The 57393-nt window shown below is 73.7% G+C and carries 46 protein-coding genes (2 of these 46 running past the window's edge); 21 read left to right on the top strand and 25 right to left on the bottom strand.

The genetic code is table 11. From position 1 onward, the window contains the following. On the bottom strand, nt 1-505 hold the 5' portion of the coding sequence (locus ACF1BN_RS00600) for an SRPBCC family protein (protein WP_392329391.1). It extends 86 nt beyond the left edge of the window; 505 of the gene's 591 nt are visible here — the first part of the coding sequence; its start codon is at nt 503-505; the stop codon falls past the left edge of the window. A gap of 748 nt (nt 506-1253) precedes the next feature. Here ACF1BN_RS00600 and ACF1BN_RS00595 point away from each other — a divergent pair. From ACF1BN_RS00595 to ACF1BN_RS00570, 6 genes are all read left to right on the top strand, one after another. Further along, complete coding sequence (locus ACF1BN_RS00595) at nt 1254-1946, top strand: HAD family hydrolase (protein ID WP_392329390.1); 693 nt, start codon at nt 1254-1256, stop codon at nt 1944-1946. Nucleotides 1947-2520: 574 nt separating this feature from the next. Then, entirely contained in the window at nt 2521-3177 is a 657-nt protein-coding gene (locus ACF1BN_RS00590) for a nucleotidyltransferase family protein (protein WP_392329389.1), read from the top strand. Nucleotides 3178-3322: 145 nt separating this feature from the next. Beyond that, complete coding sequence (locus tag ACF1BN_RS00585) at nt 3323-3778, top strand: BON domain-containing protein (protein WP_392329388.1); 456 nt, start codon at nt 3323-3325, stop codon at nt 3776-3778. Next, complete coding sequence (locus tag ACF1BN_RS00580) at nt 3775-4605, top strand: metallophosphoesterase (protein WP_392329387.1); 831 nt, start codon at nt 3775-3777, stop codon at nt 4603-4605. The genes ACF1BN_RS00585 and ACF1BN_RS00580 overlap by 4 nt, the downstream gene beginning before the upstream one ends. Nucleotides 4606-4765: 160 nt before the next feature. Then, a complete protein-coding gene (locus ACF1BN_RS00575; protein ID WP_392329386.1) occupies nt 4766-5524 on the top strand; it encodes a DNA alkylation repair protein in 759 nt (252 codons plus the stop codon). Between the two features lie 153 nt (nt 5525-5677). Beyond that, complete coding sequence (locus ACF1BN_RS00570; RefSeq protein WP_392329385.1) at nt 5678-6643, top strand: ROK family protein; 966 nt, start codon at nt 5678-5680, stop codon at nt 6641-6643. A gap of 171 nt (nt 6644-6814) precedes the next feature. On the opposite strand, the gene ACF1BN_RS00565 is transcribed toward ACF1BN_RS00570, so the two are convergent. Then, complete coding sequence (locus ACF1BN_RS00565; RefSeq protein WP_392329384.1) at nt 6815-10201, bottom strand: S8 family serine peptidase; 3387 nt, start codon at nt 10199-10201, stop codon at nt 6815-6817. A gap of 662 nt (nt 10202-10863) precedes the next feature. Between ACF1BN_RS00565 and ACF1BN_RS00560 the strand changes: the two genes are divergently transcribed. Then, nucleotides 10864-13104, top strand: coding sequence for a glycoside hydrolase family 9 protein (locus ACF1BN_RS00560; protein ID WP_392329383.1), 2241 nt, complete (start codon nt 10864-10866; stop codon nt 13102-13104). A 27-nt stretch (nt 13105-13131) separates the two neighbouring features. On the opposite strand, the gene ACF1BN_RS00555 is transcribed toward ACF1BN_RS00560, so the two are convergent. Together ACF1BN_RS00555 and ACF1BN_RS00550 are read right to left on the bottom strand one after the other, a co-directional pair. Beyond that, nucleotides 13132-13302 carry a hypothetical protein gene (locus tag ACF1BN_RS00555; protein ID WP_392329382.1) on the bottom strand — a complete coding sequence of 57 codons (171 nt, stop codon included), beginning with the start codon at nt 13300-13302 and terminating at the stop codon, nt 13132-13134. A gap of 212 nt (nt 13303-13514) precedes the next feature. Beyond that, the gene (locus ACF1BN_RS00550; protein WP_392329381.1) at nt 13515-14105 is read right to left on the bottom strand and encodes an NUDIX domain-containing protein; all 591 of its coding nucleotides are present in this window, start codon (nt 14103-14105) and stop codon (nt 13515-13517) included. 202 nt (nt 14106-14307) lie between these two features. Here ACF1BN_RS00550 and ACF1BN_RS00545 point away from each other — a divergent pair, with 202 nt between their 5' ends. Continuing rightward, nucleotides 14308-14667 carry a GNAT family N-acetyltransferase gene (locus tag ACF1BN_RS00545; RefSeq protein ID WP_392329380.1) on the top strand — a complete coding sequence of 120 codons (360 nt, stop codon included), beginning with the start codon at nt 14308-14310 and terminating at the stop codon, nt 14665-14667. 86 nt (nt 14668-14753) lie between these two features. On the opposite strand, the gene ACF1BN_RS00540 is transcribed toward ACF1BN_RS00545, so the two are convergent. The 3 genes from ACF1BN_RS00540 to ACF1BN_RS00530 all read right to left on the bottom strand — a co-directional run bounded on the left by ACF1BN_RS00540 (nt 14754) and on the right by ACF1BN_RS00530 (nt 18125). Then, a complete protein-coding gene (locus ACF1BN_RS00540; RefSeq protein WP_392329379.1) occupies nt 14754-15122 on the bottom strand; it encodes a BlaI/MecI/CopY family transcriptional regulator in 369 nt (122 codons plus the stop codon). A 408-nt stretch (nt 15123-15530) separates the two neighbouring features. Further along, nucleotides 15531-16406, bottom strand: a complete 876-nt coding sequence (locus ACF1BN_RS00535) for an acetylxylan esterase (RefSeq protein WP_392329378.1) — start codon at nt 16404-16406, stop codon at nt 15531-15533. Between the two features lie 222 nt (nt 16407-16628). Further along, a complete protein-coding gene (locus ACF1BN_RS00530) occupies nt 16629-18125 on the bottom strand; it encodes a cytosine permease (protein ID WP_392329377.1) in 1497 nt (498 codons plus the stop codon). 574 nt (nt 18126-18699) lie between these two features. On the opposite strand from ACF1BN_RS00530, the gene ACF1BN_RS00525 reads away from it, so the two are divergent. The 5 genes from ACF1BN_RS00525 (at nt 18700) to ACF1BN_RS00505 (ending at nt 23851) form a co-directional block, all read left to right on the top strand. Beyond that, complete coding sequence (locus ACF1BN_RS00525; protein WP_392329376.1) at nt 18700-20109, top strand: family 2B encapsulin nanocompartment shell protein; 1410 nt, start codon at nt 18700-18702, stop codon at nt 20107-20109. A 56-nt stretch (nt 20110-20165) separates the two neighbouring features. Then, nucleotides 20166-21404: a family 2 encapsulin nanocompartment cargo protein terpene cyclase gene (locus ACF1BN_RS00520; protein WP_392329375.1), complete on the top strand. Its 1239-nt coding sequence runs from the start codon at nt 20166-20168 to the stop codon at nt 21402-21404. 29 nt (nt 21405-21433) lie between these two features. Then, on the top strand, nt 21434-22312 hold the full coding sequence (locus tag ACF1BN_RS00515; RefSeq protein ID WP_392329374.1) for a geranyl diphosphate 2-C-methyltransferase: 879 nt from the start codon (nt 21434-21436) through the stop codon (nt 22310-22312). A gap of 193 nt (nt 22313-22505) precedes the next feature. Beyond that, on the top strand, nt 22506-23234 hold the full coding sequence (locus ACF1BN_RS00510; protein WP_392329373.1) for an IclR family transcriptional regulator: 729 nt from the start codon (nt 22506-22508) through the stop codon (nt 23232-23234). A 146-nt stretch (nt 23235-23380) separates the two neighbouring features. Next, the gene (locus ACF1BN_RS00505) at nt 23381-23851 is read left to right on the top strand and encodes a hypothetical protein (protein WP_392329372.1); all 471 of its coding nucleotides are present in this window, start codon (nt 23381-23383) and stop codon (nt 23849-23851) included. Between the two features lie 66 nt (nt 23852-23917). Here the strand turns inward: ACF1BN_RS00505 and ACF1BN_RS00500 are convergent, their stop codons facing one another. The 4 genes from ACF1BN_RS00500 to ACF1BN_RS00485 form a co-directional block, all read right to left on the bottom strand. Next, nucleotides 23918-25360: a GH1 family beta-glucosidase gene (locus ACF1BN_RS00500; protein ID WP_392329371.1), complete on the bottom strand. Its 1443-nt coding sequence runs from the start codon at nt 25358-25360 to the stop codon at nt 23918-23920. A gap of 107 nt (nt 25361-25467) precedes the next feature. Continuing rightward, nucleotides 25468-26382 carry a carbohydrate ABC transporter permease gene (locus tag ACF1BN_RS00495; protein ID WP_392329370.1) on the bottom strand — a complete coding sequence of 305 codons (915 nt, stop codon included), beginning with the start codon at nt 26380-26382 and terminating at the stop codon, nt 25468-25470. A 2-nt stretch (nt 26383-26384) separates the two neighbouring features. After that, a complete protein-coding gene (locus tag ACF1BN_RS00490) occupies nt 26385-27395 on the bottom strand; it encodes a carbohydrate ABC transporter permease (protein ID WP_392329369.1) in 1011 nt (336 codons plus the stop codon). Nucleotides 27396-27486: 91 nt separating this feature from the next. Then, complete coding sequence (locus ACF1BN_RS00485; protein ID WP_392329368.1) at nt 27487-28824, bottom strand: ABC transporter substrate-binding protein; 1338 nt, start codon at nt 28822-28824, stop codon at nt 27487-27489. Between the two features lie 537 nt (nt 28825-29361). Between ACF1BN_RS00485 and ACF1BN_RS00480 the strand changes: the two genes are divergently transcribed. Continuing rightward, nucleotides 29362-30384: a LacI family DNA-binding transcriptional regulator gene (locus ACF1BN_RS00480; protein WP_392329367.1), complete on the top strand. Its 1023-nt coding sequence runs from the start codon at nt 29362-29364 to the stop codon at nt 30382-30384. A gap of 170 nt (nt 30385-30554) precedes the next feature. Here ACF1BN_RS00480 and ACF1BN_RS00475 read toward each other — a convergent pair whose 3' ends face one another. Then, on the bottom strand, nt 30555-32297 hold the full coding sequence (locus ACF1BN_RS00475; RefSeq protein WP_392329366.1) for a glycoside hydrolase family 6 protein: 1743 nt from the start codon (nt 32295-32297) through the stop codon (nt 30555-30557). Nucleotides 32298-32362: 65 nt separating this feature from the next. Further along, nucleotides 32363-33937 (bottom strand): cellulase family glycosylhydrolase, encoded by a 1575-nt coding sequence (locus ACF1BN_RS00470; RefSeq protein WP_392329365.1) that lies wholly within the window; start codon nt 33935-33937, stop codon nt 32363-32365. Nucleotides 33938-34218: 281 nt separating this feature from the next. Between ACF1BN_RS00470 and ACF1BN_RS00465 the strand changes: the two genes are divergently transcribed. From ACF1BN_RS00465 to ACF1BN_RS00440, 6 genes are all read left to right on the top strand, one after another. Next, nucleotides 34219-37134, top strand: a complete 2916-nt coding sequence (locus tag ACF1BN_RS00465) for a glycoside hydrolase family 48 protein (RefSeq protein ID WP_392329364.1) — start codon at nt 34219-34221, stop codon at nt 37132-37134. Between the two features lie 192 nt (nt 37135-37326). Continuing rightward, a complete protein-coding gene (locus tag ACF1BN_RS00460; RefSeq protein WP_392329363.1) occupies nt 37327-39195 on the top strand; it encodes an aminotransferase class I/II-fold pyridoxal phosphate-dependent enzyme in 1869 nt (622 codons plus the stop codon). Further along, nucleotides 39192-39995, top strand: coding sequence for a phosphatidate cytidylyltransferase (locus ACF1BN_RS00455; protein ID WP_392329362.1), 804 nt, complete (start codon nt 39192-39194; stop codon nt 39993-39995). Before ACF1BN_RS00460 ends, ACF1BN_RS00455 begins: the two co-directional genes overlap by 4 nt. Nucleotides 39996-40231: 236 nt before the next feature. Next, entirely contained in the window at nt 40232-41281 is a 1050-nt protein-coding gene (locus ACF1BN_RS00450) for a LacI family DNA-binding transcriptional regulator (protein ID WP_392329361.1), read from the top strand. Continuing rightward, entirely contained in the window at nt 41268-41810 is a 543-nt protein-coding gene (locus ACF1BN_RS00445; RefSeq protein ID WP_392329360.1) for a SigE family RNA polymerase sigma factor, read from the top strand. The genes ACF1BN_RS00450 and ACF1BN_RS00445 overlap by 14 nt, the downstream gene beginning before the upstream one ends. Further along, nucleotides 41810-42466: a hypothetical protein gene (locus tag ACF1BN_RS00440; protein ID WP_392329359.1), complete on the top strand. Its 657-nt coding sequence runs from the start codon at nt 41810-41812 to the stop codon at nt 42464-42466. Before ACF1BN_RS00445 ends, ACF1BN_RS00440 begins: the two co-directional genes overlap by 1 nt. A 64-nt stretch (nt 42467-42530) precedes the next feature. Here the strand turns inward: ACF1BN_RS00440 and ACF1BN_RS00435 are convergent, their stop codons facing one another. From ACF1BN_RS00435 to ACF1BN_RS00380, 12 genes are all read right to left on the bottom strand, one after another. Continuing rightward, a complete protein-coding gene (locus ACF1BN_RS00435) occupies nt 42531-43676 on the bottom strand; it encodes a pectinesterase family protein (protein WP_392329358.1) in 1146 nt (381 codons plus the stop codon). A gap of 120 nt (nt 43677-43796) precedes the next feature. Continuing rightward, nucleotides 43797-45092 carry a polysaccharide lyase family 1 protein gene (locus ACF1BN_RS00430; protein ID WP_392329357.1) on the bottom strand — a complete coding sequence of 432 codons (1296 nt, stop codon included), beginning with the start codon at nt 45090-45092 and terminating at the stop codon, nt 43797-43799. 12 nt (nt 45093-45104) lie between these two features. Further along, nucleotides 45105-46001, bottom strand: a complete 897-nt coding sequence (locus tag ACF1BN_RS00425) for a rhamnogalacturonan acetylesterase (protein WP_392329356.1) — start codon at nt 45999-46001, stop codon at nt 45105-45107. Beyond that, nucleotides 45998-47332, bottom strand: a complete 1335-nt coding sequence (locus ACF1BN_RS00420) for an ABC transporter substrate-binding protein (RefSeq protein ID WP_392329355.1) — start codon at nt 47330-47332, stop codon at nt 45998-46000. Before ACF1BN_RS00420 ends, ACF1BN_RS00425 begins: the two co-directional genes overlap by 4 nt. Before the next feature lie 104 nt (nt 47333-47436). Continuing rightward, nucleotides 47437-49080 (bottom strand): family 43 glycosylhydrolase, encoded by a 1644-nt coding sequence (locus ACF1BN_RS00415; protein WP_392329354.1) that lies wholly within the window; start codon nt 49078-49080, stop codon nt 47437-47439. Then, nucleotides 49077-49925 (bottom strand): PmoA family protein, encoded by an 849-nt coding sequence (locus ACF1BN_RS00410; protein ID WP_392329353.1) that lies wholly within the window; start codon nt 49923-49925, stop codon nt 49077-49079. The genes ACF1BN_RS00415 and ACF1BN_RS00410 overlap by 4 nt, the downstream gene beginning before the upstream one ends. Beyond that, complete coding sequence (locus tag ACF1BN_RS00405; protein ID WP_392329352.1) at nt 49922-51160, bottom strand: Gfo/Idh/MocA family protein; 1239 nt, start codon at nt 51158-51160, stop codon at nt 49922-49924. The genes ACF1BN_RS00410 and ACF1BN_RS00405 overlap by 4 nt, the downstream gene beginning before the upstream one ends. Beyond that, nucleotides 51157-52077 carry a carbohydrate ABC transporter permease gene (locus ACF1BN_RS00400; protein WP_392329351.1) on the bottom strand — a complete coding sequence of 307 codons (921 nt, stop codon included), beginning with the start codon at nt 52075-52077 and terminating at the stop codon, nt 51157-51159. Before ACF1BN_RS00400 ends, ACF1BN_RS00405 begins: the two co-directional genes overlap by 4 nt. Further along, nucleotides 52074-53012, bottom strand: coding sequence for a carbohydrate ABC transporter permease (locus tag ACF1BN_RS00395; protein ID WP_392329350.1), 939 nt, complete (start codon nt 53010-53012; stop codon nt 52074-52076). Before ACF1BN_RS00395 ends, ACF1BN_RS00400 begins: the two co-directional genes overlap by 4 nt. Nucleotides 53013-53218: 206 nt before the next feature. Beyond that, the gene (araD, locus tag ACF1BN_RS00390; RefSeq protein WP_392329349.1) at nt 53219-54985 is read right to left on the bottom strand and encodes an L-arabinonate dehydratase; all 1767 of its coding nucleotides are present in this window, start codon (nt 54983-54985) and stop codon (nt 53219-53221) included. Next, the gene (locus ACF1BN_RS00385; protein WP_392329348.1) at nt 54982-55884 is read right to left on the bottom strand and encodes a dihydrodipicolinate synthase family protein; all 903 of its coding nucleotides are present in this window, start codon (nt 55882-55884) and stop codon (nt 54982-54984) included. Before ACF1BN_RS00385 ends, araD begins: the two co-directional genes overlap by 4 nt. Nucleotides 55885-55886: 2 nt before the next feature. After that, entirely contained in the window at nt 55887-56570 is a 684-nt protein-coding gene (locus ACF1BN_RS00380) for a GntR family transcriptional regulator (RefSeq protein WP_392329347.1), read from the bottom strand. Between the two features lie 283 nt (nt 56571-56853). On the opposite strand from ACF1BN_RS00380, the gene yicI reads away from it, so the two are divergent. Next, nucleotides 56854-57393, top strand: the beginning of a protein-coding gene (gene yicI / locus ACF1BN_RS00375) for an alpha-xylosidase (RefSeq protein WP_392329346.1). The gene runs 1716 nt beyond the window's last position; 540 of the gene's 2256 nt are visible here — the first part of the coding sequence; its start codon is at nt 56854-56856; its stop codon lies beyond the right edge, outside the window.

Here is a 57393-nt window from a genome sequence, read left to right as displayed (position 1 = left end):
CGGTCGGGGTGGCCGGGTCGACGGGGACGGATCCGCCCGCGCTGTCGCCGGGGCGCAGCCGGCCCCGCCAGCCGCCGGTGGCGTGGTCGCGCTCCTCGATGTAGTCCTTGAAGCGCCGCAGGTCGCCCCCGATCCGGCTCTCCAGCACGCCGAGCGCCTTCGCCGCCCGATCGGTGATGCCGGAGGGCTCCACCTCCATGCTGAGCTGTACGCGCGTGTGCATGTCGTCCACACGCTCGAACGTGACGACGCCCTTCTGTTTCACGTCCCCACCGACCGTCCGCCAGGCGATGCGCTCGTCGGGAAGCTGGTCGACGATCTCGGTGTCGAACTCACGGGTCGCGCCCGCGATCTTGGTCCGCCAGTGGCAGAGCCGGTCGTCGAGCTGCCGGACCTCCTCGACCCCGTCCATGAAACGCGGAAACTCCTCGAACTGCGTCCACTGGTCGTAGACCTCACGCAGCGGGGCCTCCACCTCGATCGTGTCGTGCACCATCTCGGTCATCTCCCTTTGTGCGACGGAGTGCCTGTCGGCGCGCGGCTACCCGCGCGCGCAGGCCGTAACCACCGCTCGCCCCCGTCCGCCACGCGCGCGTGGGGGACGGGGGCGAGCGGGTAGCGGCGCCGGGTGCGACGCGTGAGTCCGTTCGGACCGCCGGGGTGTACGGGCCCGGGCGACGCCGCCCTGTCCCTGTTCCCGGAGAGCCCCGCCCCCGCCCCCGCACCGTCGACCCGGGCACCGGCACCCAGCCCAGCACCAGTACCGGCGTCAGCACCGGTACCGGCGTCAGCCCGGCGCTAGCATCGGCCGCCAGCACTGGCGCCGGCACCGGCTCCGGCGCGGGGCTCACGACCCGCCTGGGCCTGGGACATCGGGCTCGACTACCGGCTCCTCCTCGACAGGGTCCGGCGCGCCACACCCGTCGTCCTCGCGCCCCACAGGGTTCTGCTCCCCGTCCGACACCGCTCGGCGGAGTCTCCGACGGACTCACCGCCCTGAACGCCGGAGGTCGGCCGACCCGGGGGTCGTCCGCCGCGCGCAGCCGTACGGGCCGGTCACGACGGTCCGGGCCGCACGGTTCGAGCGGCGCGGCCCCGTCGCGCCGGGCACGCGGACCGAAGAGCTCGCGGTCAGCGGTGCCGTCCACGGCCCCGACCTCCGCATGCTCCGCGCCGAACCGGGGCAGCCGCGCCCTGCCGGCCCCCGACGACGGCACCGGACCGGCGGCACCCCTTCGTCCACGGGAGACGTCATGACCCCGCACCCCGCAGCCCGGGCCCGCGGCGTCGCCCTCTTCGACGTCGACGGCACCCTCGTCGACACCAACCACCTCCACACCCTCACCTGGTGGATGGCCCTGCGGCAGCACGGCCACACCGTGCCGATGGCCCGGATCCACCGCGCCGTCGGCATGGGCGCGGACAAGCTCCTCGACGCCGTGCTCGGGGCCGACCACCGGGCGGCCCAGGACGGCGCGATCACGGACGCCCACGGCACCCTCTACGCCACGTGGTTCGACAGCCTCACTCCCTTCGACGGCGCCGCGGAACTGCTGCGCGCCACCGCCGCCCGGGGCTGGCGGGTGGTGCTCGCCAGCTCGGCTTCGGAGGAGGAGGTGGCAGCCGCACGCGCTCGGCTCGACGCCGACGACGTCATCGACGCGGCGACCTCCGGCGCGGACGTCACCGCCACCAAACCCGCGCCCGATCTGGTGCGGGCCGCCCTGGACAAGGTGGGCGCCGCCCCCGAGGACGCCGTCCTCGTCGGCGACACCGTCTGGGACGTCGAGGCCGCCGGACGCGCGGGCGTGCCCTGCGTAGGGCTCCTCACCGGTGGCACCACCCGTCGGGAGCTGGAGGACGCCGGCGCCGTCGCCGTCCACGAGGACGCCCTCACCCTCCTCCGCCACCTCGACACCGGCCCCCTGGCCCGCCCGCCGCGCTGAGCCGCGCACGGCCGCCCGAGCCGAAGGCGGAGGGCCGTGCCCGGACCGGTCCGCACCTCCCCGGGCATGGAGGGGCGGAGAGCGGGCAGGTGCCTGGGCGTCCGCCCCGCGGGACCGGAGCCCCCTCCGCCCCCGGCCCCCGGAGGTACGCCGTGAAACCCGAGCACGAGCAATCCACACCCCCCACCTCCGGACCACCCCCGCCCTCCACGTCCACGGTCGCCACGGACCCCGCCCCGCCGCAGGTCAGGGCGCCCCGAGCCCGTGTCCCCGTCGTCCGGGTGGCCCCTCTCGCGGAGGGCCCGCCGCTGATCGGCGGGCCCGTGGGGGTGGTGACGGCCGACGGGACCGTACGCCGCGGCGACCGGCCCGTCGGCGCGTTCCCCCGGTGCCACGGCAGCCCGCGGGGCCCTTTCCGCGCCACCCGCCACCGTCGCCGCGCCCGGCTCCGCATCCGGCCCCGCGTCCGGCCCCCACTGGCCGACGCCGCTCCGCCGGCCGCCCGTGCCGTGGACGCCCGGCGCCCCGGCGGTACCGCCCCACGGGCCCGCGTCGAGGAGGAGACATGATTCTCATGGCACACGCCGATCGCATCGGAGACGACGCCGGGGGAGGGGCCAGGGCACCGGACGTCCTGCCGCCCGACCACACCCAGGCCATCCTGGAGGTCACCAAGGAGGTCGGCGCCGTCCTGAAGGCTTCGGGTTGCCCCTTCGCTCTCGTGGGCAGCGTCGCCGCCTACGCGTACGGGATCCCGGTCCGGCTCCAGCACGACACCGACTTCGCGCTCCGCGCGGAGGACGCCGGGACCGTCGTCGGGCTGCTGCGCGAGCGCGGGATCCGCATCGTGGACCCGCCGGAGGACTGGCTGGTCAAGGCCCGCAGCGGCGGCGAGCAGATCGACCTGATCTTCGCCCTCGCCGGCCGGGCCGTCACCACGGAGCTCCTCGACCGGGCGTGGACCCTGCCCGTCGACTCCGTCCACCTGCCGGTGATCGACCCCACGGACCTGATGACCGGCCGCCTCGCCGCGCTCTCCGAGCACCACTGCGACTACGGGGCGCTGCTGCCGGTCGCCCGCGGCCTGCGCGAGCGCGTCGACTGGGACCGGGTCCGGGAGGAGACCCGCGACCACCCCATGGCGGTGGCGTTCCTCTACCTCCTCGGCCTCCTCGGGGTCCTCCCGCACACTCCGTCGAACGGAGGGGAGGAGGCGGAAGGCCGTGACTGACCGTCCGGAGCGACACGAACCCGCGGCACCCGGCCCTGAGCGCCCTCCAGGCACCCGGACCCCCGGCCCCCCGCGACCGTACGAGGGAACGGCCGGCGCGGAGCCGCGCGAGCCGGTGACGCCGTCGACCGGCTCGGAGCCGTACATGACCCCGCCGACCGAACCGGAGCCGTACACGACACCGTCGACCGGCTCGGAGCCGTACACGACCCCGTCGACCGAACCGGAGCCGTCCACGACGTCGTCGACCCGCTCGGGACCGCACGCGACCTCGGCACCAAGCCGCCCGGACCCGCAGGCGGCCCCGGCGTCCGGCCCGGAACGCCGCCCGGGCGGCCGGGCGCCCGACCCGGAGCCGTACACGGACGACTACCTCATCGCCCTGCTCCGGGAACGGCTCGCCGTAGGCGGGCAGGCCGAGCTCGGCGTACGGGTGGAGCGACGCGGCGGCGTCATCCTGCTCACCGGGACCGTGCCCAACGCCGCCCGCCGTGACGAGATCCTCGACCTGGCACGCTCGACCCTCACCGGGCGTGCGGTCCGCGCGGAGATGGCCGTCGCGGGCCGGGACGCACCGGACCACGGGGAGGACCTGCCATGACCCCGCTCGGACCGGAAGGGACCGGCCGGGAGACCGCCGCCGTCCGCGTGGCCGCGGTCGGCGACATCCACCTCGGCGAGGACTGCCATGGCCTGCTCCGCCCCGCCTTCGAAACCCTTCCCGACTGCGCCGATTTGCTGCTGCTCGCCGGAGACCTCACCCGTCACGGGTACGCGGCGGAGGCCGAGGTGGTGGCCGCCGAGGTCGCGGACCTGGGCGTCCCCGTCGTCGCCGTCCTCGGCAACCACGACCACCACGCCGACCAGCCCGCCGAGGTCGCCCGGGTGCTCCGCGACGCCGGGGTGCGCGTCCTGGAGGGCGAGAGCACCGTCCTGCCGGTCGCCGGGCGCGGGGTCGGCGTCGCCGGGGTGAAGGGCTTCTGCGGCGGTTTCGTCGGACGCAGCGCGGGTGAGTTCGGGGAGCCGGAGATGAAGGCGTTCGTCCGCACGACCCGGAGGAGCGCCGATCTCCTGGCCCGCGCGCTCGCCGAGCTGGCCGAGCACCGCTGCGCCGTCCGGATCGCACTCACGCACTTCTCCCCGGTGCCCGACACCCTCGCGGGCGAGCCGCTGGAGATCTACCCCTTCCTCGGCAGCTACCTGCTGGCCGAGGCCATCGACGCCCAGGGCGCCGACCTCGCGGTCCACGGCCACGCCCACCTGGGCACCGAGCACGGCATGACGGCGGGCGGGGTCCGCGTCAGGAACGTCGCCCAGCCCGTCATCGACCACGCCTTCGCCCTCTACCGCCTCCCCCTCGACGGAGACCCAACGGCCGCCGCGGACGCCGGCACCGCCTCGACCCCGGCACGGTACGGCAGTCCCTGACGGCTCCGGACGACCGACCGTTGCAGCCCGCAGCCCGCAGCCCGCAGCCCGCAGCCCGCAGCCCGCAGCCCGCAGACCTTGCACCTCCCTCCGCACACCTCGCTCCGCACATCTCAGGCCGTACGCTGACAGCCGTACGCGTCAAGGAGCGGAGGGCCGGATGACCGGGACGGCAGCGGCGGCGGGCAAGTCGGCCCGTAAATCGGCCGGCAAGTCGGTCGGCAGGACGGCCGGCGAGTCGGTGGACGCGTCGGCGGACGAGGTGCTGGCCGAGGTGCTGGCCGAGCTGGCCGCGCTGGAGAACCCCCGGATGCGCGAGGTCAACGAACGGCACGGCGACGACCACGGCGTCAACCTCTCCCAGCTCCGTGCCATCGCCAAGCGGCTCAAGACGCGGCAGGAGACGGCGCGGCGGCTCTGGGCCACCGGCGACACCGCCGCCCGGCTCCTCGCCACCCTCGTCTGCCGCCCCAAGGCCTTCGAGCGGGCCGAGCTCGACGCCATGCTCCGCGAGGCCCGCGCCCCCAAGGTCCACGATTGGCTCGTCAATTACGTGGTCAAGAAGAGCCCGCATGCCGAGGAGCTGCGCGGCGCGTGGCTCGCGGACCCGGACCCCGTCGTCGCGAGTGCCGGCTGGGCCCTCACCACGGAGCGGGTCGCGAAGCGCCCCGCGGGACTCGACCTCGACGCCCTCCTCGACACCGTCGAGGCGGAGATGAAGGACGCTCCGGACCGGCTCCAGTGGGCCATGAACCACTGCCTCGCCCAGATCGGCATCGAGCACCCCGCGCACCGCGCCCGGGCCCTGGCCATCGGCGAGCGCCTGGAGGTCCTCAAGGACTACCCGACCTCGCCGGGCTGCACCTCCCCCTACGCCCCGGCCTGGATCACCGAGATGGTCCGGCGCCGCGAGCCCTAGTCACGCGGCCCCGCCGGGGGAAGGCACCGTCCGGGCCCGCGTCGAGCACCGCCCGGCGGGTCAGGGGCGCGACTGGACAACATGGACAACGTTGTCAGAAGCTGGACGCGGGCGAATCGCGGCCGGTCGGCCGTGACGGAGAGGTGGGACGTGATGGTGTACGGCGCGCTCGACATCGGGGGCACGAAGATCGCCGGGGCGCTCGTGGACGCGGACGGCCGGCTCGTCGCGCGCGCCCAGCGCCCGACCCCGGCCCGGGAGTCGGCGGAGGTCCTCGCGGACGTCGTCTCCCAGGTCGTCGAGGAGCTGGCCGCGCATCCGGCCTGGACCGCGCTCTCCTGCCTCGGCATCGGCAGCGCAGGGCCCGTGGACACCGTCGCCGGCACCGTCAGCCCGGTCAACATCCCCGCCTGGCGCGCCTTTCCCCTCGTCGAGCGGGTCATGACCCACCCGGCGGTCCCGGCGGGCATCCGGCCCGTCCTCGTCGGAGACGCGGTCGCGATGACGGCCGCCGAGCACTGGCTGGGCGCGGCCCGGGGGGCCACGAACGCCCTCTGCATGGTCGTCTCCACCGGCGTCGGCGGCGGCCTCGTCCTCGGCGGCACGGTCCACCCCGGCACCACCGGCAACGCCGGCCACATCGGCCACATCACCGTCGACCAGCACGGCCCCCTGTGCCCCTGCGGCGCCCGGGGCTGCGTCGAACGCTTCGCCAGCGGTACGGCCATCGCCGCCCACGCCCTGGAAGCCGGCTGGACGCCCCCGCCCGGCGCTCCCGCGACCGCCCGCGAGGTCGCCGCCGCCGCCCGCGCCGGCGACGCCCGGGCCCTCGACGCCTTCGACCGCGCCGCCCGCGCCCTCGCGGCGGCCGTCGCCGCGACCGCCGCCCTGGTCGAACTGGACCTCGTGGTGATCGGCGGCGGCGTGGCGCAGTCGGGCGACACCCTCCTCACCCCGCTCCGCCACCACCTCGCCTCCTACGCGGTCCTCGACTTCACCAGGACCGTCCGCGTCCTCCCCGCCGCCCTCGCCCTGGACGCCGGCCTGATCGGCGCGGCGGCGATCGCGGCCGCCGACTCCCGACTCCCGCCCCCCGCGCTGCCCCGCCGCGTCTCCTGACCCCCGAGCCGGTGCGACCACCCCGAGGCGCTGTCACCACCCCGAGCCGGCGGTACCCGCCCCAAGCGGTGCCACCACCCCAAGCCGGTGCCACCACCCCAAGCCGGTGCCACCGCCCCAGGCGGTGACACCGGCTCGCCAGGTGCCGACCCTCGAAGGGTCTGGCTCAGCTCACCTGCCCGTCCACGCGTCGCGGATCGACAGCGTCGAGGTGTTGCCCTGCTTGTCCGTGACCTCGGCGGCCAGCGAGATGCCCGCGCCCTTCGCCGGGTTCCGCACGGCGATCCGGCCGCCGACGACCGGCACGGCCTGCCACGTACCGCCCGCGTCGTAACTGACCTTCACCGTCAGCGACTTGAGGTTCTTCCCGGCCGCCGATCCCTGCACGGTCACCGGGACCGAGACCCAGGCCCGCTCCGGGGCCCGCGTCTGAAGGTCGACCGGCGCGGCGAAGCGGACCGTGGACACCGGAAGCGCCGTCGTCGCCGTGACCTGCTTCGACCGGAAGGCGAACGAGGTCTCGATCCGGGTGGACACCCCGGCGGCCTCCGCCGGACGCTCCGCCGAGGTGACGAGGCGGTACGCGGCGTCGGCGCCGTCGACCGCGAAGGGCTCCGTACCGCTCAGCGGGTCCTCGTTCGACGCGACCTTCACGCCGTCGCGGTAGAGCGTCGTCGTGACCGAGGAGTACCGGGCGAAGCCCGTGTGGCCCCGGCCGTCGGCTAGCAGCGGCACCGCGCCGACGAGCCGCTGCTCGCCCGTCGCCGGATCGGGCGCCGTGCGGAAGACGCCCGTGCCCTCGCCCAGGAGCGGGCCGAAGACACCGGTGTTGAAGCGTTCGCCGTACGTCCGGCCGGCCTCGTACCGCTTCGGCGCGGCCATCTCGTAGCTGCCCTCGAAGGCCGGGTAGCCCCACTCGTCGGGTGCGCCCAGCTGGTTGAAGCGGGTCAGCCAGCGGACGCCGTCCGCCGTCGAGATGTGGAAGGTACGGGTGCCCGGCGCGGGCTGCGGGGCGGAGAAGCCGTTGCCCTCCGGCGCCCCGGGCAGGTGCGCGTACGGGGAGGCGAGCGCGGTCTTGCCGGGCGCGGAGGCGCCGAGGTCCACCTTCAGGGTGGCGAACTCCTCCGCCTTCACGTGCCGGGTGTAGCCGGTCGCGACGGTCCGCGCCTTGCCGCCGAAGGCCACCGCGTACTGACCGGTGGCGCCGTCGAGGAAGTGCGCGTCCCAGGTCTGGAGCATCGAGCCGTCGGTGACGGCCGGGCCCTGGTGGGCGGTGCGGAAGCCGGCGAAGCCGCGCAGCACCCAGCCGTTGCCGACCCGGCCGATCTCCGTGTCGCGCTCGTAGTACGTGCCCGCGTAGTCGGCGCGGTCGATCCCCGGAACGGTCAGGTCCACCGGCTTCGTGGTGCGCGCGTCGACCGTGACCGCGGTGTCCCCGGAGACGTCGAGCTTCGGCTGCGCGATCCAGTCGGTGCCCTTGGTGTAGTCCGAAGGGTCCTCGTAGACGGCGGTGTTGAGGGTGTACGAACCCTTGGGGACACGGATCGTGTGGCTGCCCGGCTCGTTGTCGATCCGGGTCTGGAAGCCGGCCGCGGGACCGGCGATGCCGGTCAGGGTGTTGGCGAAGTCCCGGGCGTCGGCGCCGTCGCGGCCGAGGGTGCGGACGGTGAGGTCGTACGACTCCGCCTCCCGCACGGCCACCGCGGCCGTACGGACCGACAGGCCGGCACCGGTGGCGGTGACGTACCCCGTGAAGGAGCCGTCGGTCCCGCCCGCGCGGGTGTCGGCGGTGAGCTCGACCTCCGCGGTCCCGCCGGCCGGCACGGTGACCCGGGAGGCGCCGAGGGTGAAGAAGCCCGCCGGGGCGGGTTCGCCCGCGGGGCCCAGGCCGGAGACCGACAGGTCGAGGGTGACGTCGGCCGTCCCGAGGTTGTGGTAGCCGACCTTCCGGGTGACCGGCTCGTCGTCGGCGTGCGGCCACCGGGCCGTGCCGAAGTCCAGCGACACCGGCGCGGGGATCACGGTCCCGGCCAGTGCCCGGTCGACCTGGATCCGGCCGGTGCCCTGCTGGAAGGCGCCGAGGCCGGCGCCGCCCTCGGCGGACCCGGTCAGCGCGCCCTTGAGCTCGGCGGCCGTCCAGCCCGGGTGACGCTGCTTCAGGAGCGCGGCCGCGCCCGCCACGTGCGGGGTCGCCATCGAGGTGCCGTCGAGCTGGAGGTAGCCGGGCGCCGGGTGCGGGGTGCCGGGGCGGGTGTCGAAGGCGCTGCCGGAGGCGGCGGCCGCCGTGATGGCGACACCGGGCGCGGTCACGTCGGGCTTGACGGCGCCGTCGCCGACCCGCGGGCCGGTGCCGGAGAAGGGGGCGAGCCGGTCCTCGTGGTCGACGGCGCCGACGGTCAGCGCCGCGTCCGCGCTGCCGGGGGAGCCGACCGTCGAGGCGCCGGCCTCGCCGTCGTTCCCGGCCGCGACGGCGAAGAGGATGCCCTTCTCGGCGCTGAGCCGGTCGATCGCCGCCTCCAGCGGGTCGACGCCGGGGCTGTCCGGGCTGCCCAGGCTGAGGTTCACCACGTCGGCGCCCTCGGCGGCGGCCCACTCCATGCCCGCGAGGACGGCCGAGTCGTCGCCGTACCCCTCGTCGTCGAGGACCTTCCCGCTGATCACCTCGGCGCCGGGCGCCACGCCCTTGAACCGGCCGCCCGACCGTGCGCCGGTGCCGGCGGCGATCGAGGCGACGTGGGTGCCGTGGCCGACGCGGTCCACCGCGTCGGGGGAGGCGGAGAAGTTCTTCTCGCCGACGACCCGGGTGCGCAGGTCCTCGTGGGTCCTGTCGACGCCGGTGTCGAGGACGGCGATCCGCACGCCGGCGCCGTCGAAACCGGACTCCCAGGCCCGGTCGGCGCCGATCTGCCGGGTGCTGCGGTCGAGGCTCGCGCCCCGCACCCCGTCCAGCCACACCGTGCCGATGCCGGCGGCCGTGGCCCGGGCGCCGCTCGCCCGCCGGTCGGTCAGCGCCTCCCAGACCCGAGTCAGGTCGTCCTGGGAGGCGAGCAGGGCGTCGGCGCCGAGCGTCGGGAAGGTGCGGCGCACCTCGGTGTCCCCGGCCGCGCGGAGCGAGGCCCGCGCGGAGCCGGCGTTCCCGTCGTACCGGACGATCAGTTTCAGCCCGGAGCCGTGGCTCGCCCGCAGCCGGGGGTCGGTGAGCACGGAGAGGTCGAAGAGCCGCTGGTCGAGCCGGCCGTCCGCGACCAGGGGCCGGGCGTCGGCGGGCACCACGAGGGTGCGGTCGCCGGTGCGCCGCACCTCGACGGGTATGCGCTCGCGGCCGGGTGCGGCCTCGAAGCGCACCATCCGGCCCTCGGCGTCCACCACGACCCGGTCGCCGGTGACGAGCGTGATCCGCTGGTCACCGCCGATCCGGGCCGGGTGCGGAGCGGAGGCGTCCGAGGTGCGCGGGACGGACGGGGTGGTCGGGGCGGTCGCGATGGCGGGGCCGGTCATGCCCGCCACGAGGGCCACCGAGGTGGCCGCGGCGATCGTGAAGGCGCGTGCTTTCTGCACGGGTGCGCGCAAGTCTCCCCCAGGAGCTTGGGATGAGGTGGGGTGGTCGATTCCGGCCTGCGGCGCGAACGGCGCCCGCGGTCGGCCAGCGCAGTATCCGAGGTCACGGGGGAGGTGATCAACGGCGCTGGGGGAGCGGGGCGGTGGAGCATGTGGTTTCCGGCCACGCCGGAGGGCGCGAGTTCGATGGGGTGACGACGAGCGTGTGACGAGCCTGTGACACCCGTGCGATGCCTGTGCGACGGAGGTGCCGGACGGGAGGCCGGCGCCCCAGGTGCGGGGGGCTTTTCGGGGTGTGCCGCCTCCTCGGGCGGAGCCTCGCTCTCCGATTGGCCGTATCCGCGCCGCGAGAACCGGGTCCGGTCCGCGTCGTGCGACGGGTTGGGTCCGTGTCGCGAGAACCTGGTCCGGTCCCGGTCGTGCGAAGGGTTCGGTCCGCGCCGCGAGGACCTGCTCAGGTCCGTCGTGCGACGGGTCCGGTCCGCGCCGCGAGAACCCGGCCCGGTCCGCGTCGTGCGACGGGTTCGGTCCGGGTCGCGAGAACCTGGTCCGGTCCGGGCCGTTGACGCCCCGCGGCCCGGCCGCGAGGATGGCCGGCGCCCGCTTGGGAGCGCTCCCACTCTTGTTGTGCTCCCCACCACCCCCCTCGGAGGAGTCCGGACGTGAACCGACGCAGAACCGCCCTGCTGTCCCTGACGGCCCTGCTGGCGGCGGGCCTCACCGCGATGCCCGCCGGACCGGCGGGAGCCGAGGAGGTCGAGACGATCAGGAACGGCACCTTCGACGCCGGCGCCGACTCCTGGTGGACCAGCGGCGTCACCGCCGCCACCACCGGCGGCACCCTCTGCGCCGACGTACCCGGCGGCACCGCGAACACCTGGGACGCCGCCGTCGGCCAGAACGACCTCCCGCTCGTCAAGGGCGAGTCGTACCGCATCGCCTTCCGTGCCACCGGCACCCCCGCCGGCCACTCCGTCCGCGCGGTCGTCGGCCTTCAGGTCGCCCCGTACGACGCCTACTACGAGGTCGTGCCGCAGCTGAGCGTCTCCGGCGACACCTACACGTACACCTTCGCCTCCCCGGTGGACACCGCCCAGGGACAGGTCGCCTTCCAGCTCGGCGGCGCCGCCGAACCCTGGCGCTTCTGCCTCGACGACGTCTCCCTGCTCGGCGGGGTGCCCCCGGAGGCGTACGAACCCGACACCGGTCCCCGCGTCCGGGTCAACCAGGTCGCCTACCTGCCCCGGGGCCCCAAGAACGCCACCCTCGTCACCGACGCGACCGGCCGCCTCCCCTGGCAGCTGAAGGACGCGGCCGGCGCCGTCGTCGCGCACGGTCTGACCCTCCCGCGCGGAGTGGACCCGTCCTCCGGGCAGAACGTCCACACCCTCGACTTCGGCGCGCACCGGCGCACCGGGCAGGGGTTCACCCTCGTCGCCGACGGCGAGACCAGCCGCCCGTTCGACATCGGCACCGAGGCGTACGACCGACTCCGCCTGGACGCCGCGAAGTTCTACTACACCCAGCGCAGCGGCACCCCCGTCCGCGACGACCTGCGCCCCGGCTACGGCCGCGCGGCCGGCCACCTCGGCGTCGCCCCCAACCAGGGCGACAGCGCGGTCCCCTGCCAGCCAGGCGTCTGCGACTACACGCGGGACGTCACCGGCGGCTGGTACGACGCCGGGGACCACGGCAAGTACGTCGTCAACGGCGGCATCTCCGTCTGGCAGCTCCTCGCCACCCACGAGCGCGCCCTGCACGCCCGCACCGGTGACCCCGGCGCCCTCGGCGACGGCACCCTCGCCCTCCCCGAGAGCGGCAACGGCGTCCCCGACATCCTCGACGAGGCCCGCTGGGAACTGGAGTTCCTGCTCAAGATGCAGGTCCCGGCCGGCGAACCCCTCGCCGGCATGGCCCACCACAAGATCCATGACGAGCAGTGGACCGGCCTGCCGCTGATGCCCGCCGACGACCCGCAGAAGCGCGAGCTGCACCCGCCCACCACCGCCGCCACCCTCAACCTCGCCGCGACCGCGGCCCAGGCCGCCCGCCTCTACGAGAAGTACGACGCCCGGTTCGCGGCCACCGCGCTCACCGCCGCCCGCACCGCCTGGGCCGCCGCCCTCGCCCACCCCGACGTCCTCGCCTCCGAGAGCGACGGCGTCGGCGGCGGCACCTACGCCGACCGGAACGTCGCCGACGAGTTCTACTGGGCCGCCGCCGAGCTCTACCTCACCACCGGCGAGAAGGAGTTCCAGGACCACGTCCTGACCTCACCGCTGCACACCGCCGACATCTTCGGCCCCGTCGCCTTCGACTGGGCCGCCACCGCCGTCCCCGCCCGCCTCGACCTCGCCACCGTCCCCAGCCGCCTCCCCGGCCGCGACCGGGTCCGCGGGTCCGTCCGGGCCGGCGCCGACCGCTACCTCGCCACCCTGAAGGCCCACCCCTACGGCATGCCGTACGCCCCCGAGGGTCAGAAGTACGACTGGGGCTCCACCCACCAGATCCTCAACAACGCCGTCGTCCTCGCCACCGCCCACGACCTCACCGGCGGAGCCAAGTACCGCGACGGAGCCGTCCAGAGCATGGACTACGTCCTCGGCCGCAACGCCCTCAACCTCTCCTACGTCACCGGCTACGGCGAGGTCCACGCGCGGAACCAGCACAGCCGCTGGTACGCCCACCAGCTCGACCCGAACCTCCCGCACCCGCCCGCCGGCTCGCTCTCGGGCGGCCCCAACTCCAGCATCCAGGACCCGCTCGCCCAGGCGAGGCTCAAGGGCTGCACCGGCCAGTTCTGCTACATCGACGACATCCAGTCCTGGTCCACCAACGAGATCACCATCAACTGGAACTCGGCCCTGACCTGGATGGCCTCCTTCGTGGCCGACCAGGACTGATCCGCCGCCCCCGTGCCCCGACCCCCGTCACCCCGTCCCGGAGCGCTTCGCCCGGAAGGCGCGCCGGTAGGCGGCGGGGGTCGTGCGCAGGGCCTCGTGGAAGCGGCGCCGGAGGTTCACGGCCGAGGAGAGGCCGACCCGCCGGGCGATCGTCTCCACCGGCAGGTCCGTCCCGCCACCGCCCTGGCCAGCCCGCACCACTTCCTCCTGGTCTCGGCGGGCACCTGCGTGGCGGCGAGCGCGGCGCTCCTCGCCGTCCCGGCGATCCGCGGACTCCGCCGCGCCCCGAGCGCCTGAGCGGGCGACGGAGGGACGAGACGGAGGAACGATCAGGGAGCGGCGTCCCCCCGTCGGCTCCGGGGCGGGAGGATCAGGGAGCGGCGTCCGCCGGCGGCTTCGCGGCGGGACGATCAGGGAGCGGTGTCCCCCGCCGGCTCCGCGGCCCCCAGCGGCTCCGCGGCGGGAGGCTCGTCCCAGTCCCAGGTGCCGACGTAGGCGGCGCTGCCCGTGCGCCGGGCCTCCGCGAAGGCGGTGAGGCGGACGAAGTCCCGCGGCGGCATCAGGGCCCGCCACTCCTGGAGCGGGAGGACGCGGACCTCGTCGTGCTCCGCCGGGTCGAGGACGAGCTCCTCGATCTGCCGGTCGCTGAGCCGCCCGCCGTCGAAGACGTACCCGGCGGTCGCCAGCGGCCACGCGGCGCCCGGCAGGCCGAAGACGGCCGCCAGCAGACGAGGGGGCCCGGCCACCACGAGTCCGGTCTCCTCCTCGGTCTCCCGCACGGCGGTCTGCCAGGGCCGCTCGCCCGCCTCCGCCGTACCGCCCGGCAGCTGCCAGGGGTGCTCGTCGCTGTAGACGGCGTGGAGCTGCACCGGCCGGTCCTCCCCGTCGGTGAAGTACACCGCCCCGAACAGGGTGGCCTTCGGCAGCGTCGCGACGAACTCGTCCACGGGGAGCAGGGCCGGCGCGGCGGCGGGGGCGGTGGGCACGGGCAGGGGCTGCATGACGGGTCTCCGTGGGGCGGGGGGGGCGGGTCGCCCGTGTTCAACGAGCGCGACCCGCCCGGCGTGCACAGGTGTTTCGGACGCGCCCCGCGCCGTCCCCCTGTCCGGTCCGCCCTCCTCACCCGTCCCACCTGCGGATACCGCGGAGTAGGGTGCATCGGGACCGAGAGCGTCCGACCGTCACGACCCGAAGGGCCGCCGCATGACCGAGCAGGTCGAACAGACCGTCACCCCCGCCACCCCCGTCGTCCGCCGCGTCGACGAGCGGCACCGGTACGAGATCCTCGTCGACGGAGCGCGGGCCGGACTGACCGCGTACCGCGACCGCGAGGACCGCCGGGTGTTCTTCCACACCGAGATCGACGACGCCTACGCGGGCCGGGGCCTCGCCGGGATCCTCGTCGAGCAGGCGCTGACCGACGTGCGCGCCGCCGGCCTGCGGATCGTGCCCGTCTGCCCGTACGTCGCCAAGTTCCTGAAGAAGCACGAGGAGTTCGCCGACATCACCGACCCGGTCACCCCCGAGGTGCTGAGCTGGCTGGACGCGCGGCTCGGCCGCTGACGCGCCTCCGTCCGGGCGGGTCGGCGACGCCGACGAGGGCGGCGTGGCCGAGCGGGGCGGGGTGTCGAACAGGGCGGGGGCGGTGTTCACCCCTCGGTCCATCGCTCGGCGTCGCGGAGCGCGGTGCGCAGCGCGTCGAGTTCGTCGGCGTCGAGGTTCTCCACGAAGCGGGCGAGGGCGGCCGTGCGGTCCTCGCTCGCGCCGAGGCCGTCCTCCATGAGGGCGGCGGCGTAGGCCTCGCGGGTGGCCGAGGCACGGTAGAGCCAGACCCGCCCCTCGCGGGTGCGGGTGAGGTGGCCCTTGTGGAAGAGGATGCCCGTCACCGTGGTGACGGTGGTGTAGGCGACGTCGCGGTGGCGGTTGATGTCGTCGACGACCTCGCGCACGGTGGCGGGGCGCTGCCACCGCCAGAAGCGGTCCATGATCTCCGCTTCCAGCTCCCCGAGCCGACGCATGCGTGCCCGTCCTCTCCGCCGATCCCGGCCCTGGTCGCGGCCCTGGTGCCGGTCGCGCGACCGGCCCTGGTCCCCGGCCCCGCGACCGGCCCCGCGACCGGCCTCAGCGTAGTCGGGCCGGTCGCGGGGCCGGCCGGGGCGGCGGTGCGCCCGGTCCTGCTGTGGTACGGGCGCGGGCCGAGGCTCAGGCCCGGCCGGGACGGTCGTGGCCGGCGTCCTCGACGGCCCCCGGCGACCACCGCGCCGTAGGGCGGCGCGGTGGCCACGGGGCCCTCGGGCGGCCCGGCGGCCACCGCGCCGTAGAGCGGCCCGGCGGCCACGGCGTCGTCGAGTCGAGTGGCGCGGAGCTCCTGAGCCCATCGGCGCAGTCGATGCCTCGCAGGGGCGGGACGACCGTGGGCGTTCGGCTCAGAGGCCGCCGGGGCCCGGGATCTCCAGCGCCCTCGCGTTGCGTTCCCACCCGGACCACAGGCGGCTGTCCCCGCAGGCGCCGCAGTCCGGGCCGAAGAAGAGCCCGCGCGCGTTCTCGTCGCCCATCAGCCAGAACCGCAGCCACGCGGTCGTCGGCGCGCGGAAGTCCCCGCCGTCCCCGATGGACGACAGATGTCCGGCGCCGCGCACCTCCCCGTACACGGCCGGCAGGTGCCCCGAGTCGCGGTACAGCGCCTTCACCAGCGCCGGCCACACCGTCAGATCGCGCTGCCCGGCCAGGTAGAAGACCGGCACGCCGGTGAGGTCCGGGTCGGTCAGCGGTCCCGGCTGGATCGGCACCGTCGTGTCCACCCGCGCGTCGATCGCCGCGTTCACCGCCGCCGCCCCGCCCTGCGAGTGCCCCGCCGAGCCGATCCGCTCCAGGTCCACCCTGCCGAAGTACTCGCTGCCGGGGTCGGCGTTCCGCCGCTCCAGCACGTCGATCCCGGCCCGCATGCTGATCGCGAAGTTCGAGGTGGGCGTGTTGGCGGCGGCGACGATGAAGCCGTGGCTCGCCCAGTGCCGCAGCAGCGAGCTGTAGAACCCGGGTACGGCCCCGGTGCCGTTGCCCCAGATCACCACCGGGTGCCGCTCGCCGGACGGGCCCATCGTGCGCGGGTGGTAGAAGGTGTGCACCGCCTCGATGTCGACTTCGACCTCGTACGGGCCGGGCTCGCCCCAGGCGGTGCCCACCGACGGGATCCCGCCGGTCGTCGCCGTCCCGGGCTCCGCCGTGGCGGGTGTCGTGCCGAGCGCCAGCAGCACGGCGAGCAGCAGACCGCCGAACAGGCGGCGCCTCGTTCTCCCTGGCATGGGAACTCCTCTGTGGTTCCGTACGGTCGCGCGTCCTCGCGACCGTGGCCAGGGACATCGTGGAGCGGCCCGGCCCGCGTGTCTGTGCGCGCGGGCCCAGTCCTGCGCGGCCCGGCCTGTGCAACTGCCCAGTCCGGACGTACCGTCAGCCGTCAGCCGTCAGCCGTCAGCCGTCAGCCGTCAGCCGTCAGCCGTCAGCCGTCAGCCGTCAGCCGTCAGCCGTCAGCCGACGGCCGCGCCTCCTCCGCCGGCGCGGCCCTCCGCCGGCGTGCCCCTCCGTGCCCGCAGGGTCAGTGCCGCGTACAGTCCGCCGGACACGACCAGGCCCACCAGCCAGCCGAAGTCGTCGAGCGGGGCGAGGAAGGGCAGCAGCGGGCCGTCCGACGCCGCCCCGGCGCCCTCCCGGGAGCCGCCCACCGCCAGCAGGCCGCCCACCACGAAGGCCACGACGGCCCGCCAGTTCCAGCCGCCCGCGTACCAGTACGGCCCCCCGGCCCGGTACAGCTCCGCCGGCCGCAGCCGGGTCCTGCGCACGACCCAGTACTCCACGACGAGGATCCCGGACACCGTGCCGAAGAACCCCTCGGCCAGGTTCGCCCAGGCCAGCACCTGGTAGTCGCTGCTGCTCCGCGCCCACCACGCCACCGCCGTGCCCACGAGGGCCGCCAGCACCGCCGCGCCCCGGAAGCCGATCACCGACGGGGCGGTGCTCGACAGGTCGTACCCCGCCGACACCAGATTGAGGCCGAGGTTGGCGCAGAGCGTGGCGACGATCAGCATCGTCGCGGCGAGGAGGCTGCCGGCCGGCATGTCGTCCAGCGCGTGCAGGGTCAGCGAGCCGGAGTACCCGTCCGTTCCGTACGAGGAGAGCGACATCAGCGCCATCGTGTACAGCACGATCCCGGTCATCAGGACCGGGAGCAGCAGCCCGACGCCCAGTCGCCGCCGGGAGCCCTCCGCCCGTCGGCCGGGGGAGCCGAGATGCACCAGGTCCGGCACGGTCAGCCCGACGGCGGCGAACAGGGCCGTCGCGGAGGCCAGGGCCGGGGCCGCCGCCGACCAGAAGTCCCAGCCCCAGCCGATCGGCCGGGCCGGCTCGGGCAGCAGCGGACCCTCCCCGTGCGCGGAGGCCCACAGCATCGCCACCGCCAGCCCCGCGAGCAGGACCGGTGCGGCGAGGTCCGCGAACCGGCGCAGCCCGTTCGGACCCTTCGAGATGATCCACAACTGGAGACCCAGGAAGACCAGATAGGCCGGGCTGAGGAAGTCGCCGTAGCCGGAGCCGACCCGGTCGCCGGTGAGCAGCTGGATGCCCTGGACGCCGAGATCGGCCTGGAAGCCGAAGAGGACGCACGCCGAGGCGAACCGCAGCAGCGCGGGCAGCGCGGCTCCCCGCACTCCGAAGGCGCTGCGCGCGAAGACCGCGAACGGCACCCCGTGCCGGTCCCCGGCGTGCTCGACCAGCAGCGACGGCAGCAGGACGACGAGCTGCGCGAGGCCGACGATCAGCAGCGTCTGCGGCCAGGTGAAGCGGTCCTGGCCCGGCATCCCGGAGATCATCAGGTAGGACAGGCTCCAGGACACGCAGATCCAGATGGCCGCGAAGTCCCACCAGCGCCAGCGGAACTCACCCGTGCCGGCGGGGAGCAGATCCGCGTTGGAGAACCGCCGGTCCGGTGTCCCCTCCGTCTCCGCGTACGCGTGTTCGGCCCCGCTCACCGCGCACCCCGCCCCGTGCCGACCTCGTCCCGCCGACAGGCATGCCGCTCCACCGTACGTACCCCCCGGTACCCCCGTGACCACCTCGGTCGTCCGACCCGGATGTTCCCATGAACAGCCGCTGCACGCAGGTGAGTTGAGTCGTCCGCGAGGAGTGGAACGCGTGATTCCCGAGGGGGTGGGGAGAGTCGGGGACCCCGCGTTGACGCGGTCGGTTGACTTGTGTGACGGGTGGGGCGGATTGTCAAGCGGGGGTTCCGACGGGGTACGTGGCCGGAACCCATGCCGTCCGATCGGGCGTCCGACCCTCCCCCGGACCTCCCACCGGCCCGGCTGTCGCCGAGCCCCGGATCGCGTGGCGGAAAGCCGTCGGGGCGACCGGTAAACCAGAGCCGGAACAAGATCACCGCATCGAGGTAATGCCCCTCGGCTCTCCGGGCGGAGCGTGCTGACGGGCCGTTACTGTTCCCCGGGTCCGGACGGATGACCGGACGCCCTCCCTCCCTACCCTCCTCGACGGGTCCGGCGTGTCGCCGTGCCCGGTCCCCACCCTCGCTAAGGAGACCCCGGTCCGATGACCGTCGACACCAGCCCGGAAGCCCAGGCGGCACCCCCGCAGCAGTCCCTCAGCACCCACGCCGCCCGGAACCTCGCCTCGACCACCAAGTCCGCCCCGCAGATGCAGGAGATCACCTCCCGCTGGCTGCTGCGGACGCTCCCCTGGGTGGAGACCAAGGGCGGCGCCTACCGGGTCAACCGCCGGCTCAGCTACACCGTCGGCGACGGCCGGGTGGAGTTCGTCCAGGACGGCGCCACCGTCCGCGTGATCCCCCGCGAGCTCGGCGAACTCGCCCTGCTCCGCGGCTTCGACGACGTCGAGGTGCTCACCGCGCTCGCCGACCGCTGCGTCCAGCGCGACTTCTCCGCCGGCGACATCATCGTCACCCGCGGCAACGCGGCCGGCGAGATCCACCTCCTCGCCCACGGCCGCGTCAGCCAGACCTCCGAGGGTCCCTACGGCGACGACGTCGCCGTCGCCGTGCTCGGCGACGGCGACCGCTTCGGGGAGAACGCCCTCCTCGACGCCGACGCCACCTGGGACTACACGGCCACCGCCGAGACGAGCGGCACCCTCCTCACCCTCTCCCGCGCCGACTTCGCCGCGGTGAAGGCCAACTCCCCGGCGCTCCAGGCCCACATCGAGGCGTTCAGCACCCTCCCCGACCAGCGCCAGAACAAGCACGGCGAGGCCGAGATCGCGATGTCCTCCGGGCACGTCGGCGAGGCCGTCCTCCCCGGCGCCTTCGTGGACTACGAGCTCAAGCCGCGCGAGTACGAGCTCTCCGTCGCGCAGACCGTCCTCAAGGTCCACACCCGCGTCGCCGACCTCTACAACGGCCCGCACAACCAGACGGAGGAGCAGCTCCGTCTGACCATCGAGGCCCTGCGCGAGCGGCAGGAGCACGAGCTCGTCAACAACCGCGAGTTCGGCCTCCTCCACAACGCCGACTTCAAGCAGCGCATCCAGACCCACTCCGGTCCGCCCACCCCGGACGACATGGACGAGCTGCTCAGCCGCCGCCGGGGCACCAAGCTCTTCCTCGCCCACCCGCGGACCATCGCAGCCATCGGCCGGGAGTTCAACGCCCGCGGCCTCTACCCGGACCACGTCGACCTCGGCGGCCAGTCCGTCCCGGCCTGGCGCGGAGTCCCGATCCTCCCCTGCAACAAGATCCCGATCACCAAGGAGCAGACCAGCTCCATCATCGCCATGCGTACCGGCGAGGACAACCAGGGCGTCATCGGCCTCCGCCAGACCGGCATCCCGGAGGAGTACGAGCCCGGCCTCTCGGTCCGCTTCATGGGCATCAGCGAGCAGGCGATCATGTCCTACCTCGTCACCACCTACTACTCGGCCGCCGTCCTTGTCCCCGACGCCCTCGGCGTGATGGAGAACGTGCAGATCGCCCGCCGCCGCGACTGACGGCCCCGGCCGTCCCGCATCCGGGACGGACCACCCCACCCAGCAAGGAGCTACGGATGCCCGACCCCGGGCTCTCCCCCCTGCCGGCACACCTGCCCGCGGCGGCGGCCCGCCTCGGGGCCGACGTCCTCGACCGGGCCCTCACCGGCCCGGCCGGCGAGGCGCCCGCGCCGGAGGCCGCGCCCCGCTGGATCCCCGGCGGACCCAGCGGACTCGGCACGGCCAGCGTCTCGTTCACCCGTCCGGCACCGCTCCCGGTGCCGGCCGGGCTGCCTGACCCGGCCGACGGGCCGGCCGACGCCGTCCCGGCGGCCGAGGGCCGGCCCATCCCCGGCCTCTACTTCCACCCGGTCCCGGAGCCCGACCCCGCCCGCGTGGAGGAGGTCAGCCGCCGGATCAAGGACTGGGCCCTGGACGAGGTCCAGCTCTACCCGGAGGAGTGGGAGGGGCAGTTCGACGGCTTCTCCGTCGGGCGCTACATGGTGGCCTGCCACCCCGACGCCCCGACCGTCGACCACGTCATGCTCGCCACCCGGCTCATGGTCGCGGAGAACGCCGTCGACGACTGCTACTGCGAGGACCACGGCGGCTCCCCGATCGGACTCGGCGGCCGCCTCCTCATGGCGCACACCGCGCTCGACCCCCTCCACACCACGGCGGAGTACGCGCCGGCGTGGGCGGAATCGCTCGGCTCGGACGCCCCGCGCCGCGCCTACCGCTCCGCCATGGAGTACTTCGTCCGCGCGGCCTCGCCCTCCCAGTCCGACCGCTTCCGGCACGACATGGCCCGGCTCCACATGGGCTACCTCGCCGAGGCCGCCTGGGCGGAGACCGACCACATGCCCGAGGTGTGGGAGTACCTGGCCATGCGCCAGTACAACAACTTCCGCCCCTGCCCCACCATCACCGACACCGTCGGCGGCTACGAACTGCCGGCGGACCTGCACGCCCGGCCGGAGATGCAGCGGGTCATCGCCCTCGCGGGCAACGCGACCACCATCGTCAACGACCTGTACTCCTACACCAAGGAGCTCTCCAGCCCCGGCGTCCACCTCAACCTGCCGGTGGTGCTCGCGGAGCGCGAGAAGCTCTCCGAACGCGACGCCTACCTCAAGGCGGTCGAGGTGCACAACGACCTCATGCACGCCTACGAGGCCGCCGCCGCCGAAGTGGCCGCCGCCTTCGCCGTCCCCACCGTGCTGCGCTTCCTCAAGGGCGTCGCCACCTGGGTCGACGGCAACCACTACTGGCACCAGACCAACACGTTCCGCTACAGCCTGCCCGACTTCTGGTAGACGACCTCCACCGAGAAATGGATTCCTCTGTGACCACCGAGCTGACCTCCACCGAAGCCTCCGCGCGCATCCCCGGCCCGGCGACCCCGTACCAGGGCGACATCGCCCGCTACTGGAACGCCGAGGCCCGGCCCGTGAACCTGCGCCTCGGTGACGTGGACGGCCTCTACCACCACCACTACGGCATCGGCGCCGTCGACCACGCCTCCCTCGGCACCCCCGAGGACAGCGAGTACGAGAAGAAGCTCATCTCGGAGCTGCACCGACTGGAGTCCGCCCAGGCCGAGGTCCTCCTCGACCACCTCGGCCCGATCACCGCCGCCGACACCCTGGTCGACGCCGGCTGCGGCCGCGGCGGCTCCAGCGTGATGGCCCACCAGCGCTTCGGCTGCAAGGTCGAGGGCGTCACCCTCTCCACCACCCAGGCCGAGTTCGGCAACAGGCGCGCCCGCGAGCTCGGCATCGACGGCCACGTCCGCGCCCAGGTCTGCAACATGCTCGACACCCCGTTCGAGAAGGGCTCCATCACCGCCTCCTGGAACAACGAGTCCAGCATGTACGTCGACCTCGACGACCTGATGGCCGAGCACTCCCGCTTCCTCAAGGTCGGCGGCCGCTACGTCACCATCACCGGCTGCTGGAACCCCAAGTACGGGCAGCCGTCCAAGTGGGTCTCCCAGATCAACGCCCACTTCGAGTGCAACATCCACTCGCGCCGCGAATACCTCAAGGCAATGGCCGACAACCGCCTGGTACCCCAGGCCGTCATCGACCTGACCCCCGACACGCTGCCCTACTGGGAGCTGCGCGCCACCTCGTCGCTGGTCACCGGCATCGAGGAGGCGTTCATCGAGTCGTACAAGGACGGCTCCTTCCAGTACGTGCTGATCGCCGCCGACCGCGTCTGATCCCGCGCGCGGCCGGTCACCGAGCCGGGCCCGTCCTCCAGGACGGGCCCGGCCCTCGGCCTTCCCCCGGCCGCGACGCACCGGCGCCGAACCCCTAGGTGATTCGTCCGGGTCTGCGGCATCGTGGGGAGGCGCCCGCGGCCGTGCCATCGGGGGACAGCGGCCGGGCGGACAGACAGGGGGAACACGAACCATGGACCACGGGACACGTCCGAGACCCGGCGACCCGGAGCGGACGGAGGCGCGGGACCGGCCCGGACGCGGACGGGGCGTCCTCGAAGGGGCCTTCGCCCTCCTCGACGCGCTCCGCCGGTGCGGCGAGGAGGCCGGCGTCACCGAACTCGCCCTCGCCTGCGGGGTGCCCAAGGGCAGCGCCCACCGGCTGCTCGACCAGCTCGTCACCGTCGGCGCCGTGGAGCGACGTGGCTCCCGCTACCGCGTCGGACCGGAGCTCTACCGGCTCGGCCAGGCATGGGAGCCGCACCCGGGGCTCCGGCCCGCCGCCCGGCTGCCCGTGCAGCGGCTGCGCGCCGCCACCCGCGCCAGCGTCGTCCTCGCCGTGCTCCGCGAGGACCAGGCCATCGTCGTCGCCTCGGCCCCGGGAGAGCTGGAACCGCTGGTGCCGGTCCGCGACGGCACCGCCTTCCGGCTCGACACCGCCGCCGGCCACGCCCTGCGCGGCCCTCTGGGGGGCGGGCCCGTCCTCGACCGCGAGGACGTGATGGACGGCGTGTGCTGTGCCGCCTTCCCCGTCCGGGGCCGGGACGGGCGGACCGTCGCCGCGCTCGCCGCGATGGTGCCCGCCGGACGGCGGCTCGACGCCCTCGCCGCGTCCGTCGCCGAGGCCGGGGCCGCGCTCGGCCGCGCCCTGACCCGCGGCGTACCGCACCGCGCGGTCCCGGCCGCCGCGCTCGCCCCCTGAACCCGCCCCGACTCGACCGCCCCGCCGTTCCGTTGAGCGGAACGCGCGTAGAACGGAGCGGGCGAAGGGCGGCACAGTGAGGGACGTGCCGGGGGAACGGCACGGAGACACCGAGAAGCACGCACACCTTCGGGGGAGACACGACCATGCGCAAGAACCGAGCCGCACGCCTCGCCGCCACCGCCCTCCTCGGGCTCGGCAGCATCGCCGCCTTCGCCGGCACCGCCCACGCCGAGCCGATCGACTACGTCCGGATCGAACTCGTCGAACTGCACTGCCAGAAGAACAGCGAGGGCGACCACGACGAGGCCTACCTCAAGATCACCGACGCCAACGGCAACGCCGTCAAGGTCTGGCCGGGCAACGGCATCAGCTACCAGACCATGGGCACCGGCTACGTCCGCTCCATGGCCGACGGTAACTCCAACGCCGCGCTCATCCTCGGCAAGCAGCAGGCCCGCACCCTGACCCTCTGGGACAAGGACACCTTCGGCGGCGACGACAAGCTCGGCGCCACCCTCGTCACCGGCACCGAGGCCGGCGCCGAGACCCAGTGGCGCAGCGTCGAGGGCTCCGGCGGCGTCTACGTCATCGGCTACCGGGTCATCGACATCTGAGCAGTCGTCAAGAATGCGTGAGGGCTGTGCCGGTGACCCCGGCACGGCCCTCCGTCGCATCCGGCCTCAGACCGCGCCGGGCGCGTGCAGCTCGCCCGAGCGCGCCACCCGCGCGTACCAGCGGGCGCTGGTCTTCGGGGTGCGCACCAGGGTGTCGTAGTCGACGTGGACCATGCCGAACCGCTTCGCGTAGCCGTACGCCCACTCGAAGTTGTCGAGGAGCGACCAGAGGAAGTAGCCGCGGACGTCGACGCCGTCGGCCATCGCCCGGTGCACCGCCTCCAGGTGCGCGTGCACGAAGGCGGTGCGCTCGGGGTCGTGGACCCCGCCGTCCTCGCCGACCACGTCCTCGTACGCGGCGCCGTTCTCGCTGATCACCAGCGGCAGATCCGGGTACGCCTCGGAGGTGCGGCGCAGCAGGTCGTACATGCCGCTTGGGTCGACCGGCCACCCCATTGCCGTCCGCTCGCCCGGCGCCCGGTGGAAGGCCACCCGGTCGGCGCCCGGCCAGGGCGAGTGGGCGCTGTCGCCGTGCCCGTCGTCCTGCGGCTTCTCCTCGCCGTCGGCGACGTGCGCCACCAGGGTGGGCGCGTAGTAGTTGATGGCGAGGAAGTCGAGCGGCTGGTGCGCCGCCGCGGTGTCGCCGTCCCGGACGAAGGACCAGTCGGTCAGGTGCCGGGTGTCGGCGAGCAGGTCCTCGGGGTAGGCGCCCTCCAGCATCGGGCCCAGCCACACGCGGTTGCCGACGGCGTCGATCCGCCGCGCCGCGTCCAGGTCCTCGGCCGAACCGCTGCGCGGCCGCACCTCGTGCAGGTTGAGCGAGACCGCGATCTGACGGTCCGCCGGCAGCGCGGCGCGCAGCGCCTGGACGGCGAGCCCGTGGCCGAGGTTGAGGTGGTGGGCGGCGCGCAGCGAGGCGACCGGGTCGGTGCGCCCGGGGGCGTGCACGCCGGAGCCGTAGCCGAGGAAGGCGGTGCACCAGGGCTCGTTGAGCGTCGTCCACCGCTTGACGCGGTCGCCGACCGCGTCGGCGACGATCCCCGCGTACTCGGCGAACCGCTCCGCCGTGGCGCGCTCCGGCCAGCCGCCCGCGTCCTCCAGCTCCTGCGGCAGGTCCCAGTGGTAGAGGGTGAGCGCCGGCTCGATGCCGGCGGCGAGCAGCTCGTCCACCAGCGCCCGGTAGAAGTCCAGGCCCTTCTGGACGGCGGGACCCCGCCCGGTGGGCTGCACCCGGGACCAGGAGACGGAGAACCGGTAGGCGTTCAGGCCGAGTTCGGCCATGAGGGCGACGTCCTCACGGAACCGGTGGTAGTGGTCGACGGCCACGTCGCCGGTGTGCCCCTCGAAGACCTTGCCGGGGGTGTGCGAGAAGGTGTCCCAGATGGACGGGGTGCGGCCGTCCTCGCGGGCCGCGCCCTCGATCTGGTAGGCGGCGGTGGCCGCGCCCCAGAGGAAGTCGGTGGGGAACTGGCGGACGGCGGTGAGCGGCCGGGTTTCGGACGCGGTCATAGGAGGGCGCTCCCAACGCAGGGTACGGGTGGGCCCGGCCGGGTCCGGCGACTGCGGCGGACCCGGCGGAGCCGGGGGATGCGGTACGGAAGGGCGGTGCGGCCCGGTCAGCTCTTGACCGCGCCGGCGGTGATGCCGCCCACGATGTGCTTGCCCAGGAAGGCGAAGACCAGCAGCAGCGGCACGGTGGATATCAGCGCGCCGGTCAGGACGATCGAGTGGTCCACGGTGTGGTTGCCCGCGCCCAGGCCGGCGAGTGCGACCTGGAGGGTCGGGTTGCCGTCCGGGGTGAGCGCGATGAACGGCCAGAAGAAGTCGTTCCACGCCTGGACGAAGACGAGCATGCCGAGCACGGCCATCGCCGGGCGGGCCACCGGGAAGACGACGTGCCAGATGATCCGCAGGCTGTGCGCCCCGTCCATGCGGGCGGCCTCGACCAGCTCCACGGGCAGCGCCTCGACGAGGAACTGGCGCATGAAGAAGACGCCGAAGGCCGCGACGAGCGAGGGCAGGACGACCGACTGGAGCTGGTCGAACCAGTCGAGGTCGGTGATGATCTGGTACAGCGGGATGACGCTGAGCTGCGGCGGGATCGTCATCGTGGCGACCACCAGCGACAGCAGCATGCCGCGCCCCTTGAAGGGCAGCTTGGCGAAGGCGAAGCCGGCGAGGGTGGAGAAGAGGACGGTGGAGCCGGCCACCAGGCTCGCCACGATCGTGGTGTTGATCAGCGCCTCGCCCATGTCGACCTGGTCCCAGGCGAAGCTGAGGTTGTCGAGGAGGCGGGAGCCGGGCAGCAGCGGGGCAGGGGCCTGCACCACGCGCTCGCCGGTGTGCGACGCGGCGACCACGTTCCAGTACAGCGGGAAGAGCGAGACCACCGTGGCGATGACGAGCAGGACGTAGGTGAGCGGTCCCGCGTGGTGCTGCCGGCCCGCCGTCTGGCGGAAGCGGCGGCGCCCCGGGCGCTCCCCGGGCGTCTTCGGCTCGGTGGTGGCGGTGGTGTCGAGGGTGCGGGCCATGGTCAGTCCCCCAGCTTCGTGCGGTTGCGGCGGGAGACCAGCGCCTGGATGCCGCCGATGAGCAGCAGGAGCGCCAGCATGACCCAGGCGATCGCCGAGGCGGAGCCCAGCGCGCCGGTGATCCAGCCCTTCTCGTACATGAGGAGGCTCAGCGTCTGGTACTGGTGGCCGCTGCCGCCGCTGATGCCGACGCTGCCGCCGAAGAGCATCGGCTCGCCGAAGAGCTGGGTGGCGCCGATGGTGGAGACGATGATGGTGAAGAAGATCGTCGGGCGGATGGAGGGGATGGTGACGCTGATGAACTGGCGCCAGCGGGACGCGCCGTCCAGCGAGGCGGCCTCGTACAGGTCCTGCGGCACGGCCTGCATGGCGGCGAGGTAGATCAGCGCGTTGTAGCCGGTCCACCGCCAGGTGACGATGACGGAGATGGCGATCTGCGCCGGCCACTTGGCGTTCTTCCAGTCGATCGGGCCGATCCCGACCCAGTCGAGGACGCCGTTGATCATCCCGTAGTCGGTGTTGAACAGCTGGGCGAAGACCAGGGTCGCCGCCGCGATCGAGGTGGCGTACGGGGCGAGGATCGCGACCCGGAAGAAGCCGCGGCCGCGCAGCTTGTAGTTCAGCAGGTGGGCGAGGCCGAGGGCCATCAGGAGCTGCGGGACGGTGGAGATGACACCGATGGTGAAGGTGTTGAGGAGCGCGTTCCAGAAGAACTCGCTGGTGGCGAGGTCGGTGTAGTTCTCCAGGCCCTTCCACTCGGGGGTGCCGCCGAGCTCGACGCGGTTGAGCGACAGGTAGCCGGTGTAGAGCAGCGGGAAGAGGCCGAAGGCCGCGAAGGTGAGGAAGAAGGGGGTGATGAAGACGTACGGGATCGCCTTGACGTCCCAGCGGTACAGGGTGCTGCGCCAGCCGCCCGGGCCGGAGCGGCGGCGCCGGCCGCGGGGGCCGGGCGGGGAGGGCGGTGCGGCGGGCGGCGGGGTGCCGCCGCGCTCCGCCCGTACGGAGGTGGCCACGGGTGGCGTCCTTCCAGGTCGATGCGTGCGGTGGTGCGGACGGTGCCGGCCCGCCGCCGGCAGGTGGCGGCGGGCCGGCGCGCGGTCCCCGCTACTGCTGGATCTTGTCGTCGACCAGCTTCTTGACGTTCTCCCAGGCCTTGCCCGGGTCGGTGCCCCGCTGCTCGATGTCGAGGATGCCGTTGTCGGTGAGGAAGGTCTTCACCTGGCCGTCGTAGCGGCTGATGACGGCGGGGGTGATGCCGGCCGCCGCCGAGGAGAAGATCTTTCCGACCGGGGTGTCGCCGAAGTACGGCAGCTTGGCGTCCTGCACCGCCGGGGAGAGCAGGGTGTCCTTGGAGGACGGGATGTTGCCGTTCACGGCGAAGACTTTGGCGTGCTGCTCGGGGGCGGTCAGCCAGGCCGCGAGCTCGGCGGCCTCCTTGGTGTGCTTGCCCGCCTTGGGCACGGCGAGGAAGGCGCCGCCCCAGTTGCCGGCGACCGGCGGCGCGGCGATGTCCCACTTGCCCTGGTTGGCGGGGCCGGCCTGGTCCTTGATGATGCCGGTCATCCAGCTCGGGCAGGCGACGGTGGCGAACTTGGAGTTCTTGAAGGCGGCGTTCCAGGTGCCCGCCTCGTCGAACTGGCGCAGCTTGGCGGTGAGTCCGCTCTCGGCGGCCTTGACGCCGAGCTCCCAGGCCTTCTTCACGCCGGGGCTGTTCTCCCAGTCGAGCTTGCCGGTGGCGTCGGCGTACTGGACGGGGTCGCTGGAGAGGACGGCGTTGAAGAGGCCGCTGGCGGAGTCGTGGAAGGAGGTGCCGGCGGGGGCGCTCTTCTTGTACGTCTCGCCGACGGTGAGGAACTTCGCCCAGTCGCCGTTCCACAGCTTGCCGACCTCGTCGCGGTCGGTCGGCAGCTTGGCCTTGGCGAAGAGGTCCTTGTTGTAGCAGACCGCCATCGGGCCGATGTCGGTGCCGAGGCCGATGACCTTGCCGTCGGCGGTGGTGGCCTGCTTCACCTTCCAGTCGAGGAACTTGGAGGTGTCGGCGCCGCCGTCCTTGACGACGTCCAGCCACTTGGCGGCCATGGTGGGGCCGGTGGCCTCGGCGATGTAGCCGACCTCGATGGCCTGGATGTCGGCGACGCCGCTGTTCCGGGAGAGGCGCAGCTTCAGGGTGTCCCAGTACTTCTGGCCGTCGGCGACGTTCGACTCCTCGATCTTGATGTTCGGGTGGAGCCGCTCGTACTCGGCGTAGAGCTTCGCGCCGGTCTTGTTGTCGTAGCCGAACGAACCGAAGGTCCCGACGCGCAGGGTGATCTTGCCGCCGTCCTTCCCGGCCTCGTCGTCCTTGTCGCTTCCGCAACCGGTGAGCAGGACCGTGCCGGTGACCACTGCGGCGACCGCCGCGGCGGCCGTGCGGCGTCCGCGTCTGCTGCTGGAAGTGCGCATTCCACTCTCCTCGTCCAAGGTGGTGCTCGTTGTGCGCCAAGAGGTCCGGCCGGCTGCTCGCGGCTCGGCGGGCCCTGCCGGGACCTGATGCAGGCTGTTCCGCGTCCCGTGATGGGAGCGCTCCCACGTCGTTGCCGGAAGGTTGCCGCCGGGGGGTGGGGGGTGTCAAGACATGAACGCGGATTCGTTACCGGAAGGTGTTCGGCGGGTTTCCGGGCGCCGGGGCCCGGGTCTTCACGTCATCTCCTGAACGCACGCGTGGCGCCGGGGGAGTGCGGTGCTCTAGGGTGGGAGCGCTCCCATCCGATGTGGCCCCGTACGGGCCGCCCGCGTGGCCCCGTACGGGCTGCCGGCGTGACCCCGTACGGGGCACCGGTGCGGCCCCCGCGCGGGGCGCCGGTGAGGCGCCGTACGGGGGACCGCCGTGGTTTCCGTACGGCCTCCTCCTCCGGCACGGCCGCTCCGTCCCGTCGGAGGGTCCGCCCATCGCGGCCCTGGTGAGCGGCACGAGGTTCCGGCGAGGGGAGTACGACGACGGTGAACGGACGGCAGAACAGCAGACCCACCCTGGAGCAGGTCGCGGCCCGCGCCGGGGTCGGCCGGGGCACCGTCTCGCGGGTCATCAACGGCTCCCCGCGCGTGAGCGAGCAGACCCGCGCCGCCGTGGCCCGGGCCGTGGCCGAACTGGGCTACGTGCCGAACCAGGCCGCCCGCGCGCTCGCCGGCAGCCGTACGGACGCGGTCGCCCTCGTCATCCCCGAGGCCGAGGCCAGGCTCTTCGCCGAGCCCTACTTCCTCGATCTGATCCGCGGCGTCAGCGCCGAACTCGCCGAGGCAGACAAGCAGTTGCTGCTGACCCTGGTCCGCAGCGAGCAGGAGCGGCAGCGCTTCGAGCAGTACCTGGCCGCCCAGCGCGTCGACGGCGTCCTCCTCGCCTCCGTGCACGGCGACGACCCGCTTCCCGACCGCGTCCGCGAGCTGGGCATCCCGGTCGTGATGAACGGCCGCCGCTCCGAGGCCGAATCCGTCCCGTACGTCGACTCCGACAACATCGGCGCCGGACGCGCCGCCGTCGCCCATCTGGTCGGCCGCGGCCGGCAGCGGATCGCCACCGTCACCGGGCCCCTCGACATGTACGTGGCCAGGGCCCGTCTCGGCGGCTACCGGGCCGGCCTGGCGGAGGCGGGGCACGCCCCCGACGAGGGCCTGGTCGCCGCGGGCGACTTCACCGAGGACGGCGGCCGGCGCGCCATGCGCGGCCTCCTCGACCGCCGCCCCGACCTGGACGCGGTCTTCGCCGCCTCCGACGTCATGGCCGCGGGCGCCCGCGCGGCGCTCCGCGATGCGGGCCGCCGGGTCCCCGAGGACGTCGCGCTGGTCGGCGTCGACGACTCCCCGGTGGCCCGTCTCATGGACCCCCCGCTCACCAGCGTGCGCCAGCCCATCGAGGAGATGGGCAGGACCATGGCCCGGATGCTCCTCGACGACGTGGCGGGCACCCTGGACCCCGCCCCGAGGCGCGTCCTGCCGACGGAGCTGGTGGTCCGGGGGTCCTGCTGACGGGGCGGGGCGGCCGGATCGCCCGGCCGGACGGACGGCGGGGCGATCCGAGGACCACGCGGCCGGGCAGGCCGAAGGCCGGACGGGACCCGGGGGTCCCGTCCGGCCGTTGTCGCCCGCCCGTCGCCCGTGCCCCGGTCCCGCCGGACCGGGGCACGGGCTCGGGAGGGTTACAGCGCCGGGTGGGCGTTCTTCAGGAGCTCCTGGAACTGGGCCGAGAACCACTGGCCCGAGATGGGGGCGTCGGGGAGCGCGCCGGACATGCTGTTGCCGTTACGGGCGTTGCCCGTGTAGGTCGGGTCGCACATGCGGTCGAAGCCCTTGCCCTCGTCGTTCGGGATCTCCTTCGAGGCGCCGTCGGACTCGCCCGGGGGCTTCATCCAGACGTACGCGTCGATGCCGGCGGCCGGGGCCGCCTGGGGACGCTCGCCGAGGCCCGCCCCGGACTGGTTGCACCAGTTGCCGAGGTGGATGCGCCGGTCGAAGCGGCCGCCGTTGACATAGGTGTCGACGCTGGTCAGCGCCCCGGGGCCGGTGGGCCGCTGGGTGCCGCCCCAGCCGTTGCGGGAGGTGTCGATCAGCATGCCGAGCTTGCTGTCGAAGCCGAGCGAGACCAGCTTGTCGCGCATGGCCTGGGCGTAGGACAGCTCGTCGGCGTACTGGTTCCAGTCCACCCACTTCGAGGTGCGGACCGAGGTGCCGTTGACGCTGTCCCCGATCTTGAAGTGGTCCTCCTTCAGGGCGCTGTAGTTGGCCGTGTTCACGATGAAGCCGTGGACGTTGGCGACGGTCGAGCCCTCGGCGGTCGCGGCCTGCTTGAACAGTTCCGCGGAGGGGCCGAAGTTGGAGTCCCAGCCCAGCCAGCCGTGGTGGCCCGCGTCGACGTAGTTGTAGACGTTGGCGATCGATCCGAGCTTGTTGAGCGCGTAGCCGACGCCCTTGATGTAGTTGCCGTTCGCCTTCATCACGTTGCAGTTGGCGGTCTCGGTCGGCCGCCCGGCCACGTTGGTGACGAGGTTGGGGAGCGAGTCGATCTCCACGGTCGTGACGATCCGCAGGCCCGCGTACTTCGGGTCGGCCAGGATCGCCGCGATCGGGTCGATGTACTGCGTCTTGTACTTGTCGATCTCCGTCGGGCCCAGCTCGCCGTTGGAGGCGAGCGCGGCGCAGTCGCGGCCGGGCAGGTTGTAGATGACCAGCTGGACGACGAGCTCGCCGCTGCCCTTCTGGACCAGGGCCTCGTCGAGGTGGGCGCGCAGGCCCATGCCGCCGTTCGCGCCGGCGATGGCCGCCGTGCGGTCCAGCCAGACGCCGGTGGGCTGGTCGGAGATCTTGGTGCCGCCGGGCTCCGCGGCGGCCTTGGCGCGCCACTCCGGGTTCACGTACACCTTGGCGCCGGCGTAGGGGTTGTCGGCCTTCTGGCCCGGCGGGGTGGTGGGAGGCGTCGTGGGCGGGGTGGTCGGGGGCGTGGTCGGCGGGTCCGTGGGCGGCGTGGTGGTGTTGCAGGTGACGCCGTTCAGCTTGAAGGTGGCCGGCACGGCGTTGCTGCCGCTGTAGGAGCCGTTGAAGCCGAAGGAGGTCGAACCACCGGTGGCGAGGGTGCCGTTGTAGGACAGGCTCTTGGCGGTGACGGCGGCGCCGGACTGGGTGATGGTGGCGTTCCAGCCCTGCGTGACCTGCTGGTTGCCGCCGTAGCTCCACTCCAGCGTCCAGGAGGTCACCGGGTCGCCGGTGTTGGTGACGCTGACGTTGGCGCCGAAGCCGGTGTTCCACTGGTTGGTGATGCTGTAGTCGACCTTGCAGCCGGGGGTGGCTGCGCCGGCGGTGGCGGTGCCGAAGACCGTGGCGGTGGCTCCGGTCGCGGTCACGAGGCCGAGGGCCGCCAGGAGGGCGGTACGGCTGGTGCGGCTCATGGGGGTGGGGATTCCTTTCGGGGAGTTCGCCCGGCGAGGGGTTCGCCGGGCCGGACGGGCGGACGTCACGGCTTGAGGGCGCGCAGGCGGTCGCGCAGCCCGATGCCGAACGCGGTGGGTGTGCCGTCGTACGAACTGATCAGCGCGGGACCCGAGTTGCAGTTCCAGGTGTTCCAGGTCCAGCCCAGGTACGAGAGCCCGCGGTCGTCGAACCACTTCATGACGCGGTCGATGAACGCGTGTCCGCAGGTGTTCTCGCCGATCTCGCCGGCCAGCAGGGGGACCTGCGCGGCGACGGGGGCGAGGGTGTCGTTCCAGCACGTCTCGGTGGAGCAGGTGTTGAAGTTGTAGACGTGCCAGGCGGCGCCGAGATTCTGCGCCGGGTCGGTGGGTCGGTGGGTCAGCCACTGGCTGAGGTCGTTGGAGTACGCGATGCCGGGCACGAGGACGAGGTTCTTCGCTCCCGTGGCGCGGACCGCGTCCAGCAGGTCCTGCATGCCGGCGACCTCGTACCCGATGCCGGGGCAGGTGCCGCCGTCGCGCCAGCAGGTCCATGCCTGGGCCGCGGTGGAGGTCGCCCGGTCGGGATAGGGCTCGTTGAAGAGGTCGAAGACGACGCGCTTGTCGTCCTTGAAGGTGTTCGCCACCGAGGTCCAGAACGCCGGCGTGTACCGGGCGTTGGGCATCGGCTTCTGGCAGGAGGCGTGCACGTCGCCGCAGCCCGAGGAGTTGCCGGTGTACTGGCCGTAGGTCCAGTGGAGTTCGAGCACAGGGGTCATGCCGTGGGCCAGGACCTTGGCCACCAGGTCCTTGACGGCGCCGACGTAGTGGGCGCCCCGGTACTCGGGCTTGATGTTGTCCAGGCCGAGCCAGCACTCCTCGTTGAGGGGGATGCGGACCGTGTCGGCCTTCCAGTCGGCGATCGCCTTCACGGAGGCGTCGTCGACCGGACCGTCCCAGATGCCGTGGCCCTGGACGCACATGAACTCGCCGCCGGAGCGGTTGACGCCGAGGAGGCGGCGGACCGCGCCGTTCTGGTCGGTGAACTTGTTTCCGCTGACGGTGAGTTCGGGCGCGCCAGTGACCGGGGTCGGCGGCGGTGAGGTGGGCGGGGTGGTCGGGGGTGTGGTCGGGGGAGTGGTGGGTGGCGTGGTCGGGGGATCGGTCGGGGGTGTCGTGGGTGGGGTGGTCGGAGGAGTCGTGGGCGGGGTGGTCGGCCCGTCCACGGCACAGGGCGCACCGCCCAGCGTGAACGCCGTCGGGGCCGTGTTGGCCCCCGTCCACGAGGCGATGAAGCCCGTCGTCGCCTTCGCGCCGGCGTCGAGCCGGCCGTTCCAGCTCTCGTTGACGACGGTCACGGCGGCGCCGGACTGGGTCCACCTGCCGCCCCAGCCCTGGCTGACCTGCTGGCCGGCGGGGAAGGAGAAGCCGAGGCTCCAGCCGTTCAGCGCGGTGCCGTTGTTGGTGACGGTGACGGCACCCTGGAAGCCTCCGGTCCACTGGTTGGTGACCGAGTACTCCACGGTGCAGGCGGGTGCGGCCGCGGCTCCTGAGGCCGTACCCACGAGGGCGAGCGCGGTGCTCGCCATCGTGACCGCTGCTCCTGCGAGCAGCGCGGTGAGACGTGGGGGATGTCGCATGAGCGAGTCCTCACAGCGAGGGCACGCCCCCTACGGCGTGCCGCCTGGATGGAATCGCTCCCACTGGTCGGGGCAGACCGTAGCGGCAACCGAGGCCAAGCAAAAGAGGAGTTGAGGAAATTCCTCGTCGTTTGCCTTCGACTCTTCACGCATCTTGACGTGGTTGCGTCACGCTTGCACAGTGGGAGCGCTCCCACTGGTTCACGGCTTGTTCACGTACCCCCTGAACGGTCCGCTCTTCGCACACCCCGACCTCCCGAGCCGCGAGGAGATCCACCCGTATGCCACCCCTGAGACCACGCCGCCCACGCAGGCGCCTCACCGCCTTCACCGCGGCGCTCGCCCTCCCCCTCGGCCTGCTGGCCGCCGGCGCCGGAGCCGGCACCGCGCAGGCCGCCGCCGTGCAGTGCAGCGTCGACCACAAGACGAACGACTGGGGTTCGGGCTTCACCGCCGAACTCACCCTGACCAACCGGGGCTCCACCGCCCTGAACGGCTGGACCCTCACCTACTCCCACGCCGGTGACCAGAAGCTCACCAACGGCTGGAACGGCGTCTGGTCCCAGTCGGGCAGGAACGTGACGGTCACCAACGCCGGCTGGAACGGCACCGTCGCCCCCGGCGCCGCCGTCACCGCCGGCGGCCAGTTCACCTACAGCGGCACCAACGCCGCCCCGACGGACTTCGCCGTCAACGGCACCCCCTGCACCGGCGCCCAGCAGCCGCCGGTCGCCGTGCTCACCAGCCCCGCCGCCGGCGCGGTCTACGGCCAGGGAGACGCCGTCCCGCTCGCCGCCACCGCCGCCGCGGCCGGCGGCGCCACCGTCGACAAGGTCGAGTTCTACAGCGACACGACCCTGCTCGGCACCGACACCACCGCCCCCTTCACCCACAGCGCCACCGCTCTCGCCACCGGCGCCCACTCGCTCTACGCCAAGGCGTACGACAACCGGGGCGCCTCCGCCGAGTCCGCCCCGGTCGGCATCACGGTCGCCGCGGGCCCCGCCCTCGTCGCCACCCCGGGCGCGCTGAGCGTCCGCCAGGGCGCCACCGGCACCTTCGACCTCAAGCTCTCCAAGGCCCCCGCCTCCACCGTCACCGTGAGCGTCGCCCGCACCTCGGGCAACACCGGTCTGACCGCGAGCCCGGCCACGCTCGCCTTCACCCCGGCGAACTGGAACACCGCCCAGAAGGTGACCGTCTCCGCCGCCGCCACCGGCACCGGCGTGGCCGTCTTCGGCGCGACCGCCCCCGGCCACGCCGGCGCCGAGGTCTCCGTCACCCAGCTGGCCGCGGACTCGACGTACGACGCCCGCTTCCTCGACATGTACGGGAAGATCACCGACCCGGCCAACGGCTACTTCTCGCCCGAGGGCATCCCGTACCACTCCGTCGAGACCCTGATCGTCGAGGCTCCCGACCACGGGCACCAGACGACCTCGGAGGCGTACAGCTACCTCATCTGGCTGGAAGCCATGTACGGCAAGATCACCGGCGACTGGAGCAAGTTCAACGGCGCGTGGACGATCATGGAGAAGTACATGATCCCCACCCATGCGGACACGCCCACGACCGGCACCTACAACGCCTCCAAGCCGGCCACCTACGCGCCCGAGTGGGACCTGCCGTCCCAGTACCCGGCCAAGCTGGACGGCGGCGTCGCCTCAGGCTCCGACCCGATCGCCGGCGAGCTGAAGAGCGCCTACGGCACCGACGACATCTACGGCATGCACTGGATCCAGGACGTCGACAACGTCTACGGCTTCGGCAACGAACCGGGCAAGTGCTCCGCCGGACCGACGGCGACCGGCCCCTCCTACGTCAACACCTTCCAGCGCGGCCCGCAGGAGTCCGTCTGGGAGACCGTGACCCACCCGACCTGCGACAACTTCACCTACGGCGGCAAGAACGGCTACCTCGACCTCTTCACCGGGGACGCCTCCTACGCCAAGCAGTGGAAGTTCACCAACGCCCCCGACGCCGACGCCCGCGCCGTCCAGGCCGCCTACTGGGCCGACCTGTGGGCCAAGCAGCAGGGCAAGGGCGACCAGGTCGCCGGCACCATCGGCAAGGCCGCCAAGATGGGCGACTACCTGCGGTACGCCATGTTCGACAAGTACTTCAAGAAGGTCGGCGGCTGCGTCGGCCCGACGGCCTGCCCGGCCGGCACCGGCAAGGACAGCGCCCACTACCTGATGTCCTGGTACTACGCCTGGGGCGGTGCCACCGACACCTCCGCCGGCTGGTCCTGGCGGATCGGCTCCAGCCACGCCCACGGCGGCTACCAGAACCCCCTCGCCGCCTACGCGCTGAGCTCGTACGCCCCGCTCAAGCCCAAGTCGGCCACCGGGCGGACGGACTGGGCCACCAGCCTCGACCGGCAGCTGGAGTTCTACCGCTGGCTCCAGTCGAGCGAGGGCGCCATCGCGGGCGGCGCCACCAACAGCTGGCAGGGCCGGTACGCCACCCCGCCGGCCGGCACCCCCACCTTCCACGGCATGTACTACGACGAGAAGCCCGTCTACCACGACCCGGCGTCGAACCAGTGGTTCGGCTTCCAGGCCTGGTCGATGGAGCGGGTCGCCGAGTACTACCAGCAGACCGGCGACGCCGAGGCCAAGACCGTCCTCGACAAGTGGGTCTCCTGGGCCCTGTCGAAGACCACCGTCAACCCCGACGGCACCTACCGCATCCCGTCCACCCTCCAGTGGTCCGGCGCGCCCGACACCTGGAACGCGGCGAACCCCGGCGACAACGCCGGCCTGCACGTCACCGTCGCCGACTACACGAACGACGTCGGCGTCGCCGCGGCCTACGCCAAGACCCTGACCTACTACGCGGCCAAGTCCGGCCACGCCGAGGCCAAGCGCGTCGCCAAGGCACTCCTCGACGGCATGTGGGACCACCACCAGGACCCGCTGGGCATCGCCGTGCAGGAGACCCGCGCCGACTACCACCGCTTCGACGACCCGGTGCACGTGCCGACCGGCTGGACCGGCGTGATGCCCAACGGCGACAAGGTCGACTCCACCTCCACCTTCGCCTCCATCCGCTCCTTCTACCAGGACGACCCGGCCTGGCCGAAGATCGAGGCCTACCTGGCGGGCGGCGCCGCCCCCGTCTTCACCTACCACCGGTTCTGGGCCCAGGCGGACATCGCCCTGGCCATGGGCTCGTACGCGGAGCTGCTCGAATAACAGCCCGCCCCGCGCGAGGGGCTCCGCGTACGACGAGGCCGGGTGGACCCCACGAGGGGCCCGCCCGGCCTCCGACCGCCCCCGACACCGTCCCCGGCGCCGCCACCGGGGTGAGTACGCGTACTCAGGTGCCGCCGCCGGGGCTCCTCCATGCTGAGGCGCGAACGCCGAACCGCCTTGGGGGACACGTACATGGACCACACCCTGCAGCTGCGCGCAGCCACGCCCGACGACCGCGACTGGATCCACGAGCTGCGCCATCGGGTGTACGCGCGGGAGCTGGGGCAGCATCCGGAGGATCCGTCGGGACGGCTGAGCGACGGGCTCGACGGCGACAACGTCTACCTCGTCGCCGCGCGCGGACGGACCCGGATCGGCTTCGTCAGCCTCACCCCGCCGTGGGTCGGCCGCTACTCCCTGGACAAGTACCTGACGCGCGGGGAACTGCCGGTCCTGACGGAGGACCCGCCCTTCGAGATCAGGGTCCTGACCGTCGAGGAGCGCTGGCGGTCCACCGCCGCGGCGCCGCTCCTCATGTACGCGGCGCTGCGCTGGGCCGCGGCGCGCGGCGGACGCCGGATCGTGGCGATGGGACGCACCGAGCTGCTCGACATGTACCTCGCCACCGGGCTGAAGCCGGAGGGGCGCACCGTCCGCTCCGGCGCCGTCACCTTCGAGGTGCTGAGCGGATCCGTCGCCGAGCTGACGAGGACCGTCCAGGAGCGCCACGGCCGCACCCTGGAACGGCTGCGGGCCGGCCTCGACTGGCAACTCGACGTGCCGTTCGCGCCGCGCGCGGACGGCTGCGAGCACGGCGGCGCCTTCTTCTCGGCGGTCGGCACGGACTTCCGCACCCTGAGCCGCCGTCACGAGGTGGTGCCGGCCGATGTGCTGGACGCCTGGTTCGCGCCGTCCCCCGCCGTCCGCGCGGTCCTGACGGAGGACCCGGGATGGGCGGCGCGGACCTCGCCGCCCACGGGAGCCGAAGGACTGCTCACGGAACTCGCCGCCGCCCGGGGACTGCCGGAGGAGTCGCTGGTCGTCGGGGCGGGCTCGTCCGACCTGATCTTCCGGGCCTTCGGCCGGTGGCTGACGCCCGCGAGCCGGGTGCTCCTGCTCGATCCGAGCTACGGCGAGTACGCCCACGTCACCGAGCGGGTGATCGGCTGCCGGGTCGACCGGCTCCGGCTGCGCCGCGAGGACGGCTGGCTGCTCGACCCGGACCGGCTCGCCGCCGCGACCCGGACAGGACGCTACGACCTCGTGGTGGTGGTCAACCCCAACAACCCGACCGGGCGCCACACCCCCGCCGACGCGCTGCGAGCGGTGATCGAGGCCTCACCCGCGCGCACCCGGTGGTGGATCGACGAGGCGTACCTCGGCTATGTCGACCCGGCGGACTCGCTCGCCGCGCTCGCCCCCCTCGACCGCAGGGTCGTGGTCTGCACCTCCCTGTCGAAGATGTACGCGCTGTCGGGGATGCGGGCCGCCTACCTGGTGGCGCACCCGGACACGGCCGCCGAGCTGCGCCGGTGGACGCCGCCGTGGCCCGTGAGCCTGCCGGCCCAGCTGGCCGCCGTGACGGCCCTGCGGGACCCCGCCTACTACGCCGAACGCTGGGCGCGCACCGCGGAGCTGCGCCGGGGTCTCGCCGCCGGGCTCGCGGAGCTCGACGGCCTCTCCTCGGTCGACGAGGGGATCGCCAACTTCCTCACGGTGACCCTGCCGCCGGACGGCCCGAGCGCGGCGCGCTTGGTGCGCGAGTGCCGCCGCCACGACGTGTACCTGCGCGACCTGTCGCCGATGTCCCCGGCGTACGAGGGCCGGACCGTCCGCGTCGCCGTCCGCGACACGGCGGAGAACGCGCGGATCGTGGCGGCCTGCCGGACCGCCCTGGCGGCGCTGCGCGCGCCGGGGCCGGAGCGGGTGGTGCCGGTGACGCCGAGCGGGCCCGCCGCGTCGGAGGCGGTGCGGGGCGGGCCCGGATCCGTATCGGCGGTGCCGGACGGGCCGGGGACCGCGCCCGTGGCGCCGGGCGGGCTGTTCGGGGTCTCCCGGTGACGACGGTCGCCGGGCTCGTCCCCTACCTCGGCGGGGCGCTCGCGGTCGGAGGACTCGCCGCGGCGGCGACCCGGCGGCGCGAGCTGATCGTCCGCTGGTGCGTCTGGGCGCTCGGAGTGCCCCTGGTCACCGCCGCGTTCTGGGCCGGACCGCCGGGGATCGCGGTGCTCGCGGCGGTGGTCGGGACGGTCGCGGTGGTGGAGTACGGCGGGCTGCTCGGACTGGGCACGGTGGACCGGGCGGTGCTGGGAGCCGCGGTCGTCGCCCTGGTCCTGACCGCGTGGCTCGCGCCCGGGGAGGTGTTCCGGGTGGCGGCGGCCGGTGCGCTGGTGATCGCCGGGGTGCCCCTGCTGTCGGGCGACGCGGAGCACGGTCTCCGCCGACTGGCGGCGGGCCTGCTCGGACTGGTGTGGCTGGGCGTCCTGGCCGGCCTCGTGTCCTCGGGCCCGCTCGGACTGGTCCTCTTCGTGGCCGTGTCGGTCGCCGACATCGTCGCGTACGCGGCGGGCCCCCGGCTCGGCGGCCCCCGGCTCTCCCCGCTCTCGCCGGCCAAGCGCTGGAGCGGCACGCTCGCCGGGGCGGCCGCCGGCCTCCTCACGCTCGCCCTGCTGTCCTCCCTGACCTGGCAGACGGCGGTGGCCGTGGCCGTCGGCGGTCCGCTCGGCGATCTGCTGGAGTCGATGGTCAAGCGGGGTGCCCGCGCGAAGGACGCGGGCAACTGGCTCGCCGGCGCCGGTGGTCTGCTCGACCGGATCGACTCCCTGCTCGTCGCCCTGGCGGTGCTGCTGGTGCTGGGCTGACCCGTTCCGCACCACGCGTCCCCGTCCGCCCACCCGGTGCGACACCCGCCGGAAGGCGCCGGCGCGACGGGGTCCGTCCCCTCGCGCCGGACGCCCCCGCACAACCCCGCGCCGAGCCCCGGCCCTTGGACTCCTCCCGCCGCGCCTGGACAGGCCGTCGAACGGGCGCTTAGGGTCGGGGGTCCCTGTCGCCGACGGGCACCCCTCCCACCTCGGACCAGCCCAGGAGCACGCACGTGGTCACCCTCGCCGACGTCGCCCGTCACGCCGGGGTGTCGACCAGCACCGTCAGCTACGTCCTGAGCGGCAAGCGGTCCATCTCCGCCGCCACCCGCGAGCGCATCCAGCACTCCATCGACGAGCTCGGCTACCGTCCGCACGCCGGCGCCCGCGCCCTCGCCAGCAGCCGGACCAGCATCCTCGCCCTGATGATGCCGCTGCGCACGGGCCTCTACGTGCCGGTGATGATGGAGATCGCCATGGCCGTCACCACCACGGCCCGCGCCCACGGCTACGACGTGCTGCTCCTCACCGGCGAGGAGGGCCCCGAGGCCGTCCGCCGCGTCGAGGGCAGCGCCGTCGCCGACGGCATGATCGTCATGGACGTCGAACTCGACGACCCCCGCCTCCCGCTCCTCCGCGAGGCCGAGCGGCCCTCCGTCCTCATCGGCCTGCCCGCCGACACGGCGGGACTCGACTGCGTGGACCTCGACTTCGACGCGGCGGGCGCCCGCTGCGTCGAGCACCTCGCGGGACTCGGCCACCGCCGCCTCGCCGTCCTCGGCGAACCCTCCGCCGTCTACGCCCGCGGTACGGGCTACGCCGAACGCACCCTCACCGGCATCCGCGCCGCCGCCGCGGAGCACGGCCTCGACGTGCTGCACCGGCCCGTCGACGGCACTTACGCGGCCGTGGCCGCGGCCGTCACCCGGATCTTCGAGGAACGGCCGGGCACCACCGCCCTCGTGGTGCAGAACGAGGCCGCCGTCGAACCCCTCCTCGCCGTCCTGCGCCACCAGGGCCGGGCCGTCCCCGAAGACGTCTCCGTCACCGCGCTCTGCCCCGACCAGGTCGCCGCCCACGCCTCCGTACCGCTCACCGCGGTCGCCGTGCCCGCCCAGGACCTGGGACGGATCGCGGTCGAGCGGCTCGTGGCCCGCTTGCGCGGCGCACCCGCCCACGGCACCGAACTCCTCGCCCCCCGCCTCACGGTCCGCGCCGCCACCGGTCCGGCGCCCGCCCCGGCCCCGCCCATCGCCCCCGGGGACGCCCGTGGCCGGGGCTGACGCCGGCCGGGAGCGCGACGAGGCCGCCGAGTTCCGGGAGTTCTTCGACCGCCACTACGCCGAGCTCGCCCGCCTCGCGCACCTGCTCACCGGCGAGACCGACGCCGCCGACGACCTCGCCGCCGACGCCATGCTCGCCCTCTGGCACCGCTGGGACCGGGTCCGCGCCGCCGACCACCCCGCCGCCTACGCCCGCGGCGTCGTCGCCAACCTCGTCCGCACCCGCATCCGCGGCACCGTCCGCGAGCGCCGCCGGATCGCCGCCTTCTGGGACCGGCGCCCCGAGCACACCGAGGACCCGGACGTGCCCGCCGTCATCGACGTCCGCACCGCGCTGCGCGCCCTGCCGTTCCGCAAACGGGCCTGCGTCGTGCTGCGCCACGCCTTCGACCTCTCCGAGCGGGACACGGCCCTGGCCCTGGGCGTCTCGGTCGGCACGGTCAAGAGCCAGACGGCCAAGGGCATGGCCGAACTCCAGAAGCTGCTCGGGGAACGGGCCGCCACCGAACTCGCCGCGGGGAGGCGCTGATGGACGAGACACGGCTGCGCGGCGAGCTGCGCGAGGCGGCCCTCGCGCACCGGCCGGACCGGGCCCGGATGCTGGCCCGCGTCGAACAGGGCATGGCCGCGCCACCGGCGGGCCGCACCCGGAAGTCCGGGGCCGCCCCCTGGGCCGGACGCCGCCGGTGGCCGGTGATGGCGGCGGCCGTGGCGACCGTCGTCGGCGTCGTCGGCCTCGGCGGTCTGGCCGTGACGGCCCTCCAGGACAGGTCCGCGCCCCCGGCGGGAGTCTCGGCGCCCGGCCCGGCGGCCCGCGCGGCCGGCACCATCGACCCCGGCAGCAACGAGTGGTGGGCCCAGAGCGACCTGGCCGTCACCACCGAGGCCGAAGTCACCGGGGTCACCGTGGAGGTGAGGGTCGTCCTCGACGGCGGCGTCGTCAGCACCGGCCACTGGCAGACCCGGTCGGCGGACGACTTCACGGTGACGGTCGCGGAGGAGTCCGGCGCGCTCGTCTACCGCTGGACGCTGAGACCGGGCCGCACGGTCCCGGCCGGCCCGCACACCTTCGCCGCCCAGTACAACCACGCCGAGGGCACGCGGGACGCCTCGGGCGACTCGTACGCGGTCGTCCTCACCGGCCGCGACGGCGGCCGGACGACCCTCCGGGGCACCTTCGGCTGACCGCGCGGCCCCCCGGCCCGGCGGCTCCGCCCGTCACCTCAGCGGCACACCTCGGTGGCACGCCTCAACGGCACACCTCGGCGGCCGGCCTCCAGTCGCCGAGGTACGCGGTCCGGGTCGCCGTCGCCGCCTGCGCGGCCGTCAGCTGGGGGCGGTTCTCCGGGACCGTGACCGCCGCGCCCCGCCCCGTGTTGCGGTACTCGGCGAAGAGCTGCTCCTGCCACGGGTACACGTCCCGCATGTTCGCGTACGGCGCCGCCGCGTCGATCCCCGCGCCGAGCACGCTCTCCCGGACCACCAGCGACGGCCGGGCCGTCGGGTCCGAGCCGGGCACCCACGGGCGGGCCAGCTTGTAGAAGCCGTCCGGGGCCTCGCTGGTGACCCGGCAGCGGGAGGCCAGGAAGCCGTACGGGTTGGCGCGGGCCGTCGACGGGGCGAAGACGAAGCCGTACGGCGCCCCCGCCAGGTCCGTGCGGAGCAGCGTCCGGAAGCGGCAGTGCTCGAAGACCGCCGTGGCCCGCCCGAAGACGAAGTCCACGTCGCCCTCCACGTAGCAGTGCGCGAAGTACTGGCGGGCGAAGGCCGTGAGGGACATCGAGTCCGCGTACAGGGTGTCCTGGTGGCCCAGGAAGCGGCAGTGGAAGAAGGCCGAGCGGTCGCCCTGCGCCTTCACCGCCACCGCCTGCGTGCCCGGGTCGCCGGGCAGGTCCGTGCGGAGGAAGTCGTTGGCGAAGGTGACCGCGTGGGCGGTGAAGTCCGCCGCCTGGAGGGTGACCGTGGCGGATCCGGTGGTGCCGTACGGGCCGGAGCCGTCCGGCTTCGGGGTGCCCGCCGCGTTGTCGTACACGACCACGACGTCCTCGGCGGCTCCGCTCGCCCCGATCCAGGTCATCCCGGTCCGGTCCTGACTCACCGAGACCGTCTCCCGGTACGTGCCCGGCGCGAGCACCAGCGTCCAGCCGGGCCCGTCCGCCGCGCTCACGGCCGCCCGCACGGAGGTGTGGTCGCCGAGCCCGCCCGGATGGACGTAGAGCGTCCGGCTCGTGAGCCGGGAGGCCGGCGAACCGTACCTCCCGAAGGGCCGCGCCGGCCGTCCCGCCGCGACGGCCGGCGCCGCCGGCAGGGCGAGGGCGGCGAGGGTCGCGCCCGCGCCGGTGAGGAAGGCCCGGCGGCCCGGGGACGTACCGCGGTGGAGGTGGTGCGCGGGCATGCGGAGGCTCCTTCGCCGAAGCGGTGACAGGGGGAGGGGGGAAGGGAGGGACCGGGCCGGGGCGGGCGCGACGGGACGGGGGTTGCCGCGCTCCGCCCCGGTCCGGGGCAGGGGGGAGGGTCAGCGCAGGCGGCCGGCTCCGGCGCCGAGACCGACGAGGAGGGGCACCGCCCACGGGTGGTCGACGCGGGTGCGGAGCACGGGCGTCCAGCCCGCGTCGCCGCGCAGCGCCTCGGCCGGGAACTGCTCGTTGTGCACGGCCAGCAGGTCGACGGGCCGCCCGTTGACGTAGTTGCCCTTCGTCGTGACGGGCGCGTCCTTCCACTTCTTCAGGATCTGCCCGGCGGGCACGTCGGAGGAGAGCGAGAAGGCGTTCTTCTCCGCGTACAGCTGGGACTCCTGGCCGATGCCCAGGCTGTACACGTAGTTCGTGTCCGGCACCTTGAAGTGGTTGTTGTACGCGTCGACCTGGCCGAAGCGGACCCGCGGCGCGCGCTCCACCACGTCGTCGAAGAGGTTGTGGTGGAGGGTGACACGGAGCTTGCCGCGGTCGGTGGCGCCCGCGCTGTCGCTGTTGCCGATCATCAGCGTCTTGTCGTGGTCGGTGAAGACGTTCCACGAGACGGTGACGAGGTCCGCGCCGCGCACCACGTCCAGCTCGCCGTCGTGCTGCTGGTAGACCTCGCCGTAGTACGACGGCAGCGAACTGTCCGGGTGGGCGCCGTCGGTGAAGGTGTTGTGGTCGATCCACACGTGGGTGGAGCCGTACACGACCAGGCTGTCGTACTCCGAGTTCCAGGCGCCGGTGGCGCCGTCCGTCGGGTCCCACTGCGGGAAGCAGTCGAGCGGGCTCTCCAGGGTGAGGTTGCGGATCACCACGTTGTCGACGCCCTGGACCTGGAGGCTGCCGCCGAGGATCGTCGCGTTCCTGCCGACGCCCACGAGGGTGGTGTTCGCGGGCACCTTCACCTTGATGGCCTCGCCCTGGGCGGCGGCGGAGGCGGCGCGCAGCTCCTCCTGCGGGCCGCTGACCTCGTTCTCGTACCCCCAGACCGCCGGGTCGTAGTCGGCGAGGTACCGGTCGAGGTCGTAGCCGGGGGCCTCGAAGGCGGCGCAGCCGGCCTCGGTGGCGTCCAGGGTGCCGGCGACCTTGACGATCCGGGGCTCGGTGCCGGGGGCGGAGAGCGCGGCCCGCAGCTCGGCCCAGGTGGTGACGGTGAAGACGCGGGAGGCGTCGGCGGCGGCGCCGCCGGTGGTGCCGGTGCCGTCGGAGGCCCAGCCGTCGCCGGCGGGGAGGGTGGCGCGGGCCGGGTCGGCGGCCGGACGGTGGCCGGTGTGGGCGCCGGCGGCGGGCGCGGTGACGGTGAGGACGAGGGCGGCGGCGGCCACCGCTCCCAGCTTCGTGCTTCTGTTCACGCGCGGTTCTCCTCAGGATGCGGAAGGGGCTGCGGAAGGGGCAGGGGATGGAGCTGCGGGAGGGTCTGCGACAGCGGCGGCGGAAGGATCCGGGGAAGGATCCGCGGGAGGCCAGGTGATCCACTCCGGGGGGATCCCGGCGTCGAGCCGGCGGGTCTCGCGCGGGGCGAGGACCCGGGTGCGGAGCAGTTCGCGGGCGACGAGCCGGGCCACCTCGATCGCACCGGGCGGGTTGAAGTGGGTGTTGTCCTGCTCGGTGGCGGTCCAGTTGAAGTACGTCTTCGTGCCCTCGGGGCCGAGCCGCTGCCACAGGGCCAGCGACAGCGCCTCGATGTCGAGCAGCGGTACGCCGGAGGCGGCGGCGACCGCGCGGGCCGCGGCCGGGTAGTCGCCGAGCGAGCGCTGGGCGGTGCCGGCGGCGTCGAAGCGGCGCCGCTCCACGGAGGTCGCGATCACGGGGCGGGCGCCCCGGGACCTGGCCGCCTCGACGAACACCCTCAGGTTGTCCTGGTAGGAGCCCCAGGGGTCGGTGAAGCGGGCGGGGTCGGCGGTCTTGGCGTCGTTGTGGCCGAACTGCACGAGCAGGACGTCCCCCGGGCACAGCGCGGCCGTGATCGCGTCGAGCCGCCCCTCGTCGAGGAAGCTCTTGGTGGAGCGCCCGTTGACGGCGTGGTTGGCGACCGCGACCCCCCGGTGCAGGAAGAACGGCAGGGCCGTCCCCCACCCGGTCTCGGGCGCCGCGTCGGCGTACTTCGGCGCGGCGGTGGAGTCCCCGGCGAGGAAGAGCGTCCGGGGGCGCCGGGAGGAGGACCCGCCGGGGCCCTCGGTACGGGCGGCGGCCGGCCCGGCGGCCAGGGCGAGGACCAGCCCCGCCCCGGCCGCGACCGCCTCACGACGGCCGACCGTCACTTCTGCTGGGACTTCCACTCGGCCTGGGCCTCGTCGAGCTGTTCGGCGAGGGAGTCGGCGAAGGCCTGGGCCGTCATCGAACCGAGCAGCACCTTCTGGAAGTCGGCCTCGTTGTCGGCCTTGGAGATGGTGTTCCAGTCGGGCAGGTAGTACGGCAGCTGGACGATGGTGGCCTTGCCGCTGAAGAGGACCTCGGCGGCGAGCTTGGTGGGCTCGGCCTCCTGGAGCCAGGCGTCCTTGGCCGCCTCGGTGTGGGCGGGGATGGCGCCGGCGGACTTGTTCCACTTGGAGTTGGACTCGTGGCCCGCGGCGAACTCGATGAACTTCCAGGCGGCGGCCTTGTTCTTGCTGGAGGAGAAGAGGCCGAGGCCGTCGACGGGGTTGGAGACCATCACGCGGCTGCCGTCGTCCAGGGTCGGGTTCGGTATGCCGCGGAACTTCTCGGTGCCCAGGGCCTTCACGTGGTCCTGGTACGAGCCGAGGTTGTGGTTCAGCATGCCGATCTCGCCGCTGTCCCACTGGGCGACCATCTTGGTGAAGTCGTTGTTGACGTCGGCCGCCGGGGTGTTCTTCTTGAAGAGGGCCGCGTACTTCTCCAGCGCGGCGACGTTCTTCGGGTCGTTGACGGTGGTCCTGTCGCCCTCCCAGAAGGTCTGGATGCCGCTCTGCCCGTACATGGCGTCGAGGGCCTGGGCGATGGAGCCCGCGCCGCCGCGGATGGTGTAGCCGAAGCGGTTCTTGTCCTTCGCGGTGAGCTTGTCGGCGGCCGCGTAGAACTTCGACCAGCTGGACGGCTCTTCGAGGCCGGCCGCCTCGAACAGGTCGGTGCGGTAGTAGAGGACGCCGTTGCTCGCGGAGGTCGGCACCGTGAAGAGCTTGTCCTGGCCGCCGGCCGCGCGGACGGAGTCGACCATGCCCTTGTTCAACCTGCCGAACAGGGCGCTCTTCTCGATCCGCGCGTCCAGCGGCTCCAGGGCGCCCTGCGCGGCGATCCCGGCGAGCATCGCGGCGCCGACGCCGCCCACGTCCGGCAGCGCGCCGCCCTGGATGGCGGTGTCGTACTTGGACTGCACCTCCTTGGAGGCGACGCCGACGTACTCGACGTCGATGTCCGGGTTCGCCTTCTCGAAGTCGGCGATGATCTCCTTCCACACGTCGGTGCGGACACCGCCGTTGTTGTCCCAGAAGGTGATCTTGCCCTTGCCCGATCCCTCGGTTCCCTCGCTCCCGGCGCCGCTGCCGCCGTCACCGCAGGCGGTGACGGTCAGCGCGAGGGCGCCGGACAGGACGAGGGCGAGGGCGGCTCTGCGCCGGCCGGGGAAGATGGTCATCGTCGGCTCTCTTCTCTCGGGGTGGTGCGGGGGATGGGGGTGGGGATGGGGATGGTGATGGGTGTGCCTGTGGGTGTGGGGGAGTACGAGGGAGCCGCCGGGGTTCAGCGGTCGGCGGTGACCCCGGGGTCGACGGCGGTCACCGCGGCGGCGCGGCTGCGGAAGTCCGTGAAGACCCCCGCCCCGGAAGGAGCCCCGTCCGCGCCCGCCCCGTCCGCGCCCGCCCCGGACGGAGTCCCGTCCGCCTCGGGAGCGGCGGCGAACAGGCCCAGCAGGGCGCCGACCCACCGCCAGGGGGTGGCCGCGAACTCGGGGCCGATCCGGACGGGTCCCTCGCCGGTGTCGTAGGAGAAGCGGCAGCGGGCGTCGGCCGTGACCTCGATCCGCAGCAGCGCCTCGGAGGCGGGGAGCGGCCGGGCCCGGGCCGCGTCCCGCTCGCGGTCGGCGTTGCCGGGTGCGAAGCGGTGGGCGAGCAGCACCCCGCCGTCGGCGGCGCGTTCCAGGCCGATCCAGGCGTACGCGTCGCCGAGCACGACCAGTCCGGCGCGCGCCCCGGGCGTCTCGGACTCCAGCCGGAGCCGGACCTCGACGGTCCGGGCGCCGGCGGGGAGCCGCTGGGTCAGTACGTGCGGTACCGCCCGCAGGTCGTGGGCCCGGTCCGTACGGACGCAGCCGAGCCGCAGTCCGTGCCCCTCGTGCGGGGCCGTCCACCCCGTGCCGGGGTTCGCGGTCCACGTCCACTGCGGGCCGAACGCGCCGCCGGGGAAGGCGTCGTCCACGGCGGGCCGGGCGGGCGGTGCCTCCGGCAGGGCCGGCTTGCGGTGCACGCGCACGGGGGAGCCCTCGTCGCCCAGGACCGGCCAGCCGTCCTCGTCCCAGCGCATCGGCTGGAGGTGGACGAGCCGGCCGTGCGCCCCGGTCTGCTGGAAGTGCAGGAACCAGTCCTCGCCGGCTCCGGTGCGCACCCAGCCGCCCTGGTGCGGGCCGTTGACGTCGGTGTCGCCCTGGGAGAGGACGATCCGCTCCTCGTACGGGCCGGGGAAGGAGTCCGCGCGGAAGGCGCCCTGCCAGCCGGTGGCGACACCGCCGGCCGGGGCGAGGATCCAGAACCGGCCCTCGTGCCGGTACAGCTTGGGCCCTTCCAGGGTGAACCAGCCGGGGAGGAGGTCGGCGTCGATCAGGGTCCGGCCCTCGTCGAGGACCTCGGTGCCGTCCGGGCTCATCCGGTGGCCGGTGAGCCGGTTGTTGAAGCCGGCGCGGGACTTGGCCCAGCCGTGCACGAGGTACGCCTCGCCGGTCTCCGGGTCCCACAGCGGGCACGCGTCGATCAGGCCCAGCCCCGCCTTCACCAGGTGCGGAGAGCTCCACGGCCCCTCGATCGCCGGGGAGTTGACCTGGAGGACGCCGTGGTCGGGGTCGCCCCAGAAGATCCAGAACCGGCCGTCGTGGTGGCGGAGGGACGGCGCCCACACCCCGCGGTCGTGCCGGGGCGCGGCGAACGCCTCCTCGGGGACGAGCCGTCGCAGCGCGTGCCCGACGAGCGTCCAGTTGACGAGGTCGCGGGAGTGCAGCAGCGGCAGGCCGGGGGCGCGGCCGAAGCTGGAGGCGGTGAGATAGAAGTCCTCGCCGACCCGGACCACGTCGGGATCGGACCAGTCGGCCGCCAGGACGGGGTTGCGGTACGTGCCGTTCCCCAGGTCGCCGGTGACCTCGGGCACCGCGCACCCCCGCGCGCCCCGGCCCGTCACGACGCCACCGCCTTGCGCACCAGGGCCGAGGCCTCGTCCCGGTCGAGGCGGCCGTCGGCGACGACGGTGACCACGCGCCGGACGAAGGTCCCGCCGGCCGGGACCGCGAGCCGCTCCCCGGACGCGAGGGAGGAGCCGACGCCGGGGTACTCGGCGGCGCGGACGAACCACGGATCGCGCCGGGTGGTCCCGGTCGCGCCGGCGAGGACCAGCGTCCAGCCGTCGCCGGCCATCGCGACCCAGTCGGCGCGGGCGCCGTGGACGGCCTCCTCGCCGTGCCCGGCGGGGCCGAACACCTCGGGGGCGGCGGCCTCCTTGGGGGCGCGCCAGAAGAAGCCGCCGTAGGCGGCGCCGGGGCGTCCGTTGGTGGCCGGGCTGCCGATGGACAGGTCGCGGCCGGAGACGTTGGCGACGGAGAAGGTGAGGTCGAGGGCCCACGCGGTGTCGGTGAGGGCGACGGCGGCCACCGTGCGGTGCTCGGCGAGCAGCCGCTCGCCGCCGGCGGTCCAGCTCAGCTCCTCGACGAAGCCGTCGGGGTCGCACAGTTTGAAGCCGTCGTGCCGCTGCGCGCCGTGGTTGTCCAGCTCCACGGGGCCGCGGCCCCGGACGAAGGTGCGCCCGCCCCAGAAGTTCCGTCCGTCGACGTCGGGGACGGCGACGGAGACGCCCAGGTGGTGCACGTGGTCCTCGGGCAGCGCCTCGGTGACGGTCCGTCCGGCGAGTGTCGTCACGGGGTGCAGGTAGGGCCGGGGGGAGTGGCCGGCGGCCAGTGCGGGGCGGGTCACGCAGTGGGCGACCGTGCGGCCCGCGACCCGCAGGGCGGTGGTGCCGGTGCCGGCGTTCATCGGGCCTCCGCCGGGACCGGGGCCGCCCAGGGGGCGCCGAGCTCGGAGTACAGCCTGAGCTGTTCGGCGCTCGCGTCGACCAGCGCCTCCACGCCGGCCACGACCCGCCGTTCGGCGCTCGCGCCGGGCTCGGCGCGCCAGTGGGCGGCGGGCAGCGGCAGCGGGTCGGGCGCGGTACGGACCGCCTCGACGACCCGCATGAAGGCGCCGGTCTCCGCGGGCGGCACGAGCAGCGGGGTGCCGTCGGTGACGTGCGCGACCAGGTTCTCCAGGAGGTCGGTGCGCCCGTGGACGGTCTCCTCGGGACCGTGTCCGGCGCGCTGGAGCAGGACGCGGTCCTCCCGGTACCAGAAGGTGACCCGGCCGCGGGTGCCGTGCACGACGACGTACGGTTCGCCGGTCCTCTCGGCGCAGAGGGTCGCCGCCACGGTCACGGGGAGGCCGGCGGCGGTGGTGACGCGGACGGCGGAGGTGTCGTCGGACTCGATGGCGTGGGCGTGGAAGAGCTCGGTCTCGACGCCGGTCACGTCCTCGGCTCGGGTGGTCCCGGCGAGGGCGAGGGCGGTGGCGACGGCGTGGGCCAGCGGGTTGGTCAGGGCCCCGTCGACGACGTCCCGGCCGTCGAGGCGGCGCCGGCCGGCCCAGGGGGCGCGCCGGAAGTACGCGGTGTCGCGGACCCAGGCGCCGGCGGCGCCGACGCCCCGGACCTCGCCGATCGCGCCCTGGGCGATGAGTGCGCGGACGGCGGGGATCGCGTGCGAGCCGAGCGACTGGAAGCCGATCTGGCAGGCGGCGCCGGCCGCCGCGACCCCGTCGGCCATCCGCTGGAACTCCGCGTAGGAGGGGGCCGGGGGCTTCTCCAGGAGGAGGTCGGCGCCGTGCCGGGCGGCGGCGAGCGCCATGTCGGTGTGGGTCTGGATGGGGGTGCTGAGGACGGCCAGCTTCGCGCCGGTCGCGGCGAGCAGGGCCTCGAAGTCGTCGGACTGGGCGGGGGCGCCGAGCCCGTCGAGTTCGGCGGCGTCGAGCGGGCGGAGTTCGCAGACGCCGGCCAGGCGGACGAGGCCGAGCCGTTCCAGGCGGTGGATGTTGAGGAGGTGGCTGCGGCCGTGACCGCGGGCGCCGGCGAGGACGACGGGCAGGGGCGCGGCGGCGGGCGGCCGAGGGGTGGGCAGGGGTGCGGAGGAGGGTCGAGGGGTGGGCGCGGGCAGGGGTGCGGAGGCGGGCATCGGGCTCATCCCTTCACCGCCCCGGCGCTGAAGCCGGTGACGAGCCACTTCTGGATGAAGGCGAAGACGATCACGACGGGGACGGCGGCGATGACGCCGCCCGCAGCGAGCGCGCCGAGGTCGACGCTGTCGGCGCCCATGAGGGTGTTGAGGCCGACCGGGATGGTCTGCTTGCTCTGGCTGCTGAGGAACATCAGGGCGAAGAGGAAGTGGTTCCAGGCGTGGACGAAGGCGAAGGAGCCGACCGCGACCAGACCGGGCCGCAGCAGCGGCAGCACCACGATCAGGAAGGCGCGGAAGCGCGAGCAGCCGTCGACCCAGGCGGCCTCCTCCAGCGAGGGCGGCACGTTCCTGATGAAGCCGCTGATGAGGATCATCGACAGCGGCAGCTGGAAGACCGTCTCGGCGAGGATGACGCTGCCGATCGAGTTGATCATCCGCAGCTCGGCGAAGATCTGGAAGAGCGGGACCAGGAGCAGGGCGCCGGGCACGAACTGGGAGCAGAGGAGGGCCAGCATGAAGCCCTTCTTGATCCGGAACTCGAAGCGGGCGAGGGCGTATCCGCCGGCGAGGGCGACCAGGGTGGTGCTGATGAGGACGGCGACGCCGATGAGCAGGCTGTTCTGGAAGAAGACGCCGAAGCTGCGGTCGGTCCACACCTTCTCGAAGTGCTCGGTCGTCATCGGCCAGGGCAGCAGCGAGGTCGAGCCGGCCGGCCGGACGGCGAAGAGGAGGATCCAGTAGAAGGGGACGAGGGTGAAGACGAGGTAGACGCCGAGCGGCAGGTAGATCTGCCAGCGGGGGACCTCGTCCCAGGCCCGGTGCTTCGTGCGGGCGCTCGCGGGCGGGGTGCGGTCCGGCGGGTCCGCGGGGGGCGTGGCCGGCCCGGCGGGCGCGGTGCGGGTGGGGGTGGCTGCGGCGGTCACTTGCTGTCGCCTCCGAACTTGCTCAGGCGCAGATAGACGATCGAGCAGAAGAGAAGGATCACGAACGCCACCGTGGTGAGGGCGGAGGCGTAGCCGAAGTTGTGGGCGTCGACGCTGGTCTCGGCGACGTACAGCGGCAGGGTCGTGGTGACGCCCGCGGGTCCGCCGCCGGTCAGCGTGTACAGCAGGTCGACGTTGTTGAACTCCCACACCGCGCGCAGCAGCGTGGAGAGGACGATCGCGTCCCGGATGTGCGGGAGCGTGATGTGGAAGAACTGGCGCAGCCGGCCCGCTCCGTCGACCTCGGCGGCCTCGTACAGGTCGCCGGGGATCGACTGGAGGTCGGCGAGGATGAGGATGGCGAAGAAGGGCACGCCCCGCCAGAGGTCCGCGACGATCGCCGCCCAGAAGACGGTGCCGGTGTCGGAGAGCAGGGAGGTGCCGTACTCGCCGATGCCGAGGTCCGCCAGGTAGCGGGTGATGCCGGTCTGCGAGTTGTAGAGCAGCACCCAGATCGCCGAGGTGAGCACGCCGGAGACGGCCCAGGGGGAGAAGACGAGCGCCCGGCCGAGTGCCCGGCCGAAGAAGGTCTGGTTCACGATGAGGGCGAGCGCGAGCCCGAAGAGGAGCTGGAGCGTCACCTCCACCACGACCCATTTGAGGCTGAAGGAGAGCGTGCCCCAGAAGTGCGGGTCGTCGGTGAAGATCTTCGTGAAGTTGTCGAAGCCGGCGAAGCCGTTCCGCCAGGGCTTGGTCGGGTTGTAGTGCTGGAGGCTGTAGTAGAAGACGCTCAGCACGGGGTAGGCGATGAAGCCCAGCATCAGCAGGCCGGCGGGGGCGATCAGCAGGTACGGCAGCCGGCGGGGCGTCGCTCCGGTGCGGCGGCGCCCCCGTGGCGGGGTGGCTCGGGGCGGTTTGGTCACAGCTGTGGCCATGACGGCGGCTCCGTTCTCGGGCGGGCGTGCGGGGTTCGGGAGCGGCCTCACCTGTGGTGAAGCGCTTCGCGAACGGCGTTCGACAGACCGGACGGGGAGTCCGGTGGGGTGGCGGGGGCCGATGCGGCCCGCAGCGGTGCGGGGGTGGGGGTGGGCGCGCCCCCGCGTACGGATCGGGGTGGGGTGGTGGGCGGCCCGGGCGGGACTCAGCCCGCGTACGGATCGGGGGTCGTCCCCGGCCTGGCCAGGAACTCGAAGTCGCAGCCGGTGTCGGCCTGGGAGATCTGCTCCATGTAGAGCGCGCCGTAGCCGCGCTCGTACCGGGCCGGCGGCGGGGTCCAGGCGGCCCCCCGCCGCTCCAGCTCCTCGTCCGTGACGTGCAGATGGAGGGAGCGGGCCGCGACGTCGAGGGTGATCGTGTCGCCCGTACGGACCAGGGCGAGGGGCCCGCCGACATGGGATTCCGGCGCCACGTGCAGCACGCACGCCCCGTAGCTCGTCCCGCTCATCCGGGCGTCCGAGATCCGGACCATGTCCCGCACGCCCTGCTCCAGGAGGTACTTGGGGATCGGCAGCATCCCGTACTCCGGCATTCCCGGGCCGCCCTTCGGACCCGCGCCGCGCAGCACGAGCACGTGGTCGGGGGTGATGCCGAGGGCGGGGTCGTCGATCGTCCGCTGCATCGTCCGGTAGTCGTCGAAGACCACGGCGGGACCGGTGTGCTTGAGGAACCGCTGCTCCATGGCGACGTGCTTGACGACCGCGCCGTCCGGGCAGAGGTTGCCCCGCAGCACCGCGAGTCCGCCCTCGGCCGCCAGCGGCCGGTGCCGCTCCCTGATCACCTCGTCGTTGTGGACGAGGGCGCCGTCGAGCTGTTCGCGCAGGGTGGTGTGGGAGACCGTCGGCCGGTCCAGGTGGAGCACGTCCGCGATCCGCGACAGGAAGCCGGGCAGCCCGCCGGCGAAGTGGAAGTCCTCCATGAGGTACGCCCCGCCGGGCCGCAGGTTCGCGAGGACCGGCACCGTCCGGGCGATCCGGTCGAAGTCGTCGAGCGTCAGCTTCACGCCCGACCGGCCGGCCATCGCGATCAGGTGGATCACCGCGTTGGTCGAGCCGCCGAGCGCCAGGACGGCGGCGACCGCGTCCTCGTACGCCTCCCGGGTCAGCAGTCGCGAGAGCCTGAGGTCCTGGCGGACCAGCTCCACGATCCGCAGGCCCGAGGCGGCGGCCATCCGGTCGTGCCCCGAGTCCACCGCCGGCACCGAGGAGGCGCCGGGCACGGTCACGCCCAGGGTCTCCGCCGCCGCCGTCAGCGTCGACGCCGTCCCCATCGTCATGCAGTGGCCGGGGGAGCGGGCGAGCCCGTTCTCCAGCTCGGCCAGCTCGCAGTCGCCGATGGTGCCGGCCCGCCGCTCGTCCCAGTACTTCCACATGTCCGTGCCGGAGCCGAGGGTCTCCCCCCGCCAGTGCCCCGGCAGCATCGGACCGGCCGGCACGAAGACCGTCGGCAGGTCCACCGAGGCCGCGCCCATCAGCAGCGCGGGCGTGGTCTTGTCGCAGCCGCCCATCAGCACCGCCCCGTCCACCGGGTAGGAGCGCAGCAGCTCCTCCGTCTCCATGGCGAGGAGGTTGCGGTAGAGCATCGGCGTCGGCTTCTGGAAGGTCTCCGACAGCGTGGACACCGGGAATTCGAGCGGGAAGCCGCCGGCCTGCCACACTCCGCGCTTCACGGCCTGGGCGCGGTCGCGCAGGTGGACGTGGCAGGGGTTGATGTCCGACCAGGTGTTGAGGATCGCGATCACGGGCTTGCCGAGGTGCTCCTCGGGCAGGTAGCCGAGCTGCCGGGTCCGGGCCCGGTGGCTGAACGAGCGCAGCCCGTCGGTCCCGTACCACTGGTGACTGCGCAGCTCGTGAGGCGCCTTCACCGGCCGCTCCCGCGACGGCTCGTCGCGTCGCTCCTGAGGGCCCGTCATATCGGCCACCCGCCCACGATCGCCGCGACCTCGGCCCGCTCGTCCTCCGGGAGCTCCCGGCTCGGCGGCCGGATGTCCCGGCGGCACAGGCCGAGCGAGGCCAGCGCCTCCTTGACCACCGTGACGTTGTCCGCGCTGCCGTTGGCGGCGCGCAGCTCCTCGAAGCGGCGGATCCGCTCCCACACCTTCATCGCCGTGCCGTAGTCCCCGGTCCGCAGCGCCTCCAGCATCTCCAGGGAGAGCGCGGGGGAGACGTTGACCAGGCCGGAGGTGAAGCCGGTGGCGCCCGCGGAGAAGTACGAGGGCGCGTACGGCTCCGCGAGACCGGCCACCCACACGAAGCGGTCCAGGCCCGCGTCCCGGGCGAAGCCGGCGAACCGGGCCGCGTCCGGCACCGCGTACTTGACGCCGACCACGTTCGGGCAGGCGGCGCCCAGTTCGGCGAGGCGCGCCCCGCCGAGCAGCGGGTTGCGGATGTAGGGGACGACGCCCAGCTCCGGCACCGCCTCGGCGATCGCCCGGTGGTAGTCGACCCAGCCGCTCTCGGAGACGTACGGGTGCACCGGCTGGTGGACCATCACCATGTGCGCCCCGGTGTCCCGGGCGTGCCGGGCGGCGTCGACGGCCGTCGGCACGTCGTGTCCGACGCCGACCAGGATCGCGGCGCGGCCGGCCGCCTCGGCGACGGTCGCCTCGGTGATCGAGCGGCGCTCGTCGGGGGTGAGGGCGTAGAACTCGCCCGTGTTGCCGTTCGGGGTGAGGGTGCGCACCCCGCCGTCGAGCAGGCGGCGCAGCAGCGCCCGGTGGGCGGCGGAGTCCACCCGGCCGTCCTCGGCGAACGGCGTGACCGGGATGGCCACGACGTCGGCGAGGGCGGCCCGAAGGGTCTCGAAGTTCATTCTCACTCGCTGTCCAGGAGGGAGGAGCCCGGGTGCACGGCGGACTCCAGGGGGTTCGAGGGGAAGGCGCGCTCCACGAACGAGGCGATGTGGGCGTGCACCGCCCGGCGGGCCCCGTCGGCGTCGCCCGCGGCGGCGAGCCGCAGGATCTCCTCGTGCTCGGCCGCCTCGCGCTCCCAGGAGGGGACGGCGGCCCAGGCGACGGTGGAGACGAGTGCTGCCTGGTCGCGCACTTCGTCGAGCATCCGCCCGAGCAGCGGGTTGCCGCAGGGGAGGTAGAGCGCGCGGTGGAACGCCCGGTTGGCCAGGGAGCGTTCGGCCGGGTCCTCGGCTCCGGCGGCCCGGGCGAGTGCCTCGTGGGCGGCGTCGAGCGGGGCGCCCGAGGCGACCGCGCGGCGGACCGCCTCCGGCTCCAGGAGCAGCCGGACGTCGTACACGGCCCTGGCCATGTCCGCGTCCACCATCCGCACGGTGACGCCCTTGTACTGGCTCATGACGACGAGTCCGCTGCCCGCGAGGGTCTTCAGCGCCTCGCGCACCGGGGTCTTGGACACCCCGAAGCGCGCGGCGAGTTCGGCCTCCACGAGCGCCTGGCCGGGTCTGAGCCCCCCGGTGAGGATGTCGTGCTTGATCGCCTCCAGGACGTACTGGGTCCGGGAGGGGATGGGGCTGGGGGCGAAGGCCATGGAGCACTCTCAGATCTCGTGTATGGCGTCTCATATATGACGTACGAAGTGCAACGGGCATGAAGTTAAGGCGGCGCCGATGTTTCGTCAATGCTTCGCGCAGGGTTGGGAGAAAGTGTTTTCTATCCGATGCCCGGACGGCGGTCGGGACGGAGGTCCGCGGGCGCCCCGGAGTGATCGCCCCGAGGCTGTTCCCTGGTTTTGTTTTCTGGGATAACTATTGGGGGCCGGTGTGTCCCTCCCACCCGGCGCAGCCCCTCCCCACCCCACCCCGAGGACCCGCATGAAGTTCACCGACGGCTTCTGGCTGATGCGCGAGGGCGTGCACGCCTCGTACGCCACCGAACTCCGCGACCTGCGCGTCACCCCCGGCCGCCTCACCGCGCACGCCTCCGTCAAGCGGGTCCGCACCCGCGGCGACACCCTGAACTCGGCGCTCCTCACGGTGGAGTGCCACGCGCCCGCCGAGGGCGTGATCGGCGTCCGCGTCACCCATCACGCCGGCAAGGCCCGGCGCGGCCCCGACTTCGCCCTCGCCGCCCCCGACCCCGAGGCCGGGACCGTCCATGACGACGGCACCGCCGTCGAGCTCGCCTCCGGCCCGCTCCGCCTCCGCCTCGACCGGGCCCGCCCCTGGGCCCTGGACTTCCTGGACGCCTCCGGCCGCCCCCTCACCACCTCGGGCCGCAAGGGCACCGCCTTCGTCACCACCCCCGACGGCGCCCACCACATGGCGGTCCAGCTCGCCCTCGGCGTCGGCGAGCAGATCTACGGCCTCGGCGAACGCTTCACACCCTTCGTCAAGAACGGCCAGACCGTCGAC

The sequence above is a fragment of the Streptomyces sp. NPDC014861 genome (assembly GCF_043081625.1).
In the GTDB taxonomy this organism is placed as follows: domain Bacteria; phylum Actinomycetota; class Actinomycetes; order Streptomycetales; family Streptomycetaceae; genus Streptomyces.
This window is presented reverse-complemented; position numbering and strand designations above follow the sequence as displayed.

Coding starts and splice junctions, on each gene's coding strand:
- ACF1BN_RS00595 (WP_392329390.1), top strand. CDS start 1,254: ATGACCCCGCACCCCGCAGCCCGGGCCCGCGGCGTCGCCCTCTTCGAC.
- ACF1BN_RS00590 (WP_392329389.1), top strand. CDS start 2,521: ATGGCACACGCCGATCGCATCGGAGACGACGCCGGGGGAGGGGCCAGG.
- ACF1BN_RS00585 (WP_392329388.1), top strand. CDS start 3,323: ATGACCCCGCCGACCGAACCGGAGCCGTACACGACACCGTCGACCGGC.
- ACF1BN_RS00580 (WP_392329387.1), top strand. CDS start 3,775: ATGACCCCGCTCGGACCGGAAGGGACCGGCCGGGAGACCGCCGCCGTC.
- ACF1BN_RS00575 (WP_392329386.1), top strand. CDS start 4,766: ATGACCGGGACGGCAGCGGCGGCGGGCAAGTCGGCCCGTAAATCGGCC.
- ACF1BN_RS00570 (WP_392329385.1), top strand. CDS start 5,678: ATGGTGTACGGCGCGCTCGACATCGGGGGCACGAAGATCGCCGGGGCG.
- ACF1BN_RS00550 (WP_392329381.1), bottom strand. CDS start 14,105: ATGCAGCCCCTGCCCGTGCCCACCGCCCCCGCCGCCGCGCCGGCCCTG.
- ACF1BN_RS00545 (WP_392329380.1), top strand. CDS start 14,308: ATGACCGAGCAGGTCGAACAGACCGTCACCCCCGCCACCCCCGTCGTC.
- ACF1BN_RS00540 (WP_392329379.1), bottom strand. CDS start 15,122: ATGCGTCGGCTCGGGGAGCTGGAAGCGGAGATCATGGACCGCTTCTGG.
- ACF1BN_RS00535 (WP_392329378.1), bottom strand. CDS start 16,406: ATGCCAGGGAGAACGAGGCGCCGCCTGTTCGGCGGTCTGCTGCTCGCC.
- ACF1BN_RS00525 (WP_392329376.1), top strand. CDS start 18,700: ATGACCGTCGACACCAGCCCGGAAGCCCAGGCGGCACCCCCGCAGCAG.
- ACF1BN_RS00520 (WP_392329375.1), top strand. CDS start 20,166: ATGCCCGACCCCGGGCTCTCCCCCCTGCCGGCACACCTGCCCGCGGCG.
- ACF1BN_RS00510 (WP_392329373.1), top strand. CDS start 22,506: ATGGACCACGGGACACGTCCGAGACCCGGCGACCCGGAGCGGACGGAG.
- ACF1BN_RS00505 (WP_392329372.1), top strand. CDS start 23,381: ATGCGCAAGAACCGAGCCGCACGCCTCGCCGCCACCGCCCTCCTCGGG.
- ACF1BN_RS00500 (WP_392329371.1), bottom strand. CDS start 25,360: ATGACCGCGTCCGAAACCCGGCCGCTCACCGCCGTCCGCCAGTTCCCC.
- ACF1BN_RS00495 (WP_392329370.1), bottom strand. CDS start 26,382: ATGGCCCGCACCCTCGACACCACCGCCACCACCGAGCCGAAGACGCCC.
- ACF1BN_RS00485 (WP_392329368.1), bottom strand. CDS start 28,824: ATGCGCACTTCCAGCAGCAGACGCGGACGCCGCACGGCCGCCGCGGCG.
- ACF1BN_RS00475 (WP_392329366.1), bottom strand. CDS start 32,297: ATGAGCCGCACCAGCCGTACCGCCCTCCTGGCGGCCCTCGGCCTCGTG.
- ACF1BN_RS00470 (WP_392329365.1), bottom strand. CDS start 33,937: ATGCGACATCCCCCACGTCTCACCGCGCTGCTCGCAGGAGCAGCGGTC.
- ACF1BN_RS00465 (WP_392329364.1), top strand. CDS start 34,219: ATGCCACCCCTGAGACCACGCCGCCCACGCAGGCGCCTCACCGCCTTC.
- ACF1BN_RS00460 (WP_392329363.1), top strand. CDS start 37,327: ATGGACCACACCCTGCAGCTGCGCGCAGCCACGCCCGACGACCGCGAC.
- ACF1BN_RS00440 (WP_392329359.1), top strand. CDS start 41,810: ATGGACGAGACACGGCTGCGCGGCGAGCTGCGCGAGGCGGCCCTCGCG.
- ACF1BN_RS00435 (WP_392329358.1), bottom strand. CDS start 43,676: ATGCCCGCGCACCACCTCCACCGCGGTACGTCCCCGGGCCGCCGGGCC.
- ACF1BN_RS00420 (WP_392329355.1), bottom strand. CDS start 47,332: ATGACCATCTTCCCCGGCCGGCGCAGAGCCGCCCTCGCCCTCGTCCTG.
- ACF1BN_RS00410 (WP_392329353.1), bottom strand. CDS start 49,925: ATGAACGCCGGCACCGGCACCACCGCCCTGCGGGTCGCGGGCCGCACG.
- ACF1BN_RS00405 (WP_392329352.1), bottom strand. CDS start 51,160: ATGAGCCCGATGCCCGCCTCCGCACCCCTGCCCGCGCCCACCCCTCGA.
- ACF1BN_RS00395 (WP_392329350.1), bottom strand. CDS start 53,012: ATGGCCACAGCTGTGACCAAACCGCCCCGAGCCACCCCGCCACGGGGG.
- araD (WP_392329349.1), bottom strand. CDS start 54,985: ATGACGGGCCCTCAGGAGCGACGCGACGAGCCGTCGCGGGAGCGGCCG.
- ACF1BN_RS00385 (WP_392329348.1), bottom strand. CDS start 55,884: ATGAACTTCGAGACCCTTCGGGCCGCCCTCGCCGACGTCGTGGCCATC.
- ACF1BN_RS00380 (WP_392329347.1), bottom strand. CDS start 56,570: ATGGCCTTCGCCCCCAGCCCCATCCCCTCCCGGACCCAGTACGTCCTG.